The 54,627-nt window shown below is 73.0% G+C and carries 35 protein-coding genes and 2 rRNA genes (1 of these 37 cut by a window edge); 16 read left to right on the forward strand and 21 right to left on the reverse strand.

Annotated elements, in window-relative coordinates; genetic code table 11:
- Window positions 1-43: 43 nt before the first annotated feature.
- Together ftsX and ftsE are read right to left on the reverse strand one after the other, a co-directional pair.
- Window positions 44-961 carry a permease-like cell division protein FtsX gene (gene ftsX, locus JEK78_RS07385; protein ID WP_200263305.1) on the reverse strand — a complete coding sequence of 306 codons (918 nt, stop codon included), beginning with the start codon at window positions 959-961 and terminating at the stop codon, window positions 44-46.
- A 50-nt stretch (window positions 962-1,011) separates the two neighbouring features.
- Window positions 1,012-1,701 carry a cell division ATP-binding protein FtsE gene (gene ftsE / locus JEK78_RS07390; RefSeq protein ID WP_200263306.1) on the reverse strand — a complete coding sequence of 230 codons (690 nt, stop codon included), beginning with the start codon at window positions 1,699-1,701 and terminating at the stop codon, window positions 1,012-1,014.
- Between the two features lie 232 nt (window positions 1,702-1,933).
- Between ftsE and JEK78_RS07395 the strand changes: the two genes are divergently transcribed.
- A complete protein-coding gene (locus tag JEK78_RS07395; protein ID WP_200263307.1) occupies window positions 1,934-2,125 on the forward strand; it encodes a hypothetical protein in 192 nt (63 codons plus the stop codon).
- Between the two features lie 111 nt (window positions 2,126-2,236).
- Here the strand turns inward: JEK78_RS07395 and JEK78_RS07400 are convergent, their stop codons facing one another.
- From JEK78_RS07400 to JEK78_RS07415, 4 genes are all read right to left on the reverse strand, one after another.
- Window positions 2,237-3,097 carry a hypothetical protein gene (locus tag JEK78_RS07400; protein ID WP_200263308.1) on the reverse strand — a complete coding sequence of 287 codons (861 nt, stop codon included), beginning with the start codon at window positions 3,095-3,097 and terminating at the stop codon, window positions 2,237-2,239.
- Window positions 3,098-3,406: 309 nt separating this feature from the next.
- On the reverse strand, window positions 3,407-4,513 hold the full coding sequence (gene prfB, locus JEK78_RS07405; protein ID WP_200263309.1) for a peptide chain release factor 2: 1,107 nt from the start codon (window positions 4,511-4,513) through the stop codon (window positions 3,407-3,409).
- An 89-nt stretch (window positions 4,514-4,602) separates the two neighbouring features.
- Entirely contained in the window at window positions 4,603-5,856 is a 1,254-nt protein-coding gene (locus JEK78_RS07410) for a serine/threonine-protein kinase (RefSeq protein WP_200263310.1), read from the reverse strand.
- A 221-nt stretch (window positions 5,857-6,077) separates the two neighbouring features.
- Complete coding sequence (locus JEK78_RS07415) at window positions 6,078-7,802, reverse strand: serine/threonine-protein kinase (protein WP_200264034.1); 1,725 nt, start codon at window positions 7,800-7,802, stop codon at window positions 6,078-6,080.
- A gap of 409 nt (window positions 7,803-8,211) precedes the next feature.
- Here JEK78_RS07415 and JEK78_RS07420 point away from each other — a divergent pair, with 409 nt between their 5' ends.
- The 3 genes from JEK78_RS07420 (at window position 8,212) to JEK78_RS07430 (ending at window position 16,077) form a co-directional block, all read left to right on the forward strand.
- Window positions 8,212-11,448, forward strand: coding sequence for an FHA domain-containing protein (locus JEK78_RS07420; protein ID WP_200264035.1), 3,237 nt, complete (start codon window positions 8,212-8,214; stop codon window positions 11,446-11,448).
- Window positions 11,449-11,647: 199 nt separating this feature from the next.
- On the forward strand, window positions 11,648-13,855 hold the full coding sequence (locus JEK78_RS07425; protein ID WP_200263311.1) for a CDP-glycerol glycerophosphotransferase family protein: 2,208 nt from the start codon (window positions 11,648-11,650) through the stop codon (window positions 13,853-13,855).
- A gap of 5 nt (window positions 13,856-13,860) precedes the next feature.
- A complete protein-coding gene (locus JEK78_RS07430) occupies window positions 13,861-16,077 on the forward strand; it encodes a bifunctional glycosyltransferase family 2 protein/CDP-glycerol:glycerophosphate glycerophosphotransferase (protein ID WP_200263312.1) in 2,217 nt (738 codons plus the stop codon).
- Between the two features lie 51 nt (window positions 16,078-16,128).
- On the opposite strand, the gene JEK78_RS07435 is transcribed toward JEK78_RS07430, so the two are convergent.
- Window positions 16,129-16,542, reverse strand: a complete 414-nt coding sequence (locus JEK78_RS07435) for an organic hydroperoxide resistance protein (RefSeq protein WP_200263313.1) — start codon at window positions 16,540-16,542, stop codon at window positions 16,129-16,131.
- Between the two features lie 158 nt (window positions 16,543-16,700).
- Here JEK78_RS07435 and JEK78_RS07440 point away from each other — a divergent pair, with 158 nt between their 5' ends.
- The 4 genes from JEK78_RS07440 to JEK78_RS07455 all read left to right on the forward strand — a co-directional run bounded on the left by JEK78_RS07440 (window position 16,701) and on the right by JEK78_RS07455 (window position 22,955).
- Window positions 16,701-17,177 carry a MarR family transcriptional regulator gene (locus tag JEK78_RS07440; protein WP_200263314.1) on the forward strand — a complete coding sequence of 159 codons (477 nt, stop codon included), beginning with the start codon at window positions 16,701-16,703 and terminating at the stop codon, window positions 17,175-17,177.
- An 86-nt stretch (window positions 17,178-17,263) separates the two neighbouring features.
- Window positions 17,264-18,898, forward strand: coding sequence for a glycosyltransferase family 2 protein (locus JEK78_RS07445; RefSeq protein ID WP_200263315.1), 1,635 nt, complete (start codon window positions 17,264-17,266; stop codon window positions 18,896-18,898).
- Between the two features lie 155 nt (window positions 18,899-19,053).
- Window positions 19,054-21,282: a CDP-glycerol glycerophosphotransferase family protein gene (locus tag JEK78_RS07450; protein ID WP_200263316.1), complete on the forward strand. Its 2,229-nt coding sequence runs from the start codon at window positions 19,054-19,056 to the stop codon at window positions 21,280-21,282.
- Entirely contained in the window at window positions 21,279-22,955 is a 1,677-nt protein-coding gene (locus JEK78_RS07455; protein ID WP_200263317.1) for a glycosyltransferase family 2 protein, read from the forward strand. Before JEK78_RS07450 ends, JEK78_RS07455 begins: the two co-directional genes overlap by 4 nt.
- On the opposite strand, the gene JEK78_RS07460 is transcribed toward JEK78_RS07455, so the two are convergent.
- The 4 genes from JEK78_RS07460 to JEK78_RS07475 form a co-directional block, all read right to left on the reverse strand.
- Complete coding sequence (locus tag JEK78_RS07460) at window positions 22,948-24,384, reverse strand: hypothetical protein (protein WP_200264036.1); 1,437 nt, start codon at window positions 24,382-24,384, stop codon at window positions 22,948-22,950. The two genes, JEK78_RS07455 and JEK78_RS07460, sit on opposite strands and share 8 nt — an antisense overlap.
- A 225-nt stretch (window positions 24,385-24,609) precedes the next feature.
- Window positions 24,610-29,547 carry an NAD-glutamate dehydrogenase gene (locus JEK78_RS07465; protein ID WP_200263318.1) on the reverse strand — a complete coding sequence of 1,646 codons (4,938 nt, stop codon included), beginning with the start codon at window positions 29,545-29,547 and terminating at the stop codon, window positions 24,610-24,612.
- 493 nt (window positions 29,548-30,040) lie between these two features.
- Window positions 30,041-30,706 (reverse strand): HAD family hydrolase, encoded by a 666-nt coding sequence (locus tag JEK78_RS07470; RefSeq protein WP_200263319.1) that lies wholly within the window; start codon window positions 30,704-30,706, stop codon window positions 30,041-30,043.
- Window positions 30,707-30,747: 41 nt separating this feature from the next.
- A complete protein-coding gene (locus tag JEK78_RS07475) occupies window positions 30,748-31,248 on the reverse strand; it encodes a hypothetical protein (RefSeq protein WP_200263320.1) in 501 nt (166 codons plus the stop codon).
- A 295-nt stretch (window positions 31,249-31,543) separates the two neighbouring features.
- On the opposite strand from JEK78_RS07475, the gene JEK78_RS07480 reads away from it, so the two are divergent.
- Window positions 31,544-32,287 carry an Rv3235 family protein gene (locus JEK78_RS07480; RefSeq protein WP_200263321.1) on the forward strand — a complete coding sequence of 248 codons (744 nt, stop codon included), beginning with the start codon at window positions 31,544-31,546 and terminating at the stop codon, window positions 32,285-32,287.
- Window positions 32,288-32,382: 95 nt separating this feature from the next.
- Here JEK78_RS07480 and secA read toward each other — a convergent pair whose 3' ends face one another.
- Entirely contained in the window at window positions 32,383-35,196 is a 2,814-nt protein-coding gene (secA, locus tag JEK78_RS07485; protein ID WP_200263322.1) for a preprotein translocase subunit SecA, read from the reverse strand.
- Window positions 35,197-35,526: 330 nt separating this feature from the next.
- On the opposite strand from secA, the gene JEK78_RS07490 reads away from it, so the two are divergent.
- The gene (locus JEK78_RS07490; protein WP_200263323.1) at window positions 35,527-36,117 is read left to right on the forward strand and encodes a GNAT family N-acetyltransferase; all 591 of its coding nucleotides are present in this window, start codon (window positions 35,527-35,529) and stop codon (window positions 36,115-36,117) included.
- A gap of 61 nt (window positions 36,118-36,178) precedes the next feature.
- A complete protein-coding gene (locus JEK78_RS07495; protein WP_200263324.1) occupies window positions 36,179-37,354 on the forward strand; it encodes a crosslink repair DNA glycosylase YcaQ family protein in 1,176 nt (391 codons plus the stop codon).
- Window positions 37,355-37,363: 9 nt separating this feature from the next.
- Here JEK78_RS07495 and JEK78_RS07500 read toward each other — a convergent pair whose 3' ends face one another.
- From JEK78_RS07500 to mtnA, 7 genes are all read right to left on the reverse strand, one after another.
- Window positions 37,364-38,110, reverse strand: a complete 747-nt coding sequence (locus JEK78_RS07500) for a response regulator transcription factor (protein ID WP_200263325.1) — start codon at window positions 38,108-38,110, stop codon at window positions 37,364-37,366.
- A 216-nt stretch (window positions 38,111-38,326) separates the two neighbouring features.
- Entirely contained in the window at window positions 38,327-39,016 is a 690-nt protein-coding gene (gene raiA / locus JEK78_RS07505; RefSeq protein WP_200263326.1) for a ribosome-associated translation inhibitor RaiA, read from the reverse strand.
- Window positions 39,017-39,273: 257 nt separating this feature from the next.
- The gene (locus JEK78_RS07510; protein ID WP_200263327.1) at window positions 39,274-40,263 is read right to left on the reverse strand and encodes a ComF family protein; all 990 of its coding nucleotides are present in this window, start codon (window positions 40,261-40,263) and stop codon (window positions 39,274-39,276) included.
- A 90-nt stretch (window positions 40,264-40,353) separates the two neighbouring features.
- Window positions 40,354-42,105, reverse strand: coding sequence for an LpqB family beta-propeller domain-containing protein (locus tag JEK78_RS07515; protein ID WP_200264037.1), 1,752 nt, complete (start codon window positions 42,103-42,105; stop codon window positions 40,354-40,356).
- Window positions 42,106-42,190: 85 nt separating this feature from the next.
- Entirely contained in the window at window positions 42,191-44,275 is a 2,085-nt protein-coding gene (gene mtrB, locus JEK78_RS07520) for an MtrAB system histidine kinase MtrB (protein ID WP_200263328.1), read from the reverse strand.
- A gap of 1 nt (window position 44,276) precedes the next feature.
- Complete coding sequence (mtrA, locus tag JEK78_RS07525; protein WP_200263329.1) at window positions 44,277-44,966, reverse strand: two-component system response regulator MtrA; 690 nt, start codon at window positions 44,964-44,966, stop codon at window positions 44,277-44,279.
- Window positions 44,967-45,171: 205 nt separating this feature from the next.
- On the reverse strand, window positions 45,172-46,308 hold the full coding sequence (mtnA, locus tag JEK78_RS07530) for an S-methyl-5-thioribose-1-phosphate isomerase (protein WP_200263330.1): 1,137 nt from the start codon (window positions 46,306-46,308) through the stop codon (window positions 45,172-45,174).
- Window positions 46,309-46,715: 407 nt separating this feature from the next.
- Here mtnA and JEK78_RS07535 point away from each other — a divergent pair, with 407 nt between their 5' ends.
- The 5 genes from JEK78_RS07535 to JEK78_RS07555 all read left to right on the forward strand — a co-directional run bounded on the left by JEK78_RS07535 (window position 46,716) and on the right by JEK78_RS07555 (window position 52,085).
- The gene (locus JEK78_RS07535; RefSeq protein WP_347341203.1) at window positions 46,716-47,672 is read left to right on the forward strand and encodes a hypothetical protein; all 957 of its coding nucleotides are present in this window, start codon (window positions 46,716-46,718) and stop codon (window positions 47,670-47,672) included.
- 22 nt (window positions 47,673-47,694) lie between these two features.
- Window positions 47,695-48,411 (forward strand): DUF4129 domain-containing protein, encoded by a 717-nt coding sequence (locus tag JEK78_RS07540; RefSeq protein WP_242483376.1) that lies wholly within the window; start codon window positions 47,695-47,697, stop codon window positions 48,409-48,411.
- Window positions 48,408-49,631, forward strand: a complete 1,224-nt coding sequence (locus JEK78_RS07545) for a DUF4350 domain-containing protein (RefSeq protein WP_242483295.1) — start codon at window positions 48,408-48,410, stop codon at window positions 49,629-49,631. Before JEK78_RS07540 ends, JEK78_RS07545 begins: the two co-directional genes overlap by 4 nt.
- Window positions 49,632-49,782: 151 nt before the next feature.
- Window positions 49,783-50,775 carry a MoxR family ATPase gene (locus JEK78_RS07550; protein WP_200263333.1) on the forward strand — a complete coding sequence of 331 codons (993 nt, stop codon included), beginning with the start codon at window positions 49,783-49,785 and terminating at the stop codon, window positions 50,773-50,775.
- Window positions 50,775-52,085 (forward strand): DUF58 domain-containing protein, encoded by a 1,311-nt coding sequence (locus JEK78_RS07555; protein ID WP_200263334.1) that lies wholly within the window; start codon window positions 50,775-50,777, stop codon window positions 52,083-52,085. The genes JEK78_RS07550 and JEK78_RS07555 overlap by 1 nt, the downstream gene beginning before the upstream one ends.
- A 152-nt stretch (window positions 52,086-52,237) precedes the next feature.
- Here the strand turns inward: JEK78_RS07555 and rrf are convergent.
- Window positions 52,238-52,354 (reverse strand): 5S ribosomal RNA (gene rrf, locus JEK78_RS07560).
- Between the two features lie 82 nt (window positions 52,355-52,436).
- Window positions 52,437-54,627: ribosomal RNA gene (locus JEK78_RS07565) — 23S ribosomal RNA — on the reverse strand; it runs 937 nt beyond the window's last position.

Here is a 54,627-nt window from a genome sequence, read left to right on the forward strand (position 1 = left end):
GGGTCCGCGAGCATCCCGCCCGGGAGCGACCCTGGGCGGTCCCTCAGACCCTCAGGTACTTGCGCAGGGCGAAGAATGCGGCGAGGGCGGGCATCAGGAGACTGGTCGCCAGGATGAGCGGCAGCGTCTTGAGGACGGAGTCCAGTCCGACGAAGTTGATCAACGCGAGCTTCTCGGACAGGGCCAGTCCGTGGTCGATGACGAAGTACTGGGCGAAGAGCAGGAATCCGCAGGCGAGCACACCGCCGATCAACCCGGCCACCGCCGCCTCGGCGATGAAGGGCGCCTGGATGTAGAACCCGGAGGCCCCCACGAGGCGCATGATGCCGGTCTCCCGCCGCCGGCTGAACGCCGACACCCGCACGGTGTTCACGATCAGCAACAGGGCGACGACCAGCATCAGCGTCATGATCGCCCCGGCGGCGAGGTTCATGACCCCCAGCAACTCGAAGAGGTTGTCCAGGATGCCCCGTTGGTCCTGGACCGCCTGCACCCCGTCCCTGCCTTCGAAGGCACTCGCGATGACCTGGTACTTCTCCGGGTCGGTCAACTTGATCCGGTAGGACTCGGGCATCTGATCGGGCGTCAGGGAACTGGCCAGCGGCGAGTCCTGGGACTGCTCCCGGTAGTGCCGGTAGGCCTCCTCCCGCGTCTCGAAGGTGACCGTGTCCACGACCGACATCTCCTTGAGGTCGGCCTGGATCCGCTGCTTCTGGTCCTCGGTGACGGCCCCCTTGGCGCAGTTCGGGTCGGAGACGGCGTCGCTCTTGTTGCAGAGGTAGATCGAGACGTTGATCTTGTCGTACCAGTAGCCCTTCATCGTGTTCACCTGTTCGCTCATCAGGAGCGACCCACCGAACAGGGCGAGCGACAGCGCTACGGAGACGATGACGGCGAAGGTCATCGTCAGGTTGCGTCGGAGACCGACACCGATCTCCGACAGGACGAACTGGGCGCGCATGGCGTCTGGTCAAGCCTTTCCGTGCGTCTTCGCGGCGTCCGCGGCGGTCTTCAGTGCTGGTAGCCGTAGACGCCGCGAACCTGGTCGCGGACGAGACGGCCGGTCTCCAGCTCGATGACGCGCTTGCGCATCTGGTCGACGATGTTCTGGTCGTGCGTCGCCATGATCACCGTGGTGCCCGTGCGGTTGATCCGGTCCAGCAGCTTCATGATCCCGACGGAGGTCTGCGGGTCCAGATTGCCCGTGGGCTCGTCGGCGATGAGCAGCTTGGGGCGGTTCACGAACGCCCGGGCGATGGCCACGCGCTGCTGTTCGCCACCGGACAACTCCCCGGGCATCCGCGTCTCCTTGCCGCCGAGTCCGACCAGGTCGAGGACCTGAGGCACGGACTTGCGGATCTCTCCGCGCGACTTGCCGATCACTTCCTGGGCGAAGGCGACGTTCTCGGCGACCGTCTTGTTCGGCAGCAGCCGGAAGTCCTGGAAGACCGTGCCCAACTGACGGCGCAGGTGGGGCACCTTCCACTGGGACAGTCGGGCCAGATCCTTGCCCAGGACGTGGACCTGTCCATGGCTGGCCCGCTCCTCCCGGAGCACCAGACGCAGGAAGGTGGACTTCCCGGAACCGGAGGAACCCACGAGGAACACGAACTCCCCCTTGTCGACCTCCAGGGAGAGATCGCGCAGGGCGGGGCGGTTCTGCTTGGGGTAGACCTTGGAGACGCTGTCGAATCGGATCACGTATGCACCACGGGTCGCCGGAGGTGGACGAGCGTGACCTTACGCGAAACGGGCGGGCGCTCGCAGTCGCCGGTCACGCTTGGGCGAGGGTACGCGGTTTGTTCCCTCGCTCCGCGCGGGGACCCACCGCGCGGAGTGGCCGGGGATCCGGCACAGTGGGGAAGGAACACCTGCGGACCCGTGAGCGTTGGAATGCCCGAGAGGGGCGCACCGGTGCGAGGAGGGCGAGCGGATGACGTACGACCGGTTGGTGTGCGCGAACTGCGCCGCGCCGGTGAGCGAGGGTCGCTGCCCCGTCTGCCGGGCCAGCCGTGAGCGGCTGCGGCAGGGGGGCTTTCTGTCCGGGCTCGGTCCGGTCGCCTTGGCCGCTCTGCTGGCGGTCCTGGTGACCGCGCTGGCGCTCTTGGCGTACCAGGCGGCCTGACCTCGCAAGACGGTCCCCTCACGGACACCGGGAGGCCCGGAGCCGATCGCTCCGGGCCTCCCTGTCGTGTCATGGAACCGCCCACGCTCGCCGCGAGGCGGGCGTCCGGGGTCAGGCCGCCGCACCCCGTCCGGTCGCCAGGCGCGGCAGGACGCGGAAGCCGACACCGCCGACGATCATCGTGGCGGCGCCGATCACCAGGAAGGTCATCTCCGCCGCACCGGTCTCGGCGAGTTCCTCGCCGCTGCCCTGGGCGGTGGTGGCGGACGCCGGGGCGTCGTCGCCGGTGTCCGTCAGAGCCGAGGAACCCTGTTCCTGCGTGGTGACCTCGTTGCCACCGGCGGGCGCGGTCTCGTCGAGGGGCGACACCCCACCGTCGGTCGCGTCGTCACCGCCGGCCGTGTCACCACCCGTGGAGTCACCACCGGTCGCGTCGTCACCACCGGCCGAGTCACCACCCGTGGAATCGCCACCGGTCGCGTCGTCACCGCCGGCCGTGTCACCACCCGTGGAGTCACCACCGGTCGCGTCGTCACCACCGGCCGAGTCACCACCCGTGGAGTCACCACCGGTCGCGTCGTCACCACCGGCCGAGTCACCACCGGTCGCGTCGTCACCACCGGCCGAGTCACCACCCGTGGAGTCACCACCGGTCGCGTCGTCACCACCGGCCGAGTCACCACCCGTGGAGTCACCACCGGTCGCGTCGTCACCACCGGCCGAGTCACCACCCGTGGAATCGCCACCGGTCGCGTCATCACCACCGGCCGAGTCGGTGTCGCAGTCGGGTCCGGTGCCGATCTCGCAGGCCTCGTCCTCCAGGAGACTCACGCCGATCACGGCGCCCTCGTCCTCGGTCGACGTCAGGCCCTCGAAAGCCGACGCCGCGCCCGCGGCGGTCAGCGAGGCGCCGGCCGCGATCATCGCACCGGCCGCCACACGCGCGACCCGGATCCGCGTCTTCTTCGTCATGTAACCGCTACCCCCAGTAGCCGAATCGTCAGACAGGCGTGCTCGGAGCCGTGATCGACGGGGGATGGCCGTACGGCACCCGAACCCCGGATCACCTGCGCCCCGGAAGTGCGCACGCCTCGCATCACCATTTCGAGTTTCGGACGTCTCGTCAAGGTCGTTCCGGGCGGGATGTTCGGCCGCGAACCGTATGCCGGAAAGAGAACGGCACAAGAAACTCGACAGGGCCGGAAAACGCCCACGAGAAAGGCAACCGCCGCCCCGCGGGCGGCGGTTGCCTTGTCGACAAAGCCGCCTTCGAAGATCGTCCTACTTCTCCCGCTGCTTGCGCCAGCGGATCCCCGCTTCCAGGAAGGCGTCGATCTCGCCGTTGAAGACCGCCTCCGGGTTGCCGACTTCGTGCTCCGTCCGCAGGTCCTTCACCATCTGGTACGGATGCAACACGTAGGAACGCATCTGATTGCCCCACGAATTCCCGCCATCGCCCTTGAGGGCGTCCATCTTGGCCTGCTCCTCCTGGCGTCGGCGTTCCAGCAGCTTGGCCTGGAGGACGTTCATCGCGGTGGCGCGGTTCTGGATCTGAGAGCGCTCGTTCTGACAGGAGACCACGATTCCCGTGGGGATGTGCGTGATCCGTACGGCGGAGTCGGTGGTGTTCACGCCCTGTCCCCCGGGCCCGGAGGAGCGGTACACGTCGACGCGGAGCTCCGACTCGTCGATCTCGACGTGGTCGGACTGCTCGACGACCGGCAGCACCTCCACTCCGGCGAAGGACGTCTGGCGACGGCCCTGGTTGTCGAAGGGGGAGATCCGCACCAGGCGGTGGGTTCCCTGCTCGACCGAGAGCGTGCCGTAGGCGTAGGGGACCTGCACGGCGAAGGTGGTCGACTTGATGCCGGCCTCCTCCGCGTACGACGTCTCGTAGACCTCGGTCTTGTACCCGTGCCGCTCCGCCCAGCGCAGGTACATCCGCTGGAGCCGCTCGGCGAAGTCGGCGGCGTCCACACCGCCCGCCTCCGCCCGGATGTTGACGACCGCCTCCCGGGCGTCGTACTCGCCGCTGAGGAGGGTGCGCACCTCCATCTCGTCGAGCGCCTTGCGGACGGCCGTCAGCTCCGTCTCGACCTCGGCCCGGGTGTCGGGGTCGTCCTCCTCCTCGGCCATCTCGAACAGCACGGCGAGATCGTCGATCCGGCCGCGCAGCGTCTCGGCCTTCCGCACCTCGGCCTGGAGGTGGGAGAGCCGACTGGTGATCTTCTGCGCCGCGTCCGGGTCGTCCCACAGCGACGGCGCCGCCGCCTGCTCCTCCAGCAGCGCGATGTCTGCCCTCATCCGGTCGAGGTCCAGGACGGCCTCGATCGACTCCATGGTCGAGGAGAGGGATTTGAGCTCTTCGGATACGTCGACGACTGCCACGCGTCCAGCGTAACGGCTTCGCCGGGCGGTCCACGCCGGACGGGCGACCCCGCCTCCCTCGGGTCCGGCGGCGGGCCGGGGCCCACCGGTCAGGGCACGGCCGGGACCGACCGCCGTGTCTCCCGCGCGGGGTCCGCGTCGGCATCGTCACCGGAAGCCGCCCACCGGGCACCGGCGCCGACCACCACGACCAGGAAGAGCGCCCCGGTGCCCAGCACCGCCCGGCGACGCCGCACGGCGGCCCGGTTGCGGGCCGACCCCGGACGCGGCGCGCCGCTGGCCCTGGGGACCCGTGCGGTGCCCCGGGCGCCGCCGGCCAGTTCATCGGGGCCGGGCACCCGCATGGAGGTGTGGGTGTCGCGGTTGGAGTCGGCGGGCCTGGCCCCGGGCACCAGCGGGACGGCCCCCCTGCGGCGCGCCGGGCCGTCCGTCGTCGAAGGGCCCTGCCGGGGCTCCGGGGCGGCGTGCCGACCGTCGGTGGGCTCGCCGTCCGGCTCGTCGACGTCCAGCGGGGGCGCCCCGGCCAGCGCCGGGAGCAGCTCGCGCAGCCGGACGGAGAGCTCCGAGGCCCGCAGCCGGGAGGCGGGCGCCTTCGCCAGGCACTGCACCAGCAGCCGCCACAGCTCGTCCGGCACTCCGGGGAGGGGGGCGACGGTCTCGGTGACATGGCGGCGCAGGACGGCACCGGGGTGTCCGCCGCCGAAGGGCGTGAAGCCGGCGAGCAGCTCGTACAGGACGGTGGCGAGCGCGTAGATGTCCACCGAGGCGCGGGGCGGCAGGCCCTCGACGATCTCGGGGGCCAGGTAGTCGGGCGTCCCGATGATCCTGGAGGCGCGGGAACGGCCGGGGGTGTCGATGAGCTTGGCGACGCCGAAGTCCGTCAACAAGGCGCGGTGCGAGCCGCCGGGGCCCAGCGGTCCCTCCATGTCCAGCAGCACGTTCTCCGGCTTGACGTCGCGGTGGACCACACCGGCGGCGTGGGCGGCGGCCAGCCCCTCGGCGACGTCGGCCGTGATCGCGACGGCCGCCTCGGGCGCCATCCTGCGTTCCCGGTCGAGGCGTGTACGCAGGTCGGTGCCGCGCACCAGGTCCATGACGAGGGCCAGCTCCTCGCCGTCCACGACGAGGTCGCGCACGGCGACGACTCGGGGGTGCTCCAATCCCAGCAGGGCGGTCCGCTCCTGCGCGAAACGACCGACGAGTTCCCGGTCGGACGCCAGATCCTCGCGAAGGATCTTGATCGCGACCGGACCCTCCGGCCCCTCGCCGAGCCACACCGTGCCGGCACTGCCCCTCCCCAGGATCTGGTGGGCGACGTACCGGCTGCCGATCTTCCGTGCCAAGACTGCTCCTACCGACGCGTATTGCGGCCCCACGTCCCCGGGGCCAGGCCCCGGAACCCCCGGACCAGGGCCCCCGGCCGACAAACTACGCGCCGGGGGGCCGAGGCTCGCCATGGAAGGGGAATTCGCCCGCACAATGTCGACAAGTCCCCGGAACGGCCGTCGACGGCGACCGGCGGGAAGGGGGCGAAGCGGTGGCCGAGCGAGGCGGGACCGGCGAGTCAGCCGAGCCCGGCGCCACCGGCACCGGGGTCCGTCCCGCCCAGGTCACCGACCCAGTCGGCGATACCTCCGACCCAGTCGCCGAGCATGTCCCAGTAGCCCTTGCCGACGCCGATCCACCCCTGGAGGGGGCTCAGCTCCCAGATCAGCCATCCGGCCACGACCAGGACGACCAATGTCACCAGGCACCCTTTCAGGCAGCCCAGGCCGGGGATCCGGAACCCGCGGCCGCGTGGACGCGGCTCTCGCGGTTCGCGGACCGCGCGCCGGGGCTCGGGTGCGGGCGGGGGGGCCAGGCGTCGCGGCGGCGGCTCGGCGCGGCGCCTCGGGGCCTGCGGTCGCGGCTCGGGCCGGACCTGGGGCTGGGGCTGGGGCGCGGCGTACGGCTGCGGCCGGCCCTCCGGCCCGTAGCCGTAGCCGCGCGGGGGTCGGGGCGGGCCGGCGTCGCCGGGCGGCGGCCCCTGGGGCCGGGTCACCTGACGCTGAGGGCGACGACGCAAGGGGTCCTGGGCCGGGTCCAGGTACTGGACCTGCGTCTGTTCGTTGCGGTCGCGGGCGGCGCGCAGCTGGTTCTGCCACGGATGCGGGTCGTCGGCGCCCTCACCGGGCGGCACGGGCGAGGGGGCGGGACCGGGCGGGCCCGGAGGCATCGGCGGCACCGGAGGCATGACCGTCGTCGGGTCGGTGGCGCCCGCCGGACCGCCGGTGTGCGGCAGCACACTGGTCGCGGCGGCGGCGTCGTGGGAGCCCGCGCCGCGCGGCAGGACCTGCGTGGCGTCGGCGGCGCCCGGCGCTTCCGGCACCGGCGCGGGGGCCGGGTCGGGCACGAGCAGCGACCCCACCCGCTCCGCCGCGCCGATCCGCGCGGCGTCGGCGTGCACGCCGACGCCCTCGGCGACGACGCGCAACCCCCGGGCGAGGTTCTCTGCACCGGGCCGCTCGCCGGGGTTCTTGCGCAGGCACCGCTCCACGACGGTCCACAGCGGGTCCGGGAGCCCGGGGGGACGAGACGGCTCGGCGCTGAGGTGCTGGTGCAGCATTTCGAGGGCCGTGGCGCCGGAGAACGGCGGCCGGCCGGTGAGCAGTTCATAGAGGAGGACACCGGCCCCGTAGACGTCCACGGCGGAGGTCTGGGGTCGGCCCTCGGCGGACTCCGGCGCCACGTAGGCGGGCGTGCCGACGAACTCGTGGGTACGCGTGAGACCGGGCGAGTCGGCCAGCCGGGCGATGCCGAAGTCGGTGAGCATCGGGTACATCCGGCCGTCGTCCTGGCGGAGCAGGACGTTGGCCGGCTTGAGGTCGCGGTGGACCACGCCGTCGGCGTGGCTGGCGGCCAGCGCGTCGGCGATCTGCGCGGTCAGCAGCGCCGCCGCGACCGGGGTGAAGGGACCGTTCTCGCGGAGGTGACGGTGCAGGTCCGGGCCGTCGACCAGGTCCATGACCAGGGCCAGCACGTCCCCCTCGACGACGAGGTCGCGCACTCGGACGATGTTGGGATGGGTCAGGCGGAGCAACACGGACCGCTCGCGCAGGAAGCGCATCACGATGTCCGGGTCGCCGGCGAGTTCCTCCTTGAGGACCTTGATCGCCACCGTCTCGCCGGGCTGTCCGGGCACGGCCGCCTCGGCGCCCGCCGTCTCTCGCTGACGGGCTCGCCAGACGGTGCCCGTGGCGCCGCGTCCGATCGGCTGTTCCAGGAGGTACTTGCTGCCTACCGGCCGCACGTCATGCGCTCCCTGTCGGTTGGTGGGCTGCTTGTCCGGGTCGACTCCGGTCGCCATGGGCGTTTCGGCCCCACTGTAATGCCGAGGCGCGCGCCGTCCGTCCCTCTCCGAGGACCCGGCGTCGGGCCGCGCGGAGGCACGGCCCCGCACGGCCCCTCGCGGACGGCGAGACGAGGGGCCGGACTGTCGGGGCGAAGACGCGCGAGACGGTCGCTTGGTTGCCGAACACCGACGTGACGGATCTCAACCGTCTCCCGAACGATCACGGAGCCGGGGCCCGTCAGGCGATTTTCCGGGCAGAGGCGACCAATCAAGATCATTCGATGGCGGTCCGGCGACGCGTCGTCGGTGACAGGTGGGAGGATGCCCGGGGTACTGGCGGCATGGTCGTGTGGCGGTGAGGACAGCAGTGCAGATCCGGTTGACGATCGTGGACGCGCCGCCCCCGCCCGGCACGTCGGCTCCGGAGCGCACGACCCGACGCGACGTGTCGGTCACCGCCCCGGCGGGTACGCCCCTGGCCGCGGTGGCCTCGGCCTTGGCCCCGGGCGGCGCCGAGGCGTCCGGCGGTCTCGCGTTCCACGCCGGCGCCCACCGTCTGGACGCCGAACGCTGCGCCCTCGGCGAGCCGCCGCTGATCGACGGCGCCGTGCTGACCCTGGGCGCGCCCGGCGATCCGGAGCCCGGTGTCGAGGCCGCGGACGCCCCCACCCGGCTCCACGTCGTCGGCGGCCCGGACGCGGGTGGCGTCCACCTTCTGCACGGCGGGCGCGTCCGGGTGGGCCGTTCCGCCGAGGCCGACATCGCGCTCGACGACCCGGACGTGTCCCGGTTCCACTGCGCGGTGACCCTCGCCTCCGACGGCCGGGTCTCCGTCGCGGACCTCGGGTCGACCAACGGCACCACCCTGGACGGCTCCCCGGTGGGCACCCGGCCGGTGCGATTCCCGTGGGGGTCCCTGCTGCGGGTCGGCGAGTCGACGCTCCGGGTCGCGCCGGGCGGCGTGGGCGAGCGGATACCCACGGAACCGGACGGGCAGGGCCGGGTACGGCTGCTGCGTCGCACCGACGGTCCGGAGACCGGGGGCGACACCGGCGGCGCGCGCCGGGCGGGCGGCGGCGAGGCGGCGGCGGACGGGCCGCCCGACGCCGCCACCCGCCCCACCGCCCCGACGGCGCACGCACTCGGCACGGTGTCGCGGACCGGTTCGGGCAGCGACGGGCGGGCGGAGGGCGGACGGCCCCGAGGACGGGACGAACCCGCGCCCGCCGGCCCCTCGACGGGCGCGGCCGAACCCCGGGACGGACGCCGGCGAGGAGGGTTCACCGCCTGGGCGCGCCGACTGGCCGGCGGGCGCGGCGAGCCATCGGCGCCCCCGTCCGCGTCGGTGCCTCCCGAGGGGCGGGCGTCCGGCCGAGTCGGCGTCCGCGCGCGCCCGGACACCTGGCCGGACCCGGCCGCCCTGCTGCTGACCGCGCTCGGTCCTGGGCCGCGGCTCTGGGAGCGCGACCCGGCGCATCCGCAGGCCCTGACCGTCCGCGTGGGCACCGCCGACCGGGTGACGTCAGGGGGCGATGCGACACGGCCCGGCGTTCCGGTGACCGCCGGGCTGCGCGAGGCCGGGGCCCTCGGACTCGCCGGGCCCCGCCCCCGGCTCGCCGGGCTGGCGCGGGCGGTGCTCGCCCAGCTCGCCGCGGCGCACCCGCCCGACACCATGGAGATCGTGCTGGTCGCCGCCGACGGCACCCGACCGACGTCCCCCCGTGTCGCGGAGTGGTCGTGGCTGGGCTGGCTTCCCCACGCTCGCCCCGCTCGCGGCCAGGACTGCCGGTTATTGCTGGCGTTCGACACCGATCAGGCCGCGGCGCGGGTCGGGGAACTGCTGCGCCGGCTGGACGACCGCGCCTCGCCCCCGCAGGGGCCCGGGGCCCCGTGCGAAGCTCCGGGCGCGTGCACCGTGCTCGTCGTCGACGGAGATCCCGGGGAGGCGGCTCTGCGGGACGCGGTCGCGCGGTTGGCCGCCGAGGGACCCGGGGCGGGAATCCACGTCGTCTGTCTCGTGGAGGTCGCACCGGCCTCCGCGTCCTCGGGCGTGGCGCAGACGTACGAGGCGGCCCGCGCCGCGTCCCCGGCGTTCGCGGAGTGCGGGACGGTGGCCCTGCTCAGCGGCGAGGTGGCCACCTCGGTGCGGTTGCTGCGCGTCGAGGCCGCCGGCCCGGTCCTCCCCGGCACGCTCGGCACCGCCGACGCGGTGTCCGTGCCGTGGGCCGAGCGGTTCGCCCGGGCGCTGGCGCCGCTCCGGCCGGACCCGGCGGGCGACGGGCGGGGCGGGCCCTCCGCGACACCACTGCCCAGGACGGCGCGGCTGCTGGACGAGTTGGGCCTGGCCAGGGCCACTCCGGCGGCGTTGAGGGCGCGCTGGGCGCAAGCGGCCGACGACCCCGGCGCGCTCGGTGGCCGCGCACGCGCCGTGCTGGGTGCCGGGCCCCGGGGCCCGGTGGCGGTCGACCTGGCCGCCGACGGCCCGCACCTGCTGGTCGAGGGGCCCCGGGGCAGCGGCCGGACCGAACTGCTGCGCGCGCTGGTCGCCTCGCTGGCTTCCGCGGAGCGCCCCGACCGCCTGGCCGTGGTGCTGGTCGACGGACGGGGCGGCGTCGGCTCCGCCGTCCCTCCCGGCGACGGCCTGGGCGTCTGCACGGACGTCCCCCACGTCGTGACCCACCTCGTGGCCGACGACCCGGTGCGGATGCGGGAGTTCGCCCAAGCCCTCGGCGAGGAACTGCGGCGGCGCGCCGAGGCGTTCGGCGACCTCGACTTCGTCGGATGGCACACCGCGCGGGCCTCGCGGGCCGGCGAGGGGGCCGTGCGCGACCTCGGCGCCGAGCGGACTCCCCCGGCCGGGACGCGCGAGAGCCCGGGGACGGGCACTCTCGCGTCCCGGGACTCCGACCGCGTCCCCGCCCCGCCTCGCGTCCCCGGGTTCTCCGGACCCGTGGACGGCTTGGCACTCCGCTCCCCCGCGGACGCGCGGCCCGTCGGTGTCGGGTCCCCCGGTCTCGGGGCCCACGCCGAGGCCGTCCCCGAGGACCGGCCGGAGGTCCGACGCCCGTCGGACGCCGGCGCCCCTCCCGCGCCGCGCCTGGTGGTGGTCGTCGACGACCTGGACGCCGTCGTGGCCCCGCCGCTCGGCGCGCCCGGAAGACCCGCGGCGGGCTCGGTGGCCCGGGTTCTGGAGGCGGTGTCGCGCGAGGGTGAACGCCTCGGTGTCCACCTGGTCGTGGCGACCGCGCCCGACGGGCCGGGCTCCGCGAGCGAGCCCGCGCGGGCGGCGACCCTCCGGGTCGTCCTGCGGACGCCGGAGTCGCGCCCTGAGGAACCGGCGCCCGGGCGAGGGTGGTCGATCGGCGCCGGGGGCGGTGAGGGCGCCACGCCTTTCCAGGCGGGCCGGATCACGGGCCGTATCCCGCGGACGGCGACGGCGCGTCCCACCGTCGTTCCCCTGGACTGGCGGCGCGTGGGCGATCCGCCGACCGGGCGGCCGGTCCGGGAGCTGGGCAACGGCCCCACCGATCTGGCGCTGCTGGCCAGCGCGTTGCAGCGAGCGGCCCGCGAGGTCGTGTCGAGACCGCCGACTTCGACCGGATGACCCCGGCCGCCTCCACGACGGCTCTCGCTCCTTCGTCCCACCGGGCCGGGGCCGCCGACGGCACGCGGCGGCGTCACCGCCGCCCGCCGCTCCCGTTCCCCCGAACGCCTCGTACTCCGTAACCACGTCACTCCGTCGGCCGTTGCCGGGCCGAACGCCCGCGCGGGCGGGACGACGACAAGACGACGGAAAGAGGAGAATGCCCCACTTCAGTGTCATCGTTCCCTCGCACGGGGTCGCCGGCCGCCTGTCCGAGGCGTTGGACTCGGCCCTGACCCAGTCATTCGCCGATCTCGAACTCGTCCCGGTGTGCGACGCGCCCGACTGCGCGGCGGCCCCCGTGATCGCGGCGCACGCGGAACGGGACGCCCGGGTGGTGGCGGGCGTGCACTCGCCCGCGTCGGCCGGTCTCGCCGGCGCGCGCGACGCCGGACTACGGGTCGCGAGAGGCACGTACCTCCTGTTCCTGGACGGCGACGACCTCCTCCTGCCGGGCGCGCTGGCGGCACTCGACACCAGGGCGCGGTCGACCGGCCCGGTGGACGTGCTGTACTTCGGCCACGAGCGGGAGCCCTGGTGGACCGGAGAACCCACCCGCCCCGCCGGTCCGGTGCTCGCCGGAGCCCCGAGCGGGGCGTTCGCCCCGGAGCGCGCCCCCCGGTTCACCGGGGTGTCCCTCCCGGCCTGGAGCGCCGCCTATCGCCGGGCCTTCCTGGTCGAGACGGGGTCGCACTTCCCCGACGGGCACTTCACCGACGTCGGGTTCGGCGCGCGGGTAGCGGCGCTCGCCGGCCGGATGGCGGTGCTCGACGACGTGGTGGTGCGCCACCGGGTCCGGCGCCGCGGCGGCCGGCCGGCGCTGTCCGGGGTCGAGCCCGCCGCGTTGCTGGGCCGCGTCGAGGAGGTGCTCCGCGATCCGGTCACGGCGCGGTTGTCCGGGCCCCGCCGCACCGCGCTCTTCGAGCAGTTGTTCACTCTGGTCCTCAAGACGGCGGTACGGGCCCATCGGATGCCGGCGGGAGACCGCCGCGGATTCCTCCGCGAGGCGGGCGCCCTGTATCGCGGGCACCGACCGGAGGGGTACCGACCCCCGGGCGGCGCGCTCGGTGCGCGCTTCCGTCTGCTGGCGACGGGATCGTACGCGGCCTTCCGCACAGCACGAGCCGCGAACCGGGCGCTGGCCCGGGCGGTTCGGGTACTGGCGCGGGCCAGGGCGCTCCGCTCGCGATTGCGGTACCGGTGGCTGCTGCGCCGTCCACTCGACCCCCACCTGGCCGTGTACTGCGCGTACTGGGGACGCGGCTACACCTGCAATCCCGCGGCCGTCCACGCCAAGGCCCGGGAACTGGCGCCGCACATCCGGGGGGTGTTCCTGGTCGAGGAGGGGCAGGCGCACACCGTCCCGGAGGGCGTCGACCACGCGATCATCGGCGGCGAACGGTACTGGGCGGTGCTGGCCCGGGCGAAGTTCCTGGTGAACAACGCCAACTTCGCCGAGGGTGTGGTCAAGCGACCGGGCAGCGTGCACCTGCAGACCCAGCACGGCACCCCCCTCAAGACCATGGGTGTCGACCAGTCGACGTATCCGGTGGTGGCGGCGGCAACCGGCAGTTTCACGCGGCTGCTGGGCCGGGTGGACCGCTGGGACTACAACCTGTCCTCCAACCCGCACTCCACCCGGGTCTGGGAGCGCGCCTTCCCGGGCTCCTACGAGACCCTGGAGTACGGCTATCCCCGCAACGACGTCTACTTCGCGGCGACCGCCGACGACGTGGTGCGGGCCCGGCGGGAGTTGGGCGTGCCGGACGGCGCCCTGGCCGTCCTCTACGCGCCGACCCACCGCGACCACCGGGCCGGCTTCGACACGGGCGGGCTCGACCTGGAGGCGTTCGCCGCCTCGGCGGGAGAGGACGTGGTGGTCCTGCTGCGCGCCCACTACTTCCACGACCGGGGCGGCGGCCGAGGCGGCGGACGTGTCGTGGACGTCACCGGGGTCCGCTCGGCGGAGCAGGTGTGCCTGGCCGCCGACGCCCTGGTCACCGACTATTCGTCGATCATGTTCGACTACGCCAACCTGGACCGTCCGATCGTGGTGTTCGCCGACGACTGGGAGGTCTACCGGGAGACCCGAGGCGTGTACTTCGATCTGCCGGCATCGCCGCCGGGCCCGGTGGCGCGGACCCCCGGGGAGCTGACGCGGATCTTCGCGGACGGCTCCTGGGCGGGTCCGGAGTCGTCGGCCCTGCGGTCCGCGTTCCGTGAGCGCTTCTGCGTGTTCGACGACGGTCGGGCGGCCGAGCGGGTGGTGCGGGGGGTCTTCCTCGGCGAGCCCGCGGAGGCGCTCCCGCCCATCGTGCCGCTCGCCGAACGCGTCCCCGCCCCCGCCGCCTCTCCCGTGAGGAGTTGACCGGAGTGCCGCGCTTCAGCGTCATCGTCCCCTGTCACCGGGTGCAGGGGTTCCTCGCCGAGTGCCTGGACTCGGTTCTCGAGCAGTCGCACACGGACTTCGAGGTCGTCGCGGTCGACGACCGTTCGCCGGACGGCTGCGGCGAGATCCTGGGCGAGTACGCGGCCCGCGACGAACGGGTTCGGGTCGTGCGACTGCCGCAGAACGTCGGACTGGGCCGGGCACGGAACGCCGGCATGCCTCACGCCACGGGCGACTACCTGCTCTTCCTGGACGGCGACGACTCCCTCACGCCGGGGGCCCTGCGCGCGATCGCCGATCGACTCGACGAGGTCGGCGACCCCGACGTGCTCGTCTTCGACTACGCCCGCACCCACTGGTGGGGCGGCATGCGCCGTAACGTCCTGGCCCGGGTGCTCACGGAGGCCGGTCCCGGGACCTTCACGGCGGCCGACCGACCGGAGATCCTCGACCTGCTGATGGTGGTGTGGAACAAGGCCTACCGCCGGGATTTCGTGGAACGGGAGGGCTTCGCCTTCCCTCCCGGCTACTACGAGGACACGCCGTGGACCTTCCCGGTCCTGTTGACCGCCGAGACGATCGCCGCGCTGGACCGCGTCTGCCTCTACTACCGGCAGCGTCGTCGGGGCAACATCCTGTCCACCACCAGCCGCCGGCACTTCGACATCCACGACCAGTACGAACGGGTCCTCGCGTTCGTCGCCGACCGCCCGGAGCTGGCCGGATGGCTGCCCTTCCTGCACGGCAAGATGCGCGAGCACTGTCGGGACGTGCTGGCCAAACCCGACCGCCTGCCGCCCGGCGACAAGGCCGAGTTCTTCCGCCGCACCGCCCGGCTGGCGCGCGACCACCGGCCGGAGGGCGTCGAGGCACCGCGCCCGCGACTCACGGAGTCGAGCCACACCGCGTACCGGGTGGGGCACCAGGCCGGTCGGGCGAGGCGGGAGTTGGGGCGCCGGGCCCGCCGGGCGCGTCGCACGGCGGCCGACCGCTGGGGCGGGGCCGGCGCGGCGTTGCGGGCGAACCGCCCCCTGGATCCCGATCTGATCGTGTACTCGGCCTTCTCGCACCGGGGAATGCGGGGCGACCCGGCGGCGATCCACCACGCGGCCGGCCGGATCGCTCCTCGGCTGCGCGGGGTGTGGGTGGTGCGCGACGAGGCGACGGCGGCGCTCCTGCCGGCGGACACCGAGTACGTGGTGGCCGGCGGCGCGGCCCACCGCAAAGTGGTGGAACGGGCGACGTTCTTCGTCAACAACGTCAACTGGCCCGGCGCGCAGGTCAAGCGCCCCGGCAGCGTGCACATCCACACTCATCAGGGCACCCCGCTGAAGTACATGGGCGTCGACCTGCGGGACAGGCCCGGTGCCCGGTACGGCCTGGACGTGCCGGCCATGTTGCGGCGCGCCGACCGCTGGGACTTCAGCCTCGTCGCGAGCCGGTACGCGGAGCTGGTCTGGGAGCGGGCCTACCCCTGTCGTTTCGCCTCGGCACGCACCGGCAGCCCGCGCAACGACGCGCTGGTGGGGGCGGGACCGGACGCGGGGGCCGCCCTTCGGGCCCGGTACGGCATCCCGGACGGCCACACGGTGGTGCTGTACGCGCCGACCCGGCGTGACCACCGACGCTCGGGGCACGTGGACCGCTTCGACCCCGCCCGCCTGGCCGCGGACCTGGGCGAGGGCCACACCCTGGTCGTCCGGCTGCATCCCTCTCTGGCCTCGGGGCCGGTGCGCGGGCTGGGTCTGACGGAACTGGCCCGTCGGGGCGTGCTGGTCGATGCCACGGACGAGCCGCGCGTCGAGGAGGTGATGCTCGCCTCCGACGTGCTGATCACCGACTACTCGGCCCTGATGTTCGACTACGCCGTCCTGGACCGGCCGATCGTCGTGCACGCCGACGACTGGGACACGTACCGGGCGAGCCGGGGTGCCTACTTCGACGTCACCGCCGAGCCACCCGGCCGTGTGACCCGCTCGTACGGGGAGTTGATCCGGGTTCTCACCTCGGGCGGGTGGCGGGACGAGGAGGCGGCGACCCTCCGCGCGGCCTTCCGCGGTCGCTTCTGCGAGTTCGACGACGGTCACGCCGCCGAGCGGGTGGTGCGGACCCTCATCCTGGGAGAGGAGGCTCCGCCGCCCGCCCGGGTCCCGCGGGCGCGACCGGCGCCCGCCCTCGGTGGCATGCCGGCTCCCCCGTGAGGGGGCGGGGACGGCGGGCGGGGCCGCCCGGCCGGCGCCCCCGCGCGGCGGTCACTCGACGACGAGCTCGACCGGGATGTTGCCGCGGGTGGCGTTGGAGTACGGGCACACCTGGTGCGCCTGGTCCACGAGTTCGCGCCCCGTCGCCCGGTCCACCGCGGCGGGCAGCTCCACCCGGAGGGTGACGGCGAGAGCGAAACCCTCGCCTTCCTTGCCTATCCCGACCTCCGCGGTCACGGCGGCCTCGCTCACGTCGACCTTCGCCTGCTTGCCGACCAGGCCGAGCGCACTGGCGAAGCACGCGGCGTACCCGGCGGCGAAGAGCTGCTCGGGGTTGGTGCCCTGGCCGCCGCCGCCCATCTCCTTCGGAATGCCCAGAGACACGTCGAGCCGTCCGTCGGAGGAGACGGCGCGGCCCTCGCGTCCGTGGGTGGCGGTGGCGACGGCGGTGTAGAGCGCGTTCATGAGAGGGGCCCTCCCGGGGAAGATCGTGCCGCCACCGATGCCGGCGCGGCCTGACGACGATCATTAGAGCACACAATTAAGTTGTGCGCAATCAAATTGGCCGCGAGCAACGCGCGGGGCAACGACTACCCTGGGATCACCACCCGAAGGAGAACCCGATGACCACGGCCGCACCCGACCCGCTCCGTCTGGAGCGGCAGCTCTGCTTCTCCCTCGGCGCCGCCTCACGGGCCTTCGGCGGCCTGTACCGCGTCCTGCTGAAGGAACTCGGCCTCACCTACCCGCAGTACCTCGTGATGCTGGTCCTGTGGGAGCGGGGAGAGGTTCCCGTGAAGGAGCTGGGCGAGCGACTGCGCCTGGACTCGGGCACACTCTCCCCGCTGCTCAAGCGATTGGAGACGGCCGGGCTGGTACTCCGGGAGCGCAGCCCGAGCGACGAGAGGTCGGTGCGGGTGCGCGCCACGGAACGCGGCGAGGCGCTGCGGGCGCCGGCCCGCGAGGTTCCCCGCCGGATCGCCGCCGCGACCGGCTGCGACCCGGCGGAGATGGAAGACCTGCGAGACCGCCTCGACCGACTCACCGCCGCCCTGGACTCCGCGACGCTCACCGAACGCCGAAACGCCCACGCCCGGTAGACGCGACACCCGCCCGCGCCGGCCACCACCCGAACGCGGGTACCGGACCGCCCCTCCCGCGCCGCACCCGCCTACGATCCGGCGTGATGCGTCCCCCCGACCCCACCCATCGGGCAGCCGCCGCGAGCGCCCCGGTCGACGTCGTGGTCATCGGCCACCAGGACGCCGCGCACGTCACGGACGCGGTGCGCTCCGCCCTGGCCCAGGGACCGACCGTCGGACGGGTGGTCGCCGTCGACGACGGCTCCTCGGACGGCAGCCCGGAGTCGCTGGACCGGCTGGCCGCGCGCGAGCCCCGCCTGACCGTGCTCCGGCTGCCCACCAACAGCGGCGGCTGCGGCACCCCGCGCAACGCCGGGCTGGACCGGGTGACGGCGCCCTACGTGATGTTCCTCGACAGCGACGACGTGCTGCGCCCCGACGCCGCGCGCGTCCTGCTGGACGCCGCCACCGAGGGAGACGCCCAAGTGGCGGCCGGACTCTGTGTCCGCCGGGAGCTGCCGAGCGGACGGGAGGTGCCGTGGCAACCGGAGCTGTACACGGCTCGCACGGTGATCGCCCACCCGTCCCACCGACCCCGGCTCGTCCACGACACGGTGTGCGTCAACAAGCTGTACCGGACGGACTTCCTGCGTGCGCACGGCATCCGCTTCCCCGACGGCCCGTTCCGCTACGAGGACATCGTCTTCACCGCCCGGGTGCTGGCCGCCGGACCGCGCCTGGCCCTGGTGCCGGACCCCGTCTACGTGTGGCACGTGCGCCGCTCCGCGAAACGGCTGTCCATCTCCCTGGACCGAGCGACGACGGACAACTGGACCTCACGCACCCACGCGTGCCGAACAGCCCACCGCGTCCTCCGCGACGCCGGACGAACGGAGCTGGCCCGAGCCGCCCGCGCCAAGTTCCTCGACCACGAACTGCGCATGTACGTCCGGGAGCCCGCCCTCCGGGAGACGGACCGACTGCGCGCCTGGTGGGACCAGACCCGGGCCTTTCTCGCCGAGTACGAGGCCGCCGACTGGGACCGCTCGCCGGGCACCCCCGGGGGACTGATCGCCCGGGTCCTCCTGGCCTCGCCCGAGCCGCGCGACCTTCCCCGGCTCCGCGCCCTGGCGGCGCGACCCGCCAGACTGCTCCCGCCCTACGCCCGCGCCCCGGACGGCACCCCGGTGTGGTCGCGGGAGCTGCCCCTGGTCACCCTGGAGGGGCTGCTGACACGGCCGGTCTGCGCCCTCCCCCTGACCGTCGACGCCGAAGTGCGCCTGGGGCCGCGTTCCTCACGCCTGTCGCTCCGCCTGCACGACCTGTACGACCGCGTCGGCGCCGCCGCGCCGCGGGGGATCGAGATCGAATGGCGCTCCCGCGAAGACGGGCACCCGGTCGGCGCCGGCGCGACGCCCCTGTCTCCCCAGGCCGACGGAACCGTCTGGACCGGAGCGACGGACCTGGACCTGGCGCCGTTGGCGACGCGCGGGACCGGCACCTGGGACCTGCGCCTGCGGGTCCTGTTCCGACACGGGGCGAGCCGAGAGGTCCTGGCGCACGCCCGAGAGACACACCGGACCCCTCGGCGACGCGCCCTGCCCGACGCCCGGCACGGCGTACTGCTGGTCCAGGCCTACGCCACGCACTCCGGAGCCCTGGCCCTGCGGCTGGCACCGGGACCCCGGGGGGTCGCCGCCGCGGCGCGCCGCCGCCTGCTCCGGTTCGCCGGTCGGTGACGGCACCGCCGGTGGGCCGGCACCCCGCGCCGAGGCTCCGCGTCCCCCGTGAGGCGCAGTCAGAGTCTCCGCCGCCCTCCGGCCGGTGCCACGATGGCCGCACGGCACCCCGTCCGCGTCCGCGCCCCGGCGACGAGGCAGAGGAGTCCACCGCGATGTCCGACACCGCCGCCGGCGACCGCCCGGCGCCCGCGCTCACCGTCGTCGTCCACGGCCCCGACGCGCGAGGGCACCTCGCCGGGCTCCTCGACTCCCTGACCCCCCGGCCGTCGCCCGACGTCGAGGTGGTCGTCGCCGCGGTCGGCGCGTGGGCCCGGGAGACCGTCGAGCCGTACGCCGCCGACGTGACCCCGGTCCTCCTCCCCGAAGGCACCGGCGACGCGGCGGCCCGCGCGGCGGGGGCGGCCCGCGCGGCCGGCCGCTGGTTGCACTTCGTCCGGGCCCGCGACGGGCTGCCCTCGGGCGCCCCCCGACTCCTCGCCGAGCACGCCGCCTCGCTGCCCGAAGCGGTGGACGCACTGCTCTTCGACCACGTGCGCAGCACCTGGCGGACGTCGGCGACGCCCTCCCCGGACGGCGGCCCGCTCACCGCCGCCGGCGGCGCGGCGGGCGTGACGCTCGACGAGGCGCCACGGCTGCTGCGCGTGACCCCGCTGCTCGGAAACCGCCTCCTGCGGACCTCCCTGTGGCGCGCCCGGGAACCACTCCTGAACAGCGACGACGAAGCCCTCGCGGCCTACACGGCGCTGCTGCTGGCCGACCGGGTCGCCTGGACGTCCCTGCGCGGCTACGAGGACCGAAGGCCGCGCCCCGCCGAGTTGCCGTCGCCTTCGCGCGAGGAGTACCTCGGCCGCGTCGACCGCTACGAACGCCTGCTGGAGACGGGCCGGGGTCGCCCGTCCGTCACGGCCGTCCTCTACGACCTCATGGTCCACGACCTGCTGCGCACCTTCGTACGGTCCGGGATGCCCGATCCTGTCGCCCGGGAGTTCTTCCGGCGGGCGTCGGCCGCCGCGGTACGCCACCGCCCCGCCGGGACGCCCCGTCCGGCCGGACCGGAGGGACTGCGCAGGGCGCTGCTGGAGAGCGGCTCGTACACCGGGTATCGCGCGACGCGGGCCGCCAACCGCGCCCGCCGAACGGTGCGCGGAGCCCTGCGATCCGGTCGCCGGCGCCTCGGGTCACGTCTCGACGAGGTGGCCTACCGCCGGTCCCTCGCGGGCCCGGTCGACCGAGAGCTCGCGGTGTTCTCCGCCTACTGGGACCGGGGGGTGGCCTGCAACCCCGCCGCCGTGGCCGCCAAGCTCGGGGAACTGGCCCCGCGTGTCCACCCCGTGTGGGTGGTCTCCGCCGCCAACGCCGCACTGCTGCCCCCCGGCACCGACCACGTCGTCCCCGGCACCCGCCGCTACTGGGAGACGCTCGGGCGGGCCGGGTTCCTGGTCAACAACGTCAACTTCCCGAACGCCGTGGTCAAGCGTCCGGACGCGATCCACCTCCAGACCCACCACGGGACCCCGCTCAAGCGGATGGGGCTGGACCAGATGCCCTACCCAGCCGCCGCCAGGGGCACCGACTTCGCCGCCCTCCTGGACCGCGTCGACCGGTGGGACTTCAGCGTCTCGGCCAACAGCCACTCCACCCGCGCCTGGCGAGGCGCCTATCCCTCCCGCTGGGTCTCCCTCGACCACGGATACCCCCGCAACGACGTGTACTACACGGCCGGCGCCGCCGAGGTGCGGGCCGCGCGGGAGCGCCTCGGGATCGCGCCGGGACACCGGGCCGTCCTGTACGCGCCGACGCACCGGGACTACGAGGCCGGCTGGACGCCCCGCCTGGACCTGGCCGAACTGTCCCGACGCCTCGGCGAGGACACGGTCCTGCTCGTCCGAGGCCACTACTTCCACGAGTCCGCCTCCCCCGTGCCCGCCGAGGCGCGCCGCTCGGGACGGATCGTGGACGTCTCGCCCTACGAGCCGGTCGAGGAGCTGTGCCTCGCGGCGGACGTGCTGGTAACGGACTACTCGTCGATCATGTTCGACTACGCCAACCTCGACCGCCCCATCGTCGTCCACGCCGACGACTGGGAGATCTACCGCCTCACCCGGGGCGTCTACTTCGACCTGCCGGCCGGCCCGCCGGGCCCCGTGTCCCGCACCCAGGAGGAGCTGACGGCGATCCTGACCACCGACGCGTGGCGCGACGAAGGGTCGACCACCGCGCGCGCGTCCTTCCGGCGACGCTTTTGCGAGTACGACGACGGGCGCGCCGCCGAACGCGTCGTCCGTCGCGTCTTCCTCGGCCAGGACGCGGAGGACCTGCCCCCCGTGCTGCCGCCCGAGGAGCGCTCTCCGGCTCCCACCCCCGAGGAGGCGACCCGATGAGCCCCCGTCGCGCGCCCGACGTCACCGTCACCGTCATCACGCACAACGACGCCGCCCGCCTGCCTCGCGCGGTGGCGTCCGTCCGCCGCCAGACGCACCCCGCCGTCGAGATCGTCGTCAGCGACGACCACTCGACCGACGACACCCCGGCGGTCGCCCGGCGCCTGGCCGCCGAGGACCCCCGGATCGTCTACCTCCGGCTCCCCGAGAACAGCGGCGGGTGCGGCGCGCCGCGCAACCGCGCCCTGGAGATCGCCACCGCCCCCTACCTGGTCTTCCTCGACAGCGACGACGAACTGCCCGCCCGTGCGGTGGAGTCGCTGCTCGCGGCGCACCGGGAGCGGGACCTCGACTTCGCGATGGGGGCCGTGGAACGAATCCGCACCGACAACGGCAGGCGCTCGGTGTGGATGCCCCACCTCGTCTCCGAGCGGAGGTGCCTGGACGGGATCCAGGCGGACCCTCGGATGTTCTTCGAACACCTGGCCACCGGCAAGATGTACGCACGCTCCTTCCTCGACCGGCACGGACTGCGCTTCCCCGAGGACATCCACTACGAGGACCAACTGTTCTCGGCTCAGGCGTACTGCCTGGCCAAGCGGTTCGCCGTCGTCCCGGAGCCCGTCTACCGCTGGTACGTCACCCCGTACGCGTCCGCCGGCGACGCCTCCATCTCCAACCAGCGCCACCGCCTGGACAACGTCCGCGACCGGGTCCACGTCCAGCGGCTCGTCGACGCCTTCCTGACCGACGGGGGGTTCGAGGCGCTCCGGGAGGACAAGGACTTCAAGTTCCTCAAGCACGACTTCCGGATGTACGCCGGGGACCTGCCCTATCGGGACGACGATTGGCTGGCGTCCTTCGCCGATCTGGTCGCCCCGTACCTCGACACGCTCGCGCCGGGCGCCTTCGCACGGCTGCCCCGGGACGAACGGGTCGTGGTGCAACTGGTGCGAGACAAGCGCCTGTCCGACGCCCGGACCGCCGCCCGGGGCCTGGGCCACGCGGTCGCCCCCCGGCAGGTGACCCGCGACCCACACGACGGCCGGACCTACTGGGGCGACCGCGTCCCCGCAACCGACCACGGTCGACGGGAGTTGGACCTCACCGACCTGGAGTGGGGCACCCGGCCCTTCCATTCGGCCGGTCTGCGTCACGAGATCACCGGGATCGACCCCGCCGAGGGCGCCTCCGTGGAATTGTCCGTCCGCAGCCACGACCCGGCGTCGCGCCTGCCCGTGGGCCCCGTGCGAGCGGCCCTGGTCATCACCCCCGGGCGGCGGCGCACGACGGTCCCCTTCCGGCTCGCGCCGGTCCGGCCGGGCGTGTTCGAGGGCCGGGTGCGCCTGGACCTGTCCGCCGTCCGGGTGCCGCCGCACGGCTTCGACGGGGTACGCCACCCCGTTGTGAGGATCCGGCACGAGGGCCGCCGCCACACGGGGCCGCTTCTGGCCCCCGTGACGTTCCCGGCGCTCGCCGCGCGGATCGGCTACCGCCGCGGGTTCGCGCCGCACCACGTGGTGGTGGAGCCGGAGGGACACGGTCCGGGTCGGCTCCAGGTGCGCTGGCGGCCCGTCGGGCTGTCGGCGCGGGTGCTGCGACCAGCGGCTCGACGTCTGGACCGCCCGTGGACGCGCCGCGTCCGGCGTCTCGTGGCGAGCGCGCTCAGGTGACGGGGAGGACCCGGTAGAGCACTTCTCCGCCGGGTCCCCGGGCGATCTCGCTCAGCCCCTCGCTCCGCCGGTCGCCGGGCGCGTGGTCGACCACCCAGCGCACGCCCCAGGCGCGCAGCAGCGACCGGCGGGCCTCCGGGGACGTCCCCTCGGCGAAGTACCGACGTACCGCCTCGCGTCGGGCCTCCTCGTCCGGGAGGAAGAAGTCCGGGTATCCGGGCGCCACGGTGTACCCGCCGTAGGCCGGGATCCGACGGGACGGCATGGGGTCACGGGCCATGACGACGTCGCCGTAGCGGACCCACGGGGTGATCCAGTGGTAGCCCGACCAGGGCTCCCGGTGGCGTGCGGCGACGGCCTCGGGCAGGGACCGCCGGTCCACCACGTACCCCAGGGTGCCGGACTGCGCCCACGCGCCGAGCGCGAGCGCCCCGGCGAGCACCGTCGCCCAGGCGATCCGCGCCGCGTGGCGCGTCGCGCCGCCCACCTCCCACGCCACGGCGAGCTGTGCCGGGATCACCGCGGCGGGCATCGCCCGTCCCCAGGACCAGTGGCCGCTCAGCGCGCCGGCCGCGACCATCGCCACCCCCGCCGTGAAGAACAGCGCGAGCGGGTCCCGTCGGTCGCGGCGCAGGCGGGCGGCCAACGCCGCCACGCCGACCAGCACGAGCCAGTACCGAGCGGGCAGCTCCCGATAGAGCGGCCGGTGCACCTCCTCCAGCCCCTGCCCGACGGCCGACAGGGCGAAGAAGTCGTAGTAGGGCCAGCTCCACAGCGTCAGGAGGCCGGCCGCGACACCGAGCGCGAGGAGGGCGAGCCGCCTGCGCAGCGCGCCCCGGGCGGGGGAGGCGAGCAGCGTGGCCAGGGCGCCCAGGGTCGCCACCACCCCGGAGAACTGGTGACACAGCAGGATCACCGCCCACAGGACGCCGATCCCCGCCCAGGTCGACGCGGAGGGCCGGCCGTCGGCGCGGAGCACCCGGGTCAGCCATGCCCAGAGGTGGAAGGCGAGCCCGAGGGCGAGGACGCTCGGGTAGGACACCGTCAGCGCGAGGGAGTTCAGACCGAGGAAGCCGCTCCATGCGAAGGGTGCGGTGCCCCACAGGAGGAGCAGGCACAGCAGCGCGGTGGCGGGCGCCGCGCCTCGCGCCCCGAGCGCCCTGGTGTACGCCCACACGCCGGTGGCCAGCAGCGCGAGCGCGATCAGCGCGCCCATGCGCAGGACGACGAAGACCGAGGGGTCCCCGAGGCGCGCCGCGACGCCGAGGAGGACCGTCCACGGCGAGTAGTACGGGCTCGGGGTGTCCGCGTCGACCAAGGGGTTGCCGGGGTCGGTGAGGCTGTGGCGGAGGCGTTCCACCACGGCGGCGTGCAGCCCCAGGTCGCCCGCCCAGGGCAGTCGGGCGACGACGGCCGTCAGGAGCAGCAGGACGAGGGAGGCGGCGGCCCAGGGGGCCGCCGCCGCGGGCGACGGCGTCCGACGGCGCGAGACGACCGCACCCCTCGGCACCCCGGTACGACCCACCACGCGCCCACCCTAGAGGGATCTTCCCGGCACAACGGGGAGAAGCGGACGGGGCGCGCGGCGCGGCGCCCCGGTCGTCGCACGACCGGGGCGCCGGGGTGGGTCACACCCTCGTGAAACGTTCCGGCGTCACACGCGCGTGCGCAGCAGGGTGCGCATCGTCCGCATGGCCACGGAGAGGTTGGCGAGGTCGAACGCCTCTGAACCCTGGATCTCCTCCAGCGTGTTGCGGGCCCGACCCAGGATGGCGGCGTTGTTCTGCTCCCAGACCTTGTAGCGCTGCTCCGGCGTCGCCGCCCCGTCGCCCGCCGACAGGACGTCCGCGGTGAGCGCCGCGTGCGCGGCGTACAGGTCCTCCCGGATGGCCGCGCGGGCCATGGACTGCCAGCGGTCGGTGCGGGGGAGCGCTCCGATCCGGTCCATCAGACGGCTGATGGTCAGCCGGTGCCCGAGGTCGTAGTAGACGTCGGCGACGGCCAACGGCTCGTGCCCGGTCCGGTCGGCCACGGTGACGATGTCCAGCGTCGGGAAAGCGGCGGAGAACCCGGCGACGCGCGTGGCGAGTTCCTCGGTCACCCCGACCGACGACAGTTCGTCGAAGGTCCGCTGGTACCACTCGGCGTCCGCGCCCCGCAGCAGCGTCGGCAGCTGCGCCCAGACCTGCTCGACGCGCTCGGAGAAGAAGGCCACGGTCTCGGCCAGCTCCAGCGGCTGGGGCCGGTTGTTGAGCAGCCAACGGGTGCCGCGCTCGACGAGTCGGCGGGAGTGCAGCCGGATCCTGGTCTGGACGGCGGCGTCGACCCGGTTGTCGAGACCCTCCACGGCGTCCCACACGGGGGCGGAGCGGAAGATGGCGCGGGCCGCCGTCTGCGCCCGGACGATCTCCTCCAGGGAGGCGCCGGTCTCCTCGCGCATCCGGTGCAGGTAGGTGGTGCCGCCGGTGTTGACGGTGTCGTTGACCAGCACCGTGGTGGTGATCTCCCGGCGCAGCGGATGCGACTCGATCCGGTCGAGGAACAGCTCGCGCAGCGCGCTCGGGAAGTAGGCGTGCAGCAGGCTCTTGAGGTAGGGGTCGTCGGGCAGCGAGGTGTGCAGCAGTTCCTCGGCGACCGTGATCTTCGTGTAGGCCAGCAGGACCGCCGTCTCCGGTCCGGTCAGGCCGTGTCCGGCGGTGAGTCGCTCGCGGATCTGCCGGTCGGTGGGCAGGAACTCCAGCGCCCGGTCCAGGTGACCCTCGCGCACCAGGTGCCGCAGGAAGCGTTGCTGTGCGGGGAGCATGTCCTGGGACTGCGCCAACGCGTTGGCGATGGCGGTGTTCTGCGCGTAGTTGTTGCGCAGGACGAGCTTGCCCACCTCCTCGGTCATCTCGGCGAGCAGCCGGTTGCGCTGCTTCACCGTCATGTCTCCGTCGTTGAGCAGTCCGTTGAGGAGGATCTTGATGTTCACCTCGTGGTCGGAGGTGTCCACGCCGGCGCTGTTGTCGATGGCGTCGGTGTTCACCCTGCCGCCGTGGTGGGCGAACTCGATCCGGCCGAGCTGGGTCAGTCCGAGGTTGCCCCCCTCGCCGACGACCTTGGTCCGCAGCTCCGCGCCGTCGACCCGGATGGCGTCGTTGGCCTTGTCGCCGACCTCGGCGTCGGACTCTCCGGAGGCCTTCACGTAGGTGCCGATGCCGCCGTTCCACAGCAGGTCCACCGGCGCCTTGAGGATGGCCCGCATGAGGTCCGCGGGGGTCATCTTGGCGATCTTCTGCCCGATGCCGAGCGCCTCGCGGACGTGCGCGTTGACGGGGATGGCCTTGGCCGAGCGGGGGAACACCCCGCCGCCCGCCGAGAGCAGACCGGTGTCGTAGTCCGCCCACGAGGAGCGGGGCAGCTCGAACAGACGGCGGCGCTCGGCGTAGGACACGGCCGCGTCGGGGTGCGGGTCAAGGAAGATGTGGCGGTGGTCGAAGGCCGCGACCAGCCGGATGTGCTCGCTGAGCAGCATGCCGTTGCCGAAGACATCGCCGGACATGTCGCCCACGCCGACTACGGTGAACTCCTCGCTCTGGGTGTCCGTGCCCAGCTCGCGGAAGTGGCGCTTGACGGACTCCCAGGCACCTCGCGCGGTGATGCCCATGCCCTTGTGGTCGTACCCGGCCGAGCCGCCGGAGGCGAAGGCGTCACCGAGCCAGAAGTCGTAGCTGCGGGCCACCTCGTTGGCGATGTCGGAGAAGGTCGCGGTGCCCTTGTCCGCGGCGACGACCAGGTAGGTGTCGTCCTCGTCGTGCCGCACGACGTCCGCGGGCGGTACCACCTCTCCCGCCACCAGGTTGTCGGTGATGTCCAGCAGCGCCGAGATGAACGTCCGGTAGCTCGCGACGCCCTCGGCCATCCAGGCGTCCCGGTCGACGCTCGGGTCGGGCAGTTGTTTGGCCACGAATCCGCCCTTGGCGCCGACCGGCACGATGACGGTGTTCTTCACCATCTGCGCCTTGACCAGGCCGAGGATCTCGGTCCGGAAGTCCTCCCGGCGATCGGACCAGCGCAGACCGCCGCGCGCCACCTTGCCGAACCGCAGGTGCACGCCCTCCACGCGCGGGGAGTACACCCAGATCTCGAAGGCGGGACGGGGTGCCGGCAGGTCCGGGATGGCCTGCGGGTCGAACTTCATGGAGACGTACGCGTGCGGCCCGCCGGTCGGCGCCTCCTGGAAGAAGTTGGTCCGCAGCGTCGCCTTGATCACCGTGAGGAAGGACCGCAGGATTCGGTCCTCGTCCAGGGAGGCGACCTGGTCCAGCGCCGCGTCGACCTCCTCCAGGAGGGCGTCGACGATCTCGCGCCCGGCGCTCTGCCGGTCCGGCGACATCCGCGCCTCGAACAGGGAGACGAGCAGCCGTGTGGTGTGGACGTTGGTGCGGAGGGTGGCCTCCATGTAGTCCTGGCTGAAGGTGGAGCCGGCCTGCCGCAGGTACTTCGCGTACGCCCGCAACACCATGGCCTGCCGCCAGGTGAGCCCGGCGCTCAGCACCAGGGAGTTGAAGCCGTCGTTCTCCGCGCGTCCGGTCCAGGCGGCGGCGAAGGCTTCCTGGAAGCGCTCGCGGGCGTCGTCCCCGAAGCGGTCGCCGTCCGTGGCCGACGCGGGCAGACGCAGACCGAAGTCGTAGATCCACGCCGTGGTGTGGTCGGCGCACCTCAGCTCGTAGGGACGTTCGTCGGTGACCTCCACGCCGAGCCGGCTGAGCACCGGCAGCACGGCGGACAGGGAGACGGAGCCACCCGCGTGGTAGATCTTGAAACGCCGCTCCTCGGGGGCCGCGCCCACCGGCTCGTAGAGGCTCACCTCGAAGGTTCGTTCGGGGTCGAGCCGCTCCAGATGGGCCAGGTCGGCGACGGCCGAACGGGGGCCGTGGTCGGCCTTGTAGCCCTCGGGGAAGGCCCCGCCGTAGCGGCGCAGCAGCTCCGCGGCGCGTTCCTCGCCGACCTCGGCGTGGAGCGCCTCCGCGAACCCGTCCGACCAGGAGCGGGCGGCTTCCGCCAGCCGGGACTCCAGACGCTCGCGGTCGACGTCGGAGAGGTGCGGGAGTTCGGTGCCCGTGGGGACACGGACCACGAAGTGCAGCCGGGACAGGATCGACTCGGTGTTCCAGGCGGTGAAGTCGACGCTGGTGCCGCCCAGCTCCTCCTTGAGGATGTCGACGATCCGCAGCCGCACGCCGGTGGTGTAGCGGTCGCGGGGGAGGTACACCAGCGCCGAGTAGTAGCGTCCGTACTCGTCCTGGCGGAGGTACAGCCGCAGCCGGCGGCGCTCCTGGAGGTAGAGCACCGAGGTGGCGATCGCCCCCAGCTCGCCCACCGGCGTCTGGAACAGCTCGTCGCGCGGGTAGGTCTCCAGGATCTGCAGCAGGTCCCGGCCGTCGTGGCTGTTGGGCGAGAAGCCGGCGCGGTGCAGCACCTCGGCGACCTTGCGCCGGATGACCGGGACCCGGCGGACGGACTCGGTGTACGCGGCCGAGGAGAACAGGCCCAGGAAGCGCCGCTCGCCGACGACCTCGCCGGCGGCGTCGAACTTCTTGACCCCGATGTAGTCCAGGTAGGAAGGGCGGTGCACGGTCGCCCGGCTGTTGGCCTTGGTCAGGACCAGCAGCCGGTGTTCGCGCGCCTTGGCGCGGGCGTCGGCCGGCAGCCTCTCGAAGGACGGGCTGACCGGATGACTGTCCTCTCCCGCGTGCTGCGGGTCGGCCCGCAGGATCCCGAGCCCGGTGCCGGCGACCGGGGCGAGGGAGTCGTCGCCGCGCAGCTGGTACTCGCGGTAGCCGAGGAAGGTGAAGTGGTCGTCGGCGAGCCAGCGCAGCAGCTCCCGTGCCTCCGCCACCTCCTGGGCGTTCAGGTCCTCGGGCGCGGGCTCGTCGGGCAGGGACTCGCCCAGCCTGACGGCTGCGTCGCGCATCTTGCCCCAGTCCTCGACGGCCTCGCGGACGTCGGAGAGCACGCGCAGCAGGTCTGCGGTGATCTGCTTCAGGTCGCCCCGGTCGGTCTCCCGGTCGATCTCCACATGGATCCAGGACTCCACGTGCGCGTCGTGCGGGAGGCGTTCGGTGGAGGACGTCGGCAGCACCTCGATGAGCTTGCCCGCGACGTCGCGGCGCACCACGTACTGCGGGTGGATCACGACGTGGATGCCGCGGCCCTGCCGGGTCAGCTCGTTGGTGACCGAGTCGACCAGGAAGGGCATGTCGTCGGTGGCCACCTCCACCACCGTGTGACTGCACGTCCAACCGTTCTCCTCGACGGTCGGGGTGTGCACCCGGACCCTCGCCGTGCCCTGAGGACGGCTCTCCGCCAGCCGGTAGTGCGAGACCGCCGCCCCGAAGACGTCCACCGGATCACGTCCGGTCAGGTCCTCGGCCGCGGTGTGACGGTAGTAGCGCCGGAGGAACGCGAGGACGGACGCGTGGTCCGGGGTGTCCGGAGCGCCGCCGCCCGCCGTCCCGATCGCGAGGTGTCCCCCGACCGGTCCGTCCTCGGCCACCCGGGCGGCTCGTTCGAGCAGCTCGGCCTTTGCTTCGTCCAGCTTGGTCTGCATTGTCCTCTGGCTCCTGTCGCGCGCCGTTGCGTGACGTTAGAAGGAAGTACGGTTCCTGCTCGCCGGCACGGCGCCCATCCAGACGCGGGGTGTCCGGTCTGCTCCGACGCTATGCCGCGAGGCGGGAAAAGCGGGGGTATATGAGCCAGATTTGAGGCTCTCCGAGGGTGCGAGGCGACTCTCGTCACCCGAAGGGCGACCGGTCTCCCGGGAGACCCCGCGGCACCTGCCCGCCCGCCCGGACCAGCGACCGCCGCCCGGCCTCGGAGACCCTCCGAGCACACCGGGCGCGAGACGAGGGCTTCGACGCCCCCGCGACCTATCGCGCTGATCACGCCACCAGGCTATCGCTCACCACGCGGACCCCGTCAGGGTGCGCATGTGTACAAGTACCGGGCCTGAAGTTGGACGTTCCATACAGGAGCGAGTACCCGACGAGGGTCGGGTGACCCACGAGGCGCGCGACCACCGGCCAGCGGGGGCGAAGGACGACTCAGGCCGCCGACCTCTCCGCCTCCTCGACCGCTTCCGCGAGGGTGTCCACCACCGGCGCACCCGTCGCCTCCAGGCTCTTCCTGCTGTGCGACCCGCCGGTGTAGAGCACCGCCCGCGCGCCCACACGGCGGGCGGCCAGCGCGTCGTCCGCCGCGTCCCCGATCACCACCGTGCGCGCGGGCTCCACCCCGGAAAGCGCGGCGAGGTGCCGGACCATGTGCTCGGCCTTGCTGCCGCCCGACGGGCCGGTACGCCCCTCGACGCGCGTGAAGTGCGTGTCGATGCCGAAACCCCGGACGAGGGGAACCAGGTCGGTGTGGCCGTACATGCTGAGCAGGGACTGGCTGTGCCCGGCCGACCGCCACTCGGCGAGCAGCTCGGAGGCCCCCTCGGTGAGCGAGCACCGCGCCCGGTGCTCGGTGTAGTACCGGTGGAAGGTCCGGTCCATCACCTCCCACTCGGCGTCCGACGGCAGCCGCCCCAGCAGCCGCTCGTAGAACCTCGGCACCGGGACCCGGTAGAGCGATCGATACCGCTCCAGCGTGATCGGGGCCAGGCCCAGCTCGGCGAAGGCGGCGTTGGTCGCGCCGACGACGGCCTCGTTGTCGTGGAACAACGTGCCGTTCCAGTCCCAGACGATGTGGGCCTCTGTCCGCTTCCGCATGACCACAAAATACTCCGGTCGCCCCACCTCGGGGGGGGCGCTCAGCCTCTGGTCCCCACCAGGTCGGGGATCTCCTGGGTGGCGTACCAGAGCAGCTCGCGGTCGTCGGCGGCGGCCACCGGGCGGGCCTCGGCGTCGGCGTCGTCGGCCGCCCGGAGCGCCTCGACGGCGCCGGTCACGACGGGCTCGGCGTCGTCCGCGTCGACGTGCACCGAGGCCGCCCAGCTCAGGGGGACGTCCACGGCGATCCGCACGTCGGCGGGCCCGACCGGGTCCGCCGACGTGCGCACCGCCCGGTCGGGCACGTCCAGCGCCACGACCACCCGACGGCGGGGCGCGGCCGGGTCCTCGGCCAGAAGGCGCAGCGACTCCCGCGCCGCCCTGCCGAGCGCCGCGTACTCCAGCTCCTCGACGTCGTCCGACCCGCACCAGGCGCGCAACGCGGGGGTGACGGCGTGGGCGCGCAGGGGCGCGGCCCCCAGCTCTCCCGTCCCGGAGGCGGCGGCGAGGCCGGGGAGGGTCAGGGGAAGGTAGACACGCATGCGGGTCGCTTTCGTGCTCGGGCGGGGACCCGGCCAGGATACGCGGGGCCCACCGGCGGCTGCCCCCTTTCGGGTTCCCCCCGACGACGCGGTGCCCGTCCACACGTGTCCCGTGGTTCACCCGGTCGACCCGAGCGCCGGGGCGCTCGACGGCCCCCGCGACCACCCGCAGGGGTGAAGCCCGTCGCCGTCCGGAGCCGGGGGCACCCGGTTGCCGTCACACCGTCCGGACCCGTACAAGATCCACGACCGAAAGTTACCGCCCGGTATTGTCCGGGCCTCGGAACGGGGACCCATGCACAAGGTCATGACGAGGACACCGCACCACCCCGCCGGCCCGCCCACGCGCCGGCCGGTCCGGCCGCCCGCGACGGCTCCCGACGGCTCCCCCGCCGGTCCGGACCGCACGGAACCGCCCCACGACCGTCGCGGCCACGCCACCGCCCCGGACCCCGACCAGGGACCCGCGGCACGGCACCCCCACTCCCGCGCCCGACCGGCGGACACCCGACCGCCCTCGGGGCCCGGCAGGCGCTCCCCCGGACGCCGTCACACCGGGCGAGAGGGAACACCGGCCGCCACGTCCTCGCGCGCGACCGCCGGTGCCTCCGTACCGACGGGAGGGTTCCCGGGGGGCGCCCGGCCCGACGCGGCGGGGATCGCCTCGCGCCCCCCGGCTCCTCCCGGCGCCGGGCCGACGCCGGGAGCGGCCGACCTGTTCGCCGAGCGACTCCTCGCGGTCCTGTGCGGCCTGCGGCCGGTGCACTCCATGCTGCGACACACCGTCGGGCGCGCCTACGACGACCTGGCCCGGCTGGCCGAACGCGGCCCGTTGCGCACCCGGGGGGCCCTCCCGGTCGTCCGGGCCGTCGGGTGGGACGAGCCCCGCCCCGGCGCGCTGGAGGTCTTCGCCCGGATCGGCGCCGGGGGACGACTGCGCGCCATGGCGTTCCGGCTGGAACGCGGCCACGACCTGCGCTGGCGCTGCGCCGCCGTGGAACTGGGCGGGCCGCGCACGCCCGGCGGCCGGGCCCGCTGAGTCACGGACACGGGCCGGGCGGCCGGTCACCCCGGGGTGACCGGCCGCCCGGCCGTTCCGTCGTGGCGCCCGGCGACGCGCGCCGCCGGCCGGCGTCACTTCTTGCGGCGACGAGCGCCCTTCGCCTGCTTGCGGCGCTCCGCGCGGGTCAGGCCGTCGGCCGAGGAGCGCACCGGCTCGCCGTCCTCGCTGACGTCCCGCTCGACGATGCCGCCCTCACCGTCCACGGAGGGCGCGGTCAGGTGCAGGTTCCTGCGCTGGGGGGCGTCGAGGCCCTTGGCCCGGATCTCCGGGCGCGAGCCGGCCTGCGCCGGGACGGTGTCCTGGGACTTCTCCAGCGACGGTCCGGAATCCTCGACCGGGACTTCCTCGACCTGCCGCTCGACCTGGACCTCCAGGTTGAACAGATAGCCGACGGACTCCTCCTTGATGCCCTCCATCATCGCGGTGAACATGTCGAAGCCCTCGCGCTGGTACTCCACCAGCGGGTCCTTCTGCGCCATGGCGCGCAGGCCGATGCCCTCCTGGAGGTAGTCCATCTCGTAGAGGTGCTCCCGCCACTTGCGGTCCAGCACCGACAGCACGACCCGCCGCTCCAGCTCCCGCATGACCTCGGAGCCGAGCTCCTTCTCCCGGGCCTCGTAGCGCTCGTGGATGTCGTCCTTGATGGTCTCGCCGATGTACTCGGCCGTCAGCCCCGCGCGGTCGCCGGCGGCCTGCTCCAGCTCGTCGACGGTGATCTTCACCGGGTACAGCTGCCGGAAGGCGCTCCACAGGCGGTCCAGGTCCCAGTCCTCCGGGAAGCCCTCGGCAGTCTCGGCCTGCACGTAGGCGTCGATCGTGTCGTCCATGAAGTGCCGCACCTGCTCGTGCAGGTCCTCGCCCTCCAGGACGCGCCGGCGCTCGCCGTAGATGACCTCGCGCTGCCGGTTGAGCACCTCGTCGTACTTCAGGACGTTCTTGCGGGTCTCGAAGTTCTGCTGCTCCACCTGCGACTGCGCGGACGCGATGGCGCGCGTGACCATCTTGTTCTCGATCGGCACGTCGTCCGGCACGTTCGCCATGGACATCACGCGCTCCACCATCTGCGCCTTGAACAGCCGCATCAGGTCGTCCCCGAGCGAGAGGTAGAAGCGGGACTCCCCCGGGTCGCCCTGACGGCCGGAACGCCCCCGCAACTGGTTGTCGATGCGCCGGGACTCGTGCCGCTCGGTGCCCAGGACGTAGAGACCGCCCAGCTCCTCGACCTCGTCCTTCTCCGCCTTGACCGCCTGCTCGGCGCGCTCCAGCGCAGCGGGCAGCGCCGCGCCCCACTCCTCGATGTGCTCCTCGGGGTCGAGACCCCGCTGCCGCAGCTCCGCCTCGGCCAGGTCCTCGGGGTTGCCGCCCAGCTTGATGTCGGTGCCTCGGCCCGCCATGTTGGTGGCGACCGTCACCGCGCCCCGGCGGCCCGCCTGGGCGACGATCGTCGCCTCCCGGTCGTGCTGCTTGGCGTTGAGGACCTCGTGCTGGACGCCGCGCTTGCTGAGCTGCTGGGAGAGGTACTCGGACTTCTCTACGGAGGTGGTGCCGACCAGGATCGGCTGGCCCTTCTCGTGCTTCTCGGCGATGTCGTCGACGACCGCGTCGAACTTGGCGACCTCGGTGCGGTAGATCAGGTCGGACTGGTCCATGCGGACCATCGGCCGGTTGGTCGGGATGGGGACCACGCCCAACTTGTAGATCTGGTGGAACTCCGCGGCCTCGGTCATCGCGGTACCGGTCATGCCGGAGAGCTTGTCGTAGAGACGGAAGAAGTTCTGCAGGGTGATCGTGGCGAGCGTCTGGTTCTCGTCCTTGATGTCCACCCCCTCCTTCGCCTCGATCGCCTGGTGCATGCCCTCGTTGTAGCGGCGGCCGGCGAGGATGCGCCCGGTGTGCTCGTCGACGATCATGACGTCGCCGTCGATGACGACGTAGTCCTTGTCCTTCTTGAACAGTTCCTTCGCCTTGATGGCGTTGTTCAGATAGCCCACCAGCGGCGTGTTCACCGACTCGTACAGGTTGTCGATGCCCAGCCAGTCCTCGACCTTCGCGACGCCGGACTCGTGGATGGCGACGGTCCGCTTCTTCTCGTCGACGTCGTAGTCGCCGGTCTCCTCGATGCCCTTCAGCGGCTGCCCGGCCTCCCCCCGCTGGAGCCGCTTGACCAGCTTGGCGAAGTCGCCGTACCACTTCGTGGCCTGGTCGGCCGGGCCGGAGATGATCAGCGGCGTGCGCGCCTCGTCGATCAGGATGGAGTCGACCTCGTCGACGATGGCGAAGTTGTGCCCCCGCTGGACCAGCTCGTCGCGGGACCACGCCATGTTGTCCCGCAGATAGTCGAAGCCGAACTCGTTGTTGGTCCCGTAGGTGATGTCGCAGCCGTACATCTCGCGACGCTGGGCCGGGGTCATGTTGGCCAGGATGCAGCCGACGTTCAGCCCGAGGAACCGGTGGACGCGCCCCATCATCTCCGAGTCGCGCTCGGCCAGGTAGTCGTTGACCGTGATGATGTGCACGCCGTCGCCGGAGAGGGCGTTCAGGTACGCCGGCAGCGTGCCGACCAGCGTCTTGCCCTCGCCCGTCTTCATCTCGGCCACATAGCCCATGTGCAGGGCCGCGCCGCCCATCAACTGCACGTCGTAGTGACGCTGCCCGAGGACGCGCTTGGCGGCCTCGCGCACCGTCGCGAACGCCTCGGGGAGCAGGTCGTCCAGGCTCTCGCCGCCCGCGTACCGCTCGCGGTACTCGTCGGTGAGAGCGCGCAGCTCGGCGTCGGAGAGGTCGACGAAGTCCTCTTCGATGGAGTTGACCTGGTCCGCGATGCGGTGCAGCTTGCGCAGGATCTTGCCTTCGCCTGCACGCATGATCTTCGAGAGGACGGACACGGGGGGTGGTCTCCTTGCCGGTCGGGCCTGGGACGGTCGGTTGGCGATGGTTGGCGGGACTGAGCAACGGCCATCGTATGCGAGGACCCCTCCGCCTCGGGAGGGCCGCCGCGACCACGACCGCCCGCCGGGTCGGGCGTCGCGCCCCGCTCCCGGCCGCTCCCCCGCACCCAGTCTGCCTCAGCCTCCACCCCGGACGACGGCCGGGACACCCGACGACGCCACCGTCGGGTGACCCGGCGGCGCGGCGCGCCCCCGGTCGCCGGGTGGCCGCGCGCACACCGGGAAACCCGCCGGCGCGCCACGGCCGCGGTGATCCATCATCGGACGATGAGACCTCCCACCCTCACCACCGCACGCCTGGTCATACGGACCGTCGGCCCGGGGGACGCCGACGCCGTGTTCGCCGCCTGCCAGGATCCCGACATCAGCCGCTGGACCACGGTTCCCTCCCCCTATCGTCGAGAGCACGCGCGCGACTTCCTCGAACGGCAGGTACCCGAGGGCTGGGCCGACGAGACCGCGTACACCTTCGGGATCTTCCTCGGGGACGGCCGGTTGACAGGCATGGTCGGTCTCACCCCCCACCCCCCGGGCGCCGCCGAGATCGGCTTCTGGGCGGTCCCCGAGCACCGGGGCCGGGGCCACGTGACGGAAGCCGTCGTCGCCGTGTCCCACTGGGCGTTCGCCGAGCGGGGAATCGACCGGCTGGAGTGGCGCGCCGAGGTCGGGAACGACGCCTCCCTGGCGGTGGCCCGACGCGCCGGATTCACCCTGGAGGGCACCCTCCGCTCGGGCATGGCGAACAAGGGGACCCGCCGGGACTGCTGGGTGGGCTCCCTCCTCCCGGGGGACGTGGACCGGGAGCCGGCCACCCCGTACCGGCCCGCGCGCCCGGACGCCGACCCCGCCCGCGTCTGACGTCCGGGGCGGGGGTAGCGAGGCACGGCCCGGTGTCGGTGCCGGGCCCTAGGGTGCGCCCATGACCCACCTCCCACCCCCCGCCCTGGAGCTGTCGGCCGACGAGGCCCGCCGGATCGCCCTGCGGGCCCAGGGCCTCCTCGGCGCGCCGGATCGTCGGGGCGGCGTCCGCGGCGTGCTGCGCCGGCTGGGCGCGGTCCAGCTCGACACCATCTCCGTCCTGGCCCGCTCCCACGAACTGGTGCCGTACGCCCGACTCGGCGCGCTGCCCCGCGCGACCGTCGAGGACGCCTACTGGAGCGGCGCCCACGCCTTCGAGTACTGGTCGCACGCGGCGTGTGTGCTGCCGATCGAGGAGTGGCCCCACTTCGCCTTCCGCCGACGCGCCTACCGCGCCCACGCCCACTGGCACCACGAGCTGCCGGACGGTCTGTACGACCAGGTCGTCACCCGACTCCGGGAGGAGGGCCCGCTGACGGCCACGGAGCTGGGCGGAGCCAAGCGGACCGGCGAGTGGTGGGACTGGTCCGGCGCCAAGGTCGCGGCGGAGCGCGCCCTCGCCCACGGGGAGGTGGTCTGCGTCGGTCGGCGAGGCTGGAAGCGGGTGTACGACCTCGCCGAGCGCGCGATCCCCGCCGAGTCGCTCGGCGAGGAGCCGGACGACGCCGAGTGCCTCCGGCGCCTGGTCCGGCTCGCCGGCGCGTCGCTGGGCGTGGGGACGCGTGCCGACATCGCCGACTACCACCGACTCAAGGGCGCGCAGGTCGACGCGGTCGTCGCGGACTCCGGGCTGGTGCCGGTGTCGGTGGCCGGATGGCCCCATCCCGCCTGGGCGGACCCCGAGGCGCTGCGGACGCCACCACGCGGACGGCACCGCACGACGCTGCTGTCCCCGTTCGACTCCCTGGTCTGGGACCGGCCGCGCACCGAGCGGATCTTCGGGTTCAGCCACCGACTGGAGGCGTACGTACCCCGACACAAGCGGGTGCACGGGTATTTCGCGATGCCGGTCCTGGCCGGTGGCCGGCTGGTGGGGCGGGTCGATCCGGCACGCGAGGGGAGCACCCTGGTGGCGCGCCAGGTCACGACGGAGGGACCGCGGGCGGCGCCGGCGGTGGCACGGGCCTTGGTCGAGGCGGCGAGCTGGGTGGGGTGCGCGAGCGTTCGGGTCGAGCGGGTGGACGACCCCGGGACGCGCCGGGCGCTGGTCGCCGAGGTCGCGCGGGCGGGGGGCTGAGCGGCCGGGTCAGCCGATCTCCAGGATCTTCTCGCGCATGGCGTAGACCACGGCCTCCATCCGCGAGTGCAGTTGAAGCTTCTCCAGGATGTTGCGCACGTGGTTCTTGACGGTGTTCTCGGAGATGAACAGCTCCTTGGCGATGTCCCGGTTGTTCATCCCCGTGGCGACCAGTTTGAGGACCTCCAGTTCGCGGTCGGTGAGCCGGGGTGCCGGGACGAGCCGCCGGTCGTCGGTGCGTTGGATCATCGATTTGAACTCGTTCAGGAGTTTGGAAGCCATCGAGGGGCTGATCTGCGACTGCCCGTCCGCCACCGCGCGGATGGCGGCGGACACCTCGTCCGTGGAGATCTCCTTCAGGAGGTAGCCCGTCGCGCCCGCCTTGATCGCGTCGTAGAGGTCGGCCTCCTCGTCGCTGATCGTCAGCATGATGATCTTCGCGCTGGGGGCCACCTCCTTCAGGGAGGTGCATGCCTCGATGCCCCCGCGCCTGGGCATCCGGACATCCATCAACACGATGTCGGGCAGCAGGTCGGCCGCCTTCTCCACGGCCTCGGCGCCGTCTCCGGCCTCCCCGACGACCTCGATGTCCTCCTCGGCCTCCAGCACGATCTCCAGGCCTCGGCGGAACAACACGTGATCGTCCACCACCAGGACCCTGATCGGCTCCCTCCGCTGAGAGCCCCCGCCCGACCCCCTGCCGACACCATGGTCGCCGGCGGCCTCGTCCCGCATCGGTCCGAAGCTGTCCGCCATCGTTCCTCCCCTGACGGCTGTGGCCTGCGCTCCTGAGCCATCGCCAACCCAAGGCGGCGACCCACCCGTTGGGCCGTTCCGGCCATGATTCCATGCCCGGGCGACCTCGGTGCGCCGGAGCGGAACGCCAGGGAGATCCGGTGTCGTCACACGGCGGTGCCCCCGGAACACCCGCGCGGGTGTTGCGGGGGCACCGCTCCGTCCGGCCCGCCGAGGTCAGCCGCCGAGCGGACCGCCGGCTTCCGTCGGGTGCGCTCCGGCGACCATGGTGTCCGTCTGGAGGTGGATCACCCCGTAGTCGTAGGCGTGTCGCCGGTAGACCACGCTCGGCTCCTTGGACTCCGAGTCGATGAAGAGGTAGAAGTCGTGGCCGACCAGCTCCATCTCGTAAAGCGCCTGGTCGAGCGTCATCGGCGCGGCGGCATGGACCTTCTCCCGCACCACCAGCGGCCCCTCGCCCCGGATCTCCAGCGAGCCGACCCTCTTGACCGGGATCTCGGGCTCCTGCTCCGTGACCAGGTCGCCGGTGCCGTTGAGGGTGGCGGCATCGGGGACGTGCTGGGGCACCTCGGCGGCGGAGATGCGGCGCGCGCCACGCCGGGAGAATCGCTTGTCGTGCTGCTTGCGCAGCCTGGCGTCGAGCTTCTCCGCGGCCAGGTCGAGGGCCGCGTAGGGGTCGCTCGCCGCGGCCTCGGCCCGGATCACCGGACCGCGGGAACGCAGTGTGATCTCCACGCGATCACTGCGGTCGGCCTGCCGGGGGTTGGGCTCCTTGGACACCTCGACATCGAGGCTGATCACCTTGCCGTCGAGCTTCTGGATCTTCTCCAGCTTCAGCTTGTCGGCCACGTGCTTCCGAAACCGCTCGGGTACTTCGGTCTTGCGGCCCTTGACGACGATGTCCACGCAGAACTCCGTTCCCGGATGGCCACGCGCTCGATGGCGCGGCTCATCCCCTTTCGCACCAGGTCCCGACGGTCCGGGACCTCGGACTCGGTGACGGGCACCTCCTCACCGAAGGCGCGACCTCCACCCCGGCGGGCGCGGGCGACGGCCGTGAACCGGCCGGCCGCGATCACGCTCCACATAAGGTGTGGCCTGCGGCTTTCCCTCACAACCGAAGATATCTCGCCCGGACGGATGCCGTCACTCCCTTCGGCGACTTACCTCCCATCGGGTGCCTTGTCCCTCTTGCCCCGTCCAACGAGACAAGATCCCTTCTGGTTCCCGCCCCGGTCGAAGGCGTCGGCGGAGGCGGCCACCACGGCCGCGCCGACGACGAGCGGACCGTCCTCCTCGCTCCACGCCCTCACCCGGGGCTCCGAGGCGCTCGCGGCCGGGGGTCCCACCACGCCTTCGAGGCGGTCGTCCCGGTCCTCTCCGGCTTCCCCCCTGGCCGCCGAATACACCGGCCGGCCGGCCCGTACACGACGCCACGACGCCCGCCCACCCGTCGGACACGACGGGCTCTCCCGGAGGGCGCGCGCCGCCTCCGCCAGCGACGACCCCGTCGTGATCAGATCGTCCACCAGCACCACCCGACCTCCCGAGCCCAGCGGGCCGCGGGCCGCCGCGGCCGGCGCCAGCGCGCCCGCCAGGTTCTCCCGGCGCCGGCGCGCGTCGAGCCCGACCTGGTCGGCGACCGGGCGTCGCTGGCGCAGCGCGGGGAGCACCCGGGCCGCCGTGCCCGTGCGACGCAGCTCGGCGGCGGCGGCCAGAGCGATCCGGTGCGTCGGATCGTGACCGCGAGCGCGCACGGCCGCGCGCGCCGAGGGCACCGGCACCAGCAGCACCGGGAGATCGGCGGCGGGCGGCCCGATCGGCGGCCGTCGGGGGTCCGAGGCGGGCGCGGGGCGTGGCTCGCGCAGCACGGCGAGGACAGCGCCCGCCAAGGCCACGCCCAGCGGTCGGGCCAGGGGCAGCGCGCCGCGCTCCTTGTGGGCCAGGAGCAGCGCCCGGACAGCGTCCGCATACGGGGCCGCGGCACACACCGGGGGCAGGCCCGGAGACTCGGGCAGGGGACGCACCCGGCGCGCGGCGGCCCCGCTCACAGCCGCGCGGCACTCCGGGCAGATCACCGCGCGAGGTCTGCCGCACCCCTCGCACTCGGCGGGCAGCATCAGGTCTGCGAGGTCACGCAACCATCCGGGCACGACCACAGCCTGCCCGGCCCCCGGGACCCGACGCCACCCCTGTGGACAACACCCGACCGGGCACACGGTCGGAGAGTGGCCGGGCCCGACTCACCCCGGGTAGACCGGTGCCGTTCCCGCCGTGACCTTCTGCCACTGCATGCCCGACGGCAGTCGCACGATGCCGTCCTCGGAGTACGCCACCAGAGGCAGCCCCTCGCCCTCCGTCGCGGCGATCTCCCGCACGCCGGTCAGCGCCGCCGGGACCGAGGTCTCCGGGGTGGACCCGTCGACCTGGACGTAGCCGATCTGTTGCACGCCCCCGCTTCCCCGACCGACGACCACCAGACGGCTGTCCCCGGCCCAGGACATCGCCGTCACCTCCTCCAGCTGGGGTGCGGCCGAGCGCAGTCCCACCACCGTGGGCGGGTCCTCGGGGTGCGCGGCGGGCTCGATCTGTCCGATGAGGAGGGAGCGGTCCTCTCCCTCGCCCACCACGAGCGCGACACGCACCCCGTCGGCCGCGACCCGCACCGCTCGCACCGGGTCCTCCAGCCCCGCGACCCGCACCTCCCGCGGCGCGCCGGTGCCCTCGCGCAGCAGCAGCAGGCGCGGCCGATCGGGGTCCTGATCGGCGATCCACAGGTCGCCGTGCGCGTCCCAACTGGGGGTGGTGAGCCGGTCCTCCTCCCGGGCGCCCCGGCTCACGAGCACCGGCTCACCGATCGAGGCACCGGATTCCAGGTCGCTCACGTAGAGCGAGCCGCCGTCCAGGCCCACTCCCGCCGCGACGTCCTCGTCTCGGGAGACCGCGACCGACCGCAGCGCGGTGCTCCCCTCTCCGAGCGCCCCGGGTACCGGGACGGGGTACGGCTTCGCGGTGGTCCCGCCGGCGGGGATCCGTACCACGCGGTGCTCGTCGTCCACCAGATACAGGTGGTGGGGCTGCCCCGCCGAGCCGCGGGCCGCCACGGTCTCGGCCCGGTCGCCGGTCAGCGAGCACAGCGACGTCCCCCCGGCCCGGAGCCGGACCTCCTCCACGGTCGGGGTGAGACCGCGCAGCGTGAACAGCGTCTGCGCGGCCATCTCGGCGCAGGTGTCGGCGTCGACCCCCGCCGCGCGATCGTCGAGCGTGACGGTCAGGCGACCCTCGTCGTCCGGCGTCAGGGAGGTCGTCCCGCGGGCCAGCGCCGTGCCGTCCGGGAAACCGGACCGCACGACGGAGGCCGGCAGGCCGCTGGGCCCCTCCAGCAGCGAGGTCACCACCTCGACCATGGGCTCCACACGGCGTCGAACGTACACCGGGTCGGCGACGGCGGCCGGTTCGGCGGACCGGGCCGTCGAACCGGCGCCGACGGGACGGTCGGCCGCCGACAGGTAGTACTTGTTCACGGAGAGGAAGTTCCGCTGGAAGTCGGCCCGGCCCAGGACGACGCCCTGCGGCAGGGCGTCGATGCGCCACTCCCCGCCCTCGCCGTCCCTGACGAGTCGCACCTTCTCCTCGTACGCCCCCTCGGCCGGCGAGTACGAGCGGGCCTCGTCCACCGTGGCCACGTGGGTGCCGGTCAGGGTCAGCGCGTACTCCGTGGTGTCCTCGCGGAGTACCGAGCGCCCCGAGGCGGTGCCCGGACCGTCCGCCAGCACGGTCGTGGACCACTCCGGCCGCCAGGTCTTCTCGGCCTCCGGGGTCAGGTACTCGCGCGCCGTCTCGTACCCGGGGTCGTCGCTGGTGAGCGCCTCCAGGAAGCCCTGCACGATCTGGGTGGGCGAGGCGCCCTCGGCGGGCGGCAGGGCGAACACCCGCACCTGCGCGTCCGGCCGCGGGACGGACGTGACGTCCCGGGGATCGCCGCTGTCGGGCATCGAGGCACACCCCGCCAACACGACGGCCCCGCAGGTCAAGGACGTCGTCACCCGCGTGAGTCGGCCCCGGCCGCTCCGCTCGCGGTCAGCGCCCACGCGTCGCCTCCTCCTGTCCGGCCGGTTTCCCGGACGTCGTGGCCGATCCCGAGACCGACGACGCCGAGGCCGACGACCTCGGCTCCGCCTCGCGCCCGGACGCGTCGGCGGACGGGGTCCGGGGGTCGCTCGTCCCCGACGCCGGCCGGGGCACCACCCGGGCGCCGCTGCCGGGCAGCGCCGTCGGATCGGCCACGGCGGCGACCGGACCCGACCTGGGCGGGATCGGGTCGCGGCGCCGCGCGGGCGGAGCCGCGACGGACCGCGCGGGCACCGCCGCGGCCGGGTCCTCCGCGACGCGCCGGGAGGCCTCGCCTTCCACCAGGTTGCGCCGCGAATCGGCGGGTTCCAGCGGAATCGGCGAACCGCGCAGCGGCTCGTCCGCGGTCCTGGGCAGCGTCAGCCGGAACTGGGACCCCCCGCCGGGTTCGCCCCAGGCCTGCAACCAGCCTCCGTGCAGCCGCGCGTCCTCCAAGGCGATCGACAGACCGAGGCCGGTCCCGCCGGTGGTGCGGGCCCGCGCCGGGTCGGCCCGCCAGAAGCGGCTGAACACCCGGGTCGCCTCGCCCGGCTTGAGCCCCACCCCGTAGTCCCGCACCGCGACCGCGACGGCGCCCCCGGCGGCGGCGAGCCGGACGACGACATCGCGGCCCCCACCGTGCTCGACGGCGTTGACGACAAGATTGCGCAGCACCCGTTCGACCCGGCGGGCGTCGGCCTCGGCGATGACGGGCCCGCCGTCTCCGACGACGCGGATCCGGCCACCCTTGCGCTCCGCGAGCGGCTCCGCCCCACCGACCACCCGTCGCACGACGTCGCGAAGGTCGATCGGCTCGGCCTCCAGCGCCGCCGCGCCCGCGTCGAAACGGCTGATCTCCAGCAGGTCGGCCAGCAACGACTCGAAGCGGTCGAGTTGGTCGCCCAGCAGCTCCGCGGAACGCGCCGTCACCGGGTCGAAGTCCTCGCGCGCCTCGTGGATCACGTCAGCGGCCATCCGAACGGTGGTCAGCGGGGTGCGCAGTTCGTGGGACACGTCCGAGACGAAGCGACGCTGCATCCGCGAGAGGTTCTCCAACTGGTTGATCTTCGACTGGAGATTCCGGGCCATCTTGTTGAACGCCTCGCCGAGCCGGGCGATGTCGTCCTCGCCACTGACCTTCATCCGTTCCTGCAACCGCCCCGCCGACAGCCGCTCGGCGATGCCGGCCGCCATGCGAACGGGCGTGACCACCTGGCGCACCACCAGCCAGGCGATGGCCCCGAGGAGGACGACGACGAACACCCCGGCCGTGGCCAGCGTGCCCTTGACCACCCCGAGCGACTTCTCCTCCTGGGTCAGCGGGAAAAGGTAGTACAGCTGGTAGGGGTCGCCGTTCGGGTCGTTGACCTGCTTGCCGATGACGAGGGCCGGCTGGGAATCGGAACCGGCCCCGTAGACCACGCGGGTGTAGCTCTGGGCCGTGGCGCCGTCGTCGATCCGCTCCCGGAGGGATTCCGGCACGCTGGCCGTGGGGTCGACCAGACCCGAGGCACGCGGCCCGCGCCCGGCACCGCCGTCGCCGCCCACCGGGAGCGTGACGACCTCGAAGGCGCCCTGACCGCCGCTGGAGAGCGAGCCCACCAGTTCGCTCATCCATTGGATGACGTTCTGCGGCGGCCGGCCGTCGGACGGGGCCCCACCCTCCTCGACGACGCTCGCCGCGGTCTCGGCCCGCTGCTTGGCGACCGCGAACCCTCCGGCGGCCTGACTCTGCGAGGCCTTGACCTTCGCGTCGAGCAGGCCGTTGCGGACCTGGCCGATGACGACGAAACCCAGGAGGAGCACCACGCCGAGCGACATGAGCAGGGTGGTGACGACGACTCTGAGCTGGATGTTGCGGCGCCACAGCCGCGTCACCGGGAGCAGCGGACGGCGCACCAGCCGCGCGAGCGCCCGCGCGACCGGGTTGCCGCGCAGCGCGGCGGCCCACAGGCCCCCGCGTCGCGTCCGGCCCCCGGGCGGCGGCTCGGCGACGGGCCGCTCGGCGTCGGCCCCGGAGCCGGCCGTCGCCGAGGCGGCGCTGTCCCGGGACATGTCAGCTCGGTCCGGCCTTGTAGCCGACGCCGCGGACGGTCACCACGATCTCCGGCCGCTCCGGGTCCTTCTCGACCTTGGAGCGCAGCCGCTGCACGTGCACGTTGACCAGCCGGGTGTCGGCCGCGTGCCGGTATCCCCAGACCTGCTCCAGCAGGACCTCACGGGTGAACACCTGCCAGGGCTTGCGGGCCAGCGCGACCAGCAGGTCGAACTCCAGCGGGGTCAGCGCGATCGACTCGCCGTCCCGCTTCACCGAGTGCCCGGCGACGTCGATGATCAGGTCACCGACGGTCAGCTGCTCCGGGACCGGCTCCTCCGACCGACGCAGCCGAGCCCTGATCCGGGCCACCAGCTCCTTCGGCTTGAACGGCTTGACCACGTAGTCGTCGGCACCGGACTCCAGGCCCACCACCACGTCGACGGTGTCGCTCTTCGCCGTGAGCATGACGATCGGAACGCCGGACTCCCCCCGGATCAGTCGGCAGACCTCGATCCCGTCCCGCCCCGGGAGCATCAGATCGAGCAGCACCAGATCCGGTTTGGTCTCGCGAAAGGCGGCCAGGGCCTTGTCACCGTCCGCCACGAAAGACGGCTCGAAACCCTCACCGCGCAGCACAATGCCGAGCATCTCGGCCAGTGCGGTGTCGTCGTCGACGACCAGGACTCGTCCCTTCATAAACGACATCATCCCATTCTCATAACGACGACGAAGGCGCAGGTGAGACACCTCACCCCCCTGTGACGATAGTCGTACGGGGCCGTCACTGTCTGCCCCCGCCCCGCCGGGAGCGACACGGCAGGCCCGCACACCCCCCGAGCCCTCCGACCGGCCGATCGCGCCGGCGCGCCGGCGCACCCCCCGAGCCGGCGTGCCGTACCCCCGGAACACCGGGTCACCGACGCTCCGAACCCGGCGACCGGGCGCACAGCGCGGCCAGCCCCGCACCCGTGACCGGCGACACCGATCCCGCCTCGGTCACGATCGCGGTCACCAGATCGGGCGGGGTGACGTCGAACGCCGGGTTGTACGCCCGCGTGCCCAACGGCGCCACCCGCACACCACCCCCCGGCCCGGCGGCACCGGCGCCGGGCACCGGGATCTCCGTCACCTCGTGCGCCGACCGCTGCTCTACCTCGACCGACGCCCCCTCCGAAGTGTCCGGGTCCACCGTCGTCAACGGAGCCACCACGACGAACGGCACCCCGTGGTGGTGCGCGAGCACGGCCAGCGGGTAACTGCCCACCTTGTTCGCCACCGACCCGTCGGCCGCGATCCGGTCCGCGCCGATCACCACCGCGTCGACCTCCCCCGCCGCGAAGAGCGAACCGGCCGCGTTGTCGGCGAGCAACGTGAAGGGCATGCCGTGGCGCGCCGCCTCGTACGCCGTCAACCGGGCACCCTGGAGCAGGGGGCGCGTCTCGTCCACCCACAGCCGGCTGAGCCGCCCGGCCCGGTGCGCGGCCAGCGCCACGGCGAAGGCCGTTCCCTCGCCGCCCGACACCAACGAGCCGGTGTTGCAGTGGGTGAGCAGCCGGTGCGCGCCGCCCGGCCGCCAGGTGTCCAGCAGTTCCAGCCCCCGGGCCGCCATACGGGCACTGGCCTCCGCGTCCTCCCGGTGCAGGGCTCGGGCGGCGTCCAGCGCCGCCCCGGCGGCCCGTCGGGACCCCGCACCCGCCGCGACGGCGCTCCGGTGGGCCGCCCGCGCCCGATCCACCCCCGCGGAGAGGTTGACGGCGGTGGGTCGGGCCGTCGCCAGCGCCTCGGCGGCCTCCTCGACGTCGAAACCCCGCGCCGCGGCGAGGGCGACGCCGTAGGCGCCCACCACCCCGAGGAGCGGCGCTCCGCGCACCGCGAGCGTGCGTATCGCCTCCACCAGCGCCGGCGCGTCCGTGAGGACGAGTTCGACCTCCTCCACCGGCAGTCCGCGCTGGTCCAGCAGGACCAGCACGGGCCCCCCGGGGGACTCCTCCCAGCGGACGACGGGAATCTCGGTGGCCGGCCCGCCGGCTCGCGTCTCCTCATCAGCCATACGCCCAGTCTGCCCCTCTTCGGGCCGGTGCAAGGACGGTCGGTGCCAGGACCGCGCCCGATCCGGCTGGCCGCGCGCATGACACGATGGCTGCCGATCCCGCCCCCGCGACCGCGGAAACGGCCACCGAAGGAGCGACGATGAACGACACACCGGGCTGGGCCTCGCCGGGGTCCGCCCCGTCCGACGGCGAACAGCCCGGCACCTCCGCCCCGGCGGACCGGCCCGCACCCCCCGGCGACCGGCCCGCGGGCGCACCCCCGCCACCCCCGACCACGTGGTCCCAGGGGCAGCCACCGGGCGGCGGATGGTCACTGCCGACGGGCCCGGGTCCCCACCCGCCCCCCGGTCGGGGAGCGACGGGGCACGCCTCGTGGGGCGGGCCACCACCCGCGCCGAAGCCCGGGGTGATCCCGCTCCGCCCGCTCGGCGTCGGCGAGATCCTCGACGGCGCGGTGTCCACCATGCGCTCCCACTGGCGCCCGGTCCTGGGCATCTCCCTCACGATCGCCGTCGTCACGCAGGTGATCGTGACACTCGTCCAAGGGGCCCTCCTGGACACGGGTCTCGCCACGCTCGGCGACCCCACGGCCCCCCTCGACGACGCCGCTTCCCTCACGACCGTGTTCGGCGCCGGCCTCGTGTACATGATCACGCTGATCGGCGTGGTCGTCGCCACCGCCCTCCTGACCACAGTCACCGGCAAGGCCGTGCTGGGCCGGAACATCACGGCGGCCGAGGCCTGGCGGGACGCGCGGCCCCGGCTGCCCGCCCTCTTCGGCCTGATCCTGCTGATCCTCCTCATCGTCACCGTCCTGCCGGGCGTCGGCGCCCTGCCCGGCTTGCTGGCCGCCGCCGCAGGCGGCGGAGCGGCGGTGACGGGGCCTCTGCTCGTCCTCGGGGTCCTGGGCGCCGGCGTCGTGACGGTCTGGATCGGAGTCGGCTTCGTCCTCGCCCCGCCCGCGCTCATGCTGGAGAAGCAGGGCCTGGTGAAGGCCCTGCGCCGCTCCCGCGGACTCGTCCGCGGTTCCTGGTGGCGGATCTTCGGGATCTGGCTGCTCGCCATGGTCATCGCCAACGTCGTCGCGGCGATCGTGGCCATGCCCTTCTCCGCTCTGGCCCTCGTCTTCGGCACCGACGCCGGGGCGCTGCTCGCCGGTGACGACGGGTTCGGCTGGACCTTCCTCGTCCTCGGCGGCATCGGTTCGGTGCTCGGGTCCCTGATCACGCTCCCGCTCTGGGCCGGCGTCACCGCGCTGCTCTACATCGACCAGCGCATCCGTCGCGAGGCCCTCGACCTGGACCTGCTCCGAGCCGCCGGCACGGCGGACGGCACCCGGCCCGACGGCGTCCCGGGAAGTTGACGACGTGCGCCCACCGGGGGGAGTGCCCACCGAGCGGGTACGCGGCGTCGTGACCGGGCCGATCACGCCGTCCGACACCGGACCGCCGCTGACCGTCCCGCGCGATCCCGCCCGCGAGGCCGCCCGTCGCGAACTGACCAAGGGCGTCTACCACGAGCACGAGCCGAGTTGGGCGCGGCGTGCGTGGGACTCCCTCGTGGAGTGGCTGGCCGACCTGCTCGGACAGGCGTCCACCGCCACCCCGGGTGGGGGCGTCGGCCTGGCCGTCGTGATCGCCGCCGCCCTGGCCGTACTCGCCGCCCTGTGGTGGCGGTTCGGCACCCCGCGCCGCTCCTCCTCCACAACCCCCGGCCTCCACGAGGACCGCCCGCGCGGCGCCGCCGACCACCGCGCGCTCGCCGAGAGCCACGCCGCCGCCGGCCGATGGAACGAGGCACTACAGGAACGCGTGCGCGCCCTCGTCCGCTCGCTGGAGGAACGGGCGCTCATCGACCTCCGCCCCGGCCGCACCGCCGACGAGGCCGCGACGGAGGCGGCCCGCTCCCTGCCCGGCCACGCCGACGGCCTGCGGGCCGCGGCCCGCGACTTCGACGACGTCACCTACGGGGGCCGCGCGGCGTCCGAACCCGCCTACCGGCGCGTCGCCGACCTCGACCGCACCGTCGAACGGACCCCCGCGGTGCCGCCGCGCGCCGCCGACCGCGCCGACCGCGCCGACCGATCGGAAGGTGTCGGGTGAGCGCGCCGAACCCGCGGACCCGGCCCCGGTGGCGGCGGGCCCTCGCCCTCGCCCTGACGCTCCTCGTCGTCGCCGTGGGCTTCACCGCCCTCGCCGGCTCGCGGGACCACCACGGCGCCCTGGACCCGCGTTCCGCCGACCCTCGCGGCAGCCGGGCCATCGCCGAACTGCTCCGAGAACGCGGGGTGACCACCAGCGTCGTGACCTCGGCGACCGACGCGCGTGACGCGGCGGGACCGGACACCACCCTGTTGGTCGCCGTACCCGACCTGCTCACCGAGGACCGGCGGACGGCCCTGCGCGCCGCGACCGCCGGCTCCGGCGGTCGCACCGTGCTCGTGGCTCCCGAGACCGCCGTCCCGGAACTCGCCCCCGGCGTCACCGCCGACCCCGTCCCCGCACCGAACTCCCCGGTGGAACCCGCCTGCTCGTCGGCCTCGGCGCGGCGCGCCGGCACCGCCGAGACCGGCGGCATCCGGTACGACAGCACCCGCGCGGCAGACGACCGGTGCTACCTCAGCGCCGGCCTGCCCACTCTCCTGCGGCTCCCGGACGACCCGGCGGAACCGGCGAATCACGTGTCCGACGCCGAGGGAACGGGACCGGCCGCCGGGACGGGGGCCGCGAGCGGCGGCGACATCATCGTCCTGGGAGCACCGGACATCCTCTTCAACGAGCGTCTGGACCGGCACGGAAACGCCTCGCTGGCCCTGCAACTCCTCGGCTCCCGACCCCACCTCGTCTGGTACCTCCCCACGCCGGCCGAGATCGCCGAGGAGGAGGAACAAGGCCTCCTCGACCTCCTCCCGCCCGGCTGGCCGTGGGGCACCCTGCAACTCCTCCTCGCCGCCTGCGTCGCCGCGCTGTGGCGGGCGCGCCGGTTCGGCCCCCTGGTCCCCGAGGCGCTGCCCGTCGCGGTCCACGCGGCCGAGGCCGTCGAGGGACGCGCCCGCCTCTATCACAAGGCGAACGCCCGGGACACCGCCGGCGAGGCCCTGCGGGCCGCCACCCGCGCCCGTCTGGCCCCCCTCCTCGGTGTCCCCGCCTCCCAGGCCGACTCGCCGGAGAGACTGCTGCCCGCCCTGCCCGAGTCGCTCACCGACTCCGAACACTCCTCCCCAGGCGCTCTCCTCTTCGGCCCCCCACCCCGCGACGACGCGGCGCTGCTCGCCCTCGCCGACGCACTGGACGCCCTCGAACGAGAGGTACGCAGCCCGTGACCGCCCGCACGCCCGGGTGCCACAGCCGTCGTCGGCCGGCGTCCGGGGACACCGGACCACCACCGGGGCGACCGCCCCGCCCGCGCCCCGCCCCGCGGGAGCCCCACATTCCCCCCTCCCACCCGGCAGGGGCAGCCACGAAGGAGTCTCGATGACGGGCCCGACCACCGACACCGTCGAGCGGACCGAGGACCGGCCCGACGTCCGCGCCTCCCTTGAGGCCGTGCGCGCCGAGGTCTCCAAGGCCGTCGTCGGCCAGGACGCCGCCGTCACCGGCCTCGTCGTGGCCCTGCTCTGTCGCGGCCACGTCCTGCTGGAGGGGGCTCCCGGGGTCGCCAAGACGCTCCTGGTCCGAGCCCTCGCGGCGGCGCTGGACATCGAGACCAGGCGCGTTCAGTTCACACCCGACCTGATGCCGAGCGATGTCACCGGCTCCCTCGTCTACGACGCTCGCACGGCCGAGTTCTCCTTCCGACCGGGGCCGGTCTTCACCCAGCTCCTACTGGCGGACGAGATCAACCGCACCCCGCCCAAGACCCAGGCCTCGCTCCTCGAAGCGATGGAGGAACGACAGGTCACGATCGACGGCACGGCTCGCCCGCTGCCGGAACCGTTCCTGGTCGCCGCGACCCAGAACCCCGTCGAGTACGAGGGCACGTACCCGCTGCCGGAGGCCCAGTCGGACCGGTTCCTGCTCAAGTTGACGATCCCCCTGCCGTCCCGCCGGGACGAGATCGCCGTGTTGGCCCGCCACGCCTCCGGTTTCGACCCGCGCGATCTGACGGCCGCGGGGATACGGCCGGTCGCGGACGCCTCCGACCTGGAGGCCGCCCGCGCCTCGGTCGCCGCCACCGCCGTCTCGTCGGAGATCACGGCCTACGTCGTGGACCTGTGCCGGGCCACCCGCGAGTCCCCCTCCCTCTCCCTCGGCGTCTCTCCGCGCGGCGCCACCGCGCTCTTGGCCGCCTCCCGGGCGTGGGCATGGCTGTCCGGCCGGGACTACGTCACCCCGGACGACGTCAAGGCACTGGCCCCGCCCACACTCCGCCACCGGGTACGGCTGCGTCCGGAGGCGGAGATGGAGGGGGTCACGGCCGACTCCGTGATCACCTCGGTCCTCGCCCACGTCCCCGTCCCCCGCTGATGGGGCTCACCGGGCGCGCGGCGCTCCTCGCGGCCGTCGGCTCCCTCCCCGTGGGACTCTGGGAGCCCGGCCTGACCGGGCTCCTCGCGGTCAACACACCCCTCGCCGTCGCCTGCGCCGCCGACTACGCTCTGGCCGCCCCCGTCCGCCACCTCCGACTGACCAGGGCCGGCGACACCTCGACACGCCTCGGGGAGACGGCCGAGGTGACCCTGACCCTCGACAACCCCTCCGGCCGGCTCCTGCGTGCCGGTGTCCGGGACGCCTGGCCGCCCAGTGCCTGGCGACCCGGCACCGAGGTGGGTGCCTCCCGGCACCGGGTGGACATCCCGCCGGGCGAGCGACGCCGGCTGTCCACGCGACTCCGCCCGACCCGCCGCGGCGACCACCGCGCGGACCGGGTCACCGTCCGCTCCTACGGTCCGCTCGGGCTCCTCTTCCGCCAGGGCGCCCATCGGGTCCCCTGGACCGTGCGGGCGCTCCCCCCGTTCACCAGCCGCGCGCACCTGCCGTCCAGGCTGGCTCGACTGAGGGAACTGGACGGTCGCACCAGCGTCCTGACCCGCGGCGAGGGCACGGAGTTCGACAGCCTGCGCGAGTACGTCCCCGGCGACGACACGCGGTCCATCGACTGGCGTGCCACCGCGCGACACTCCACCGTGGCCGTCCGGACGTGGCGCCCGGAGCGTGACCGACACGTGCTCGTCGTCCTCGACACGGGTCGGACATCGGCCGGTCGGGTCGGCGACGCGCCGCGGCTGGACGCCGCCATGGACGCCTCGTTGCTGCTGGCCGCCCTGGCGTCCCGGGCCGGCGACCGCGTGCGCCTCCTCGCCTACGACCGCCGGGTACGCGCGCGGGTCCACGGGCGCTCGACCGAGGATCTGTTGCCGGCGATGGTCGACGCACTGGCGACCGTGGAGCCGGAGTTGGTCGAGACCGACGCGCGCGGTCTCGTCGGCGCCGCCCTGAGCGCGGCCCCGGAACGCTCGTTGATCGTGTTGGTGACGAGCCTGGAGGCGGCCCCCGTGGAAGAGGGGCTCCTGCCCGTGCTGGGCCGGCTGACCCGACGCCACACCGTCCTCCTGGCGTCCGTGTCCGACCCGCGTGTGGCCGCCATGGAGCGGTCCCGCGGCGACACCGCGTCCGTGTACGGCGCCGCCGCCGCCTCGCGGGCCCAGGTGGAGCGGCGGCAGACGGCGGAGCGGTTGCGCCGCCGCGGCGTCACCGTGGTCGACGCGACTCCCGACGAACTCCCGCCCGCTCTGGCCGACGCCTACCTGGAACTGAAGGCCGCCGGCCGCCTGTAGCACCGCTCCGGGGGTCTCCCGCGCCCCGGGACCCCCGCGGTCGCCGCTCAAGCTGAAAGGTGCGCGTCGCGCGACCCGTTTCCGTGCACAAAAAAAGGGAGGGTTCCCTCCCCCGACACAAAGCCGGAAGAAGGAACCCTCCCACAAAAATCGTTCGGCGGCGTCCTACTCTCCCACAGGGTCCCCCCTGCAGTACCATCGGCGCTGTAGAGCTTAGCTTCCGGGTTCGGAATGTAACCGGGCGTTTCCCCTACGCTAAAACCACCGAAACACAACGAAACAACAACCAGCACCCCACAACAGGGACAACCGTTCGTGGTTTCAGAACCAACACAGTGGACGCGAGCACCTACGGACAAGCCCTCGGCCTATTAGTACCGGTCAACTCCACACCTCACAGTGCTTCCATACCCGGCCTATCAACCCAGTCGTCTACTGGGAGCCTTACCCCATCAAGTAGGTGGGAGCCCTCATCTCGAAGCAGGCTTCCCGCTTAGATGCTTTCAGCGGTTATCCCTCCCGAACGTAGCCAACCAGCCATGCCCTTGGCAGAACAACTGGCACACCAGAGGTTCGTCCGTCCCGGTCCTCTCGTACTAGGGACAGCCCTTCTCAAGACTCCTACGCGCACAGCGGATAGGGACCGAACTGTCTCACGACGTTCTAAACCCAGCTCGCGTACCGCTTTAATGGGCGAACAGCCCAACCCTTGGGACCGACTCCAGCCCCAGGATGCGACGAGCCGACATCGAGGTGCCAAACCATCCCGTCGATATGGACTCTTGGGGAAGATCAGCCTGTTATCCCCGGGGTACCTTTTATCCGTTGAGCGACGGCGCTTCCACAAGCCACCGCCGGATCACTAGTCCCGACTTTCGTCCCTGCTCGACCCGTCGGTCTCACAGTCAAGCTCCCTTGTGCACTTACACTCAACACCTGATTACCAACCAGGCTGAGGGAACCTTTGGGCGCCTCCGTTACCCTTTAGGAGGCAACCGCCCCAGTTAAACTACCCATCAGACACTGTCCCTGATCCGGATCACGGACCCAGGTTAGACATCCAGCACGACCAGACTGGTATTTCAACGACGACTCCACCCACACTGGCGTACAGGCTTCACAGTCTCCCAGCTATCCTACACAAGCCGAACCGAACACCAATATCAAACTATAGTAAAGGTCCCGGGGTCTTTCCGTCCTGCTGCGCGAAACGAGCATCTTTACTCGTAGTGCAATTTCACCGGGCCTATGGTTGAGACAGTCGAGAAGTCGTTACGCCATTCGTGCAGGTCGGAACTTACCCGACAAGGAATTTCGCTACCTTAGGATGGTTATAGTTACCACCGCCGTTTACTGGCGCTTAAGTTCTCAGCTTCGCCCCACCGAAATGGAACTAACCGGTCCCCTTAACGTTCCAGCACCGGGCAGGCGTCAGTCCGTATACATCGCCTTACGGCTTCGCACGGACCTGTGTTTTTAGTAAACAGTCGCTTCTCGCTGGTCTCTGCGGCCACCCCCAGCTCAAGGCGCACAGCCCATCACCAGAAATGGCCCCCCTTCTCCCGAAGTTACGGGGGCATTTTGCCGAGTTCCTTAACCATAGTTCACCCGAACGCCTCGGTATTCTCTACCAGACCACCTGAGTCGGTTTAGGGTACGGGCCGCCATGAAACTCGCTAGAGGCTTTTCTCGACAGCATAGGATCATCCACTTCACCACAATCGGCTCGGCATCAGGTCTCAGACACATGTCACGCGGATTTACCTACGCAACGCCCTACACCCTTACCCCGGGACAACCACCGCCCGGGATGGACTACCTTCCTGCGTCACCCCATCACTCGCCTACTACCAGCTCGGACCACCGGCTCCACCACAATCCATCCCCCGAAGGGTCCGGAACGGCTTCACGGGCTTAGCATCACCAGATTCGACGTTTGACGCTCCACAGCGGGTACCGGAATATCAACCGGTTATCCATCGACTACGCCTGTCGGCCTCGCCTTAGGTCCCGACTTACCCTGGGCAGATCAGCTTGACCCAGGAACCCTTGGTCAATCGGCGCAAACGTTTCCCACGTTTGAATCGCTACTCATGCCTGCATTCTCACTCGTCAACCGTCCACAACTGCCTTACGGCGCTGCTTCACCCGGCAAACGACGCTCCCCTACCCATCCACACACCCGTTAAGGCAACCATGTGAATGACACGACTTCGGCGGTACACTTGAGCCCCGCTACATTATCGGCGCGGAATCACTTGACCAGTGAGCTATTACGCACTCTTTCAAGGATGGCTGCTTCTAAGCCAACCTCCTGGTTGTCTCTGCGACTCCACATCCTTTCCCACTTAGCGTACGCTTAGGGGCCTTAGTCGATGCTCTGGGCTGTTTCCCTCTCGACCATGGAGCTTATCCCCCACAGTCTCACTGCCGCGCTCTCACTTACCGGCATTCGGAGTTTGGCTAAGGTCAGTAACCCGGTAAGGCCCATCGCCTATCCAGTGCTCTACCTCCGGCAAGAAACACACGACGCTGCACCTAA

This window comes from Streptomyces sp. HSG2 (genome assembly GCF_016598575.1).
In the GTDB taxonomy this organism is placed as follows: domain Bacteria; phylum Actinomycetota; class Actinomycetes; order Streptomycetales; family Streptomycetaceae; genus Streptomyces.

Excerpts from the sequence above, each read along its gene's own strand:
- ftsX (WP_200263305.1), bottom strand. The coding sequence starts at position 961 with ATGCGCGCCCAGTTCGTCCTGTCGGAGATCGGTGTCGGTCTCCGACGC.
- JEK78_RS07395 (WP_200263307.1), top strand. The coding sequence starts at position 1,934 with ATGACGTACGACCGGTTGGTGTGCGCGAACTGCGCCGCGCCGGTGAGC.
- JEK78_RS07400 (WP_200263308.1), bottom strand. The coding sequence starts at position 3,097 with ATGACGAAGAAGACGCGGATCCGGGTCGCGCGTGTGGCGGCCGGTGCG.
- JEK78_RS07425 (WP_200263311.1), top strand. The coding sequence starts at position 11,648 with ATGCCCCACTTCAGTGTCATCGTTCCCTCGCACGGGGTCGCCGGCCGC.
- JEK78_RS07435 (WP_200263313.1), bottom strand. The coding sequence starts at position 16,542 with ATGAACGCGCTCTACACCGCCGTCGCCACCGCCACCCACGGACGCGAG.
- JEK78_RS07440 (WP_200263314.1), top strand. The coding sequence starts at position 16,701 with ATGACCACGGCCGCACCCGACCCGCTCCGTCTGGAGCGGCAGCTCTGC.
- JEK78_RS07445 (WP_200263315.1), top strand. The coding sequence starts at position 17,264 with ATGCGTCCCCCCGACCCCACCCATCGGGCAGCCGCCGCGAGCGCCCCG.
- JEK78_RS07450 (WP_200263316.1), top strand. The coding sequence starts at position 19,054 with ATGTCCGACACCGCCGCCGGCGACCGCCCGGCGCCCGCGCTCACCGTC.
- JEK78_RS07455 (WP_200263317.1), top strand. The coding sequence starts at position 21,279 with ATGAGCCCCCGTCGCGCGCCCGACGTCACCGTCACCGTCATCACGCAC.
- JEK78_RS07465 (WP_200263318.1), bottom strand. The coding sequence starts at position 29,547 with ATGCAGACCAAGCTGGACGAAGCAAAGGCCGAGCTGCTCGAACGAGCC.
- JEK78_RS07470 (WP_200263319.1), bottom strand. The coding sequence starts at position 30,706 with ATGCGGAAGCGGACAGAGGCCCACATCGTCTGGGACTGGAACGGCACG.
- JEK78_RS07475 (WP_200263320.1), bottom strand. The coding sequence starts at position 31,248 with ATGCGTGTCTACCTTCCCCTGACCCTCCCCGGCCTCGCCGCCGCCTCC.
- JEK78_RS07480 (WP_200263321.1), top strand. The coding sequence starts at position 31,544 with ATGCACAAGGTCATGACGAGGACACCGCACCACCCCGCCGGCCCGCCC.
- JEK78_RS07490 (WP_200263323.1), top strand. The coding sequence starts at position 35,527 with ATGAGACCTCCCACCCTCACCACCGCACGCCTGGTCATACGGACCGTC.
- JEK78_RS07495 (WP_200263324.1), top strand. The coding sequence starts at position 36,179 with ATGACCCACCTCCCACCCCCCGCCCTGGAGCTGTCGGCCGACGAGGCC.
- JEK78_RS07500 (WP_200263325.1), bottom strand. The coding sequence starts at position 38,110 with ATGGCGGACAGCTTCGGACCGATGCGGGACGAGGCCGCCGGCGACCAT.
- JEK78_RS07515 (WP_200264037.1), bottom strand. The coding sequence starts at position 42,105 with ATGCCCGACAGCGGCGATCCCCGGGACGTCACGTCCGTCCCGCGGCCG.
- mtrB (WP_200263328.1), bottom strand. The coding sequence starts at position 44,275 with ATGTCCCGGGACAGCGCCGCCTCGGCGACGGCCGGCTCCGGGGCCGAC.
- mtrA (WP_200263329.1), bottom strand. The coding sequence starts at position 44,966 with ATGATGTCGTTTATGAAGGGACGAGTCCTGGTCGTCGACGACGACACC.
- mtnA (WP_200263330.1), bottom strand. The coding sequence starts at position 46,308 with ATGGCTGATGAGGAGACGCGAGCCGGCGGGCCGGCCACCGAGATTCCC.
- JEK78_RS07550 (WP_200263333.1), top strand. The coding sequence starts at position 49,783 with ATGACGGGCCCGACCACCGACACCGTCGAGCGGACCGAGGACCGGCCC.
- JEK78_RS07555 (WP_200263334.1), top strand. The coding sequence starts at position 50,775 with ATGGGGCTCACCGGGCGCGCGGCGCTCCTCGCGGCCGTCGGCTCCCTC.